Raw genomic sequence first — 54,215 nt, 5'->3', positions numbered from 1 at the left:
GCGCTGGTTGGTCAGGCGAACCTTGGCCACCTTGCGCAGAGCCGAGTTCGGCTTTTTCGGGGTCGTGGTGTAGACGCGGGTGCAGACACCGCGCTTCTGCGGGTTCTGGTCCATCGCAGGGACCTTTGACTTGGCCTTCTGCGGTTCGCGGCCCTTGCGGACCAGCTGGTTAATCGTCGGCATGAAGCCCTTCACCTTCCAATGGTTACTTTGTCGGAGCCATGATTTCCGGAAAATACGAAAGGACCCTAGGCGGCCTTGCCGGCCTCCGGGCCCTGGCGTCTCCAACAATGTTCAGCTCAAAAAAATCCCATGGGCCAGACGCAATGCCCCGCTTCATGGAACGGCGCGCCTATACGCACGCGGCCGCCGCCGGTCAATGGGCCGCGCGGCGCGAATCGTCCCGTCGCATCCACAATGCCGACTGACGACAGCCGCCGCGGCAAAAGCTATACCCGCATCGAGTCGCGACAGAAGCACGGGGGAGCCAGTCCATGTTCAACAGCAACCGCAACCGGGACGACCGCTCGCCCGCCCATCCCCCTGCCCCGTCCGCCGCGCCGGGCGCGCCCGCCAATCAGCAGGCGGGTCGCAAGGGCATGTTTTCTGTGATCGGCGCCGATATCGTCATCATCGGCAATGTCAGCGCATCCAACGACCTGCACATCGATGGCCGGGTGGAAGGCGACATCACGTGCACCAGCCTGATCCAGGGGCCGGAAAGCCGCATCGGCGGCCTGATCACCGCCGACACCGCGCGGCTGGCGGGCACGGTGGACGGCACCGTGCGGGTCAAGAACCTGACCATCGACCGGACGGCGCGGATCAACGGCGATGTCGAATATGACCAGATCACGATCGAGACGGGCGGCCATATCGACGGGCGGCTGAAGCATATGGCGGTGATCGCGGAACAGGTCGCCAAGGCCGGGCTGGATCCGGCAGACGCCCCGATCGCGCCGGTGACGATCGTCAGCGATACGGCGGAATAAGGCGGGCCGAGAGGTTCAGCGAACAGGACACCCTCACCCTTCCCACCGCTGCGCGGCGGGCCCCTTCCCTCTCCCGCATGCGGGAGAGGGAGCACCGGGAGGCTGAAGCCGTCTTTCGCCTGCCCTATTCCTTGACCAGCACCCCGCCCTTTACGACCGTGACCGGCCCGGCGAGCAGGCCGACATCCTTGGTCGGATCGCCGGGGACGGCGACGATATCGGCATAGCGGCCGACGGCGATCGCGCCGACATCCTTTTCCCGGCCCAGCGCCTCTGCGGCGTTGCGGGTTGCGGCCTGGATCGCCTCCATCGGCGTCATCCCGTACTGGACCATGACGCGGAACTGGCCGCCAGCGGTGCCGTGCGGCATGACGCCCGCGTCCGATCCGAACACCATCCGCACGCCGGCCTTATGCGCCTTGCGGAAATTGTCCCGCTGAATCTGCGCAATCTCGCGGTCCTTGCGCAGGTTATCCTCCAGCACGCCGTTCTTCGCACCCTCGGCCTGGGTATAGTCGGTGTTGAAGATATCCATCGAGAACCAGACCGGCTGCTTGCGCTCGGCAGCCAGCTTGATGCCCTCGTCATCGACCAGGCTGGCATGTTCGATGGTGTCGATGCCGGCGCGGATCGCGGCCTTGATCCCCGCCGCGCCGTGCGCATGGGCGGCAACGCGCAGGCCCCATTGGTGCGCCTCGTCCGCGATGGCGCGCAATTCGCCCTCGGACAATTGCTGCTGCCCCGGTTCGGTATTGCGGGAAAAGACGCCGCCGGTCGCGCACACCTTGATAACTTCCGCGCCATATTTGCGCTGTTCGCGGACGATGCGGCGCAGCTCGTCCGGGCTGTCGCCCACCGCCACGCCCTTTGCCTTGAACGACGGGGGCAGATAGGTGCTGTCGCAATGCCCGCCCGTCGCGCCAAGGGCATGGGCGGCCGGAACGATGCGCGGCCCGGCGATCAGCCCCTCCTCGATCGCCTGCTTATAGGCGACGTCGTCGTAATTTTCCGACCCCACGTTCCGCACGGTCGTAAAGCCCGCCATCAGCATGTCGCGGGCATTGGCCGTCCCCTGCACCGCCCAGAAATTGTCGGTGAACTGAAGATTGGTGTAGCCGCCATATTTCGGGTTGCTGTCCAGATGGACGTGCATGTCGATCAGGCCGGGCAGGATCGTCTTTCCGGACAGGTCGATGTGCCGGACGTCGCTGCCCCAGCGCACGGTGCGGGCATCGGCGATGTTGGTGATGCGCCCGTCGGTGATGAACACGGCGGGATTGTCCACCATCTTGCCGGTCAGCACATCGACCATCCGGTCGGCGGTGACGACGACCGTTTCGGCAGACGCCGTGCCCGATGCGAGCGCAGCCGCAGCTAGTGCGCCCAACACAAAGGATTTCATGCCCCATTCCCCAAAGCGAACCACAAGATACGAGCCTGTGGCCGGCGGCGGGGCAATGTCAATCGGCGATGCGGGCGACGATCAGAGTTCGGTGCGCAGCCCGTGCAGCCCGACCTCGCGTTCGACCACGCGGCGGGTCCAGCGTTCGACCAGGCGGCTGAACGCCCCGGTCGCGGTGCCGGCTGACGGACCGATGCCGGTTTCTGCGCCCCAGCCATCGGCCAGCATCCGCAGCGAATCGGCATGGGTCAGCGCGTCCCCCTCAACCAGCATCGAGGCGAAGGGCAGCGGGATGCGCGGCGAGGCAAGGCTGGCCACCGGGCCGCCCTCGACCGGATCGACCATCAATGCCCCGGCCACGCGCTCCACATAGTAACGCGGGGTGAGCCGGCCCCACCAGGCCGCGGCAAAGCAGCCGACGCCGCTGGCGACCAGCATCACCGGGCGGGCGGCGTGATTCACCGCCTCATCCAGCTGAGCGGCCCAGCGATTTCGCTCAGGCACGCTGCGCCCGCGGAACGGCAGCGTGCGGGCATCGGGAAAGCGCACCCCGATCAGTTCGGCCAGCGCAGGCGGCAGGCCGCGCCGGTCGGGCAACAAAATCATCGAAACAGCGTCGGAGCGATGCAGCGCAAGCGAGGTCATGGCAATTCTCCCGCACGATTGTTGCGGACAGAATGCCTTAATCCTACCAAAAGACTAGATGGAAAATCTCCGGCGCGGCGATGTGTTCGTTTGCCGCGCCGGAATGATCCCTTGCCGGGTCAGCGATCACATATGCAGCGTGCGGCCATAGGCGGAAAGCACGCTTTCGTGCATCATTTCGGACAGGGTCGGGTGCGGGAAGACGGTGTTCATCAGCTCGACCTCGGTCGTCTCCAGCGTCTTGCCGACGGTATAGCCCTGAATCAGCTCGGTCACTTCGGCGCCGACCATGTGCGCGCCCAGCAGTTCGCCGGTCTTTGCGTCGAACACCGTCTTGATGAACCCTTCCGCCTCGCCCAGCGCAATCGCCTTGCCATTGCCGATGAAGGGGAAGTTGCCGACCTTGACCTCGTATCCCGCTTCCTTTGCCTTGGCTTCGGTCAGGCCGACGGATGCGACCTGCGGGTGGCAATAGGTGCAGCCCGGAATGTTGCGCGGGTCCATGGCGTGCGGATGGCCGCCGGTGATCGCTTCGACCGCGATGACGCCCTCATGGCTCGCCTTGTGCGCCAGCCATGGCGGCGCGGTGATATCGCCGATCGCCCAGATGCCGGGGACGTTGGTGGCGCAATCCGGCCCGGTTTTCAGGAAGCCGCGATCGTCCATGTCGACGCCCAGTTCCTTCAAGCCGATATTCTCGGTGTTGGGGACGATGCCGACCGCGACGATGACGTGGCTGAACTCCTCGGTCGTCTCCTTGCCGGCCTTGTCCTTCAGCTTGGCCTTCACGCCGTTGGCGCCGACCTCCAGCCCGTTGACGCCAGCGCCGGTCATGATCGTCATGCCCTGCTTCACCAGTGATTTTTCGAGGAAGGCGGACACATCGGCGTCCTCGACCGGCACGATGCGGTCCATCATTTCGACCACGGTCACCTTGGCGCCCATGTCGTTGTAGAAGCTGGCGAATTCGATGCCGATCGCGCCCGATCCGATGACCAGCAGCTTCGTGGGCATTTCGGTCGGCACCATCGCGTGGCGATAGGTCCAGACGCGCTTGCCGTCCGACTTGGCAAAGGGCAGTTCCCGCGCACGCGCCCCGGTGGCGACGATGATGTTCTTTGCGGTCAGCTCGGTCGCCTTGCCGTCCTTGTCGGTGACGGCCAGCTTGTCCTTCGCGGTCAGGCATCCCTCGCCCATGTGGACGGTGATCTTGTTCTTCTTCATCAGGTGGGTGACGCCCTGATTGAGCTGCTTGGCCACCCCACGCGAGCGCTTGACCACCGCGTCCAGATCGGCGCTGATCTTTTCGGCGACCAGGCCGTAATTCTTGGCGTGCTGCATGTAGTGATAGATTTCGGCCGAGCGCAGCAGCGCCTTGGTCGGGATGCAGCCCCAGTTCAGGCAGATGCCGCCCAGATTTTCGCGCTCCACGATCGCGGTCTTCAGGCCAAGCTGGCTGGCGCGGATCGCCGCGACATAGCCGCCGGGGCCGGAGCCGAGGACGATCAGGTCATAGGTATCAGCCACGATTGTGCTCCATCGAAAGCCCCTCTCCCCTGGCGGGAGAGGGGTTGGGGAGAGGGGGCCGTGCCACGAGCACGTCGGTCGATGCAGCAGCATCAACCTGCGCCGCGAGGATGCGATCGGCGACCCCCTCAGAATTGGTCAGAATGTCGTTGCTCCAAAACCGGATAACGCGAAACCCCTGCCCGGTGAGCCAGGCATCGCGCATGTCATCGCCCGGATCGCCGGCATGCTGGCCACCATCGGCTTCAACGATCACGCGGGTTTCGAAGCAGACGAAATCAGCGATGTAACGCTCGATCGGCTGCTGTCGGCGCCATTTCCACCCGGCGAGTTTTTTGGCGCGGAGGATCGACCAGAGCTTGCGTTCGGCGTCCGTGGAATCGCGGCGGAGCTGGCGAGCGCGGACCAGAAGGCCCCCCCTCCCTCCCACGCCTTCGGCGCGGGCCCCTCCCTCCCCCGCCAGGGGGGAGGGGTTGATGGGCTGCGCGATCATTCGCCGATGACCCGGGGCTTTCGGTGTTCGTCGATGGCGACGAAGACGAAGCGCGCCTCTGTCACCTTGCACAATTGTTCGCCGTGGCGGTCGCGGCACCAGCTTTCGACCTGGATGGTCAGGCTGGTGCGGCCGACCTTGATCAGGTCGGCATAGACCGACACTTCGTCCCCCACCCCGACGGGGCGGTGAAACTGCATGGCGTCGACCGCGATGGTGACGGCGCGCCCCTTTGCCCGGCGAGCGGCGACAAGGCCGGCGGCCATGTCCATCACGCTCATCAGCCAGCCGCCGAAAATGTCGCCATAGGGATTGGCGTCGGCGGGCATGGTGGTGACGCGCAGCGCCGGTTCGCCCGGCGGCGGACGGGTGGGATCGCGCTCAGCCATGGTGGCCCCGCCCTGCCCGGTCCTGCGCCAGCGCGCGCATCACGGGGCGGACGCCCATTGCGGCAGAGATCAGCATGGCAGCACCCGTCACCAGCCAGATATCGCCCGCGCCCTGCGGATAGGACCAGGCCGACAGCCAGCCGATGCCCAGCGCGGCGATCAGGCCAAGGGCGACGAACGCCAGTTCAATCCAGACCCGCATGGCTGCCGGTTCAGGCGATGAAGCCCAGCGGATTTTCGACCAGTTCCTTGAACAGCTTCATCAGCTCTGCCCCGTCGGCGCCGTCGATGGCGCGGTGGTCGAAACTGCCCGTGGCGCTCATCACCGTGGCAATGCCCAGCGCATCGTCGACGATATAGGGCCGCTTTTCACCGGCACCGATCGCCATGATCATGCCCTGGGGCGGATTGATCACCGCCTCGAACTGTTTGATGCCGAACATCCCCATGTTGGACAGGGACGCGGTGCCGCCCTGATACTGTTCCGGCTTCAGCTTGCCGTCCTTGGCAAGGGCGGCCAGTTCCTTCATCTCGGTTGAGATCTTGGCCATCGACTTGTTGGCCGCGTCACGGACGATCGGGGTGATGAGGCCCGTCGGGGTCGACACGGCGACCGACACGTCGGCGCGGTGATAGCTGATCAGCTGATCCCCGGCGAAGGTGACGTTGCACTTCGGCGTCTGTTCCAGCGCCACGCCCAGCGCCTTGATCAACAGATCGTTGACCGACAGCTTTACGCCGCGCGATTCCAGCCCCTTGTTCAGCTCGCCCCGCAGCTTGAGCAGCTTGTCGAGGCGGATGTCGACGGTGAGGTAGATGTGCGGGATCGTCTGCTTCGCCTCGGTCAGGCGGCGGGCGATCGTCTTGCGGATGTTCGACAGCTTGTCGGCGGTATGCGGGATCGAGTCGTCGAACCACACGGCCTTTGCCTCTGCCGGTGCGGCCGCAGGAGCAGGCGCGGCGGCGGCGGTCGGCGCGGAGGCAGCCGGTGCAGGCGCGGCAGCGGCCTTTGCGCCGGGCTTGGCATCCTCGACATCCGCCTTGACGATGCGGCCGCCGGGGCCGCTGCCCTGAAGCGCGGCAAGGTCCAGCCCCTTGTCAGCGGCGATGCGGCGGGCCAGCGGGCTGGCCTTTACCCGGTCGCCGGATGCGGCCGGTGCGGGCGCAGCCGCAGGGGCCGGGGCGGCAGCGGGGGCCGCAGGAGCGGCAGGCGCGGGCGCAGCGGCGGGTGCGGGTGCGGGTGCAGCAGCTTCGGCCTTTGCGGCGGGCTTGGCATCGACGGCGCCGGCGTCCTCGCCCTCTTCAGCGATGATGGCGATGACGGTGCCGACCTTTACGCCGTCGGTTCCCTCGGCAACCAGGATTTTCGCGATCACGCCTTCATCGACCGCTTCGAACTCCATCGTCGCCTTGTCGGTCTCGATCTCGGCCATGACATCGCCGGCCTTGACCGTGTCCCCTTCCTTGACCAGCCATTTGGCCAGCGTCCCTTCTTCCATGGTGGGCGACAGGGCGGGCATCTTGAGTTCGATCGACATGGAGTGTCCCGTTACTGGTCCGATGAATGGCCCTCCTTTGCCGCCAGCACCGGCAGGGTCAAGCCCGCCCCTTGCGAACCAGCGGTCGAGGCGTCACCTTTCATTCGTATTCGGGCGCCGTCGTCCGGCTGGGGGAGGATGATCGGTGCGGACCTATCTGGTGGTGGTGGATGAAAGCGCAGAGGCGGAGATCGCCCTGCGTTTTGCCGCGCGCCGTGCCGTCAAGACGGGCGGCCATGTCGAGATCCTGACGCTGATTCCCAAGCCGGATTTCGTCCAGTGGGGCGGCGTGATGGCGCAGATCGAGGCAGAGGCGCGGGAACGGGCAGAGGCGCTGGTCACGGCCGCGGCGGGCACGTTGCTGGCCGAATCGGGGCTGAGCCCGACGATCATCGTGCGCGAGGGCGACGGGGCCAAGGCAGTGCGGGAGACGATTGCCGGCAATCCCGAAATCGCCGCACTGGTGCTGGGTGCGGCGGCGGAGGGGGCGCCCGGCCCGCTGGTCACGCTGTTCGCGGCCGAGGCGGGGACGCTGGGCGTGCCGGTGATGATCGTTCCCGGCAGCCTGAGCCACGAGGCGCTGGACCGCCTTAGCTGATCGGCCGCCTGAGCGGATGGTACCGGGGATACGGCCCTTTAGCCCCTTGAGCGATTCGTTTTTTCCCGCCACGTTCCGGAAATGCGCACCCTGTTGATCGCTTCGCTGCTGCTGACCGCAGCCCATCCCGCCCTGGCGCAGGACGCGCCCTCGCCCGCCCGGTTGAAGGGCGACGTGGAAAAACTGGTTTCGTTCGGCACGCGCCATACCCTGTCCGATCCGGATCATCCGACGCGGGGCATCGGCGCTGCCCGCCGCTGGTTCGCCAACGAGCTGAACGCGATCAGCGAAAAGTGCGGCGGGTGCATCACCGTCAGCAACATCGCTCGCACCTTTACCGGCCCGCGCGTGCCGAACGGCGCCAATGTCGTCGACGTCCTGGGGTTCCAGGCGGGCGAGGAGAACAAGCGCGTCGTCATCATCATGGGCCATATCGACAGCCGGGTATCCGACGTGATGGACGCGACCAGCGATGCGCCGGGTGCCAATGACGATGCGTCGGGCACCGCGCTGGTGCTGGAAACCGCGCGCATCCTGTCCAAGGAAAAGTTCAAGGCGACGATCATCTATGCCGCGCTGTCGGGCGAGGAGCAGGGCCTGCTGGGCGGGCAGTTGCTGGCCGAAACGGCGCAGGCGGCGGGATGGGAAGTGTCGGCCGTGCTGAACAACGACATCGTCGGCAATACCGTGGGCCAGAATGGCGTGCGCGTGGCCGACCGGGTCCGCGTGTTTTCCGAGGGGATTCGCCAGATCGAGACGATCGACGAGCAAAAGGCCCGGCGCGGCAATGGCGGCGAGGATGACGGGCCGAGCCGGTCGCTGGCCAAGGGCATCGACCGGATGGCAGCCAAGATCCCCGGCGCGCTGGACGTGTTCGTCGTGCGCCGTCCGGACCGGTTCGGGCGCGGCGGCGATCATGAGGCGTTCCTGCGCCTTGGCTATCCCGCCATCCGTTTTTCCGTCGCGGCTGAAAATTACGACCAGCAGCATCAGGACCTGCGGACCGAGGGCGGCCGCGAATATGGCGACACCATCGACAAGATGGATTTCCCCTATCTGGCCAAGGTGACGGCGCTGAACGTCGCGGCCGCGCGCCAGTTTGCATCCGCGCCCGCCATTCCGAAGAATGTGGCGATCGAAGGGGCGCTGGCGACCGATACCACGGTCAGCTGGCAAGCCGTGCCCGGCGCGGCGAAATACCGCGTCCATTGGCGGCGCAACGATGCGCAGGATTGGACCGATCACCGCGACGTGACGGGTACGTCGACGGTGCTGAAGGATATCGTGGTCGACGATTATTTCGTCGGCGTGTCCGCGCTGAGCGCCGATGGGGCAGAAAGCGTGGTCAGCTTTGCCGGGCGGGCGCAGCGCCGACCCTAACCCGGCCGCGCCGCACGCCCCGGCAACGCGCATCAACGCAAACGGCGCAGCCTCCCCCGAAGCCGCGCCGTCCGCTCCCCCGCTCCGGAACCGGGAGTTACTTGCCCTTGGTGCGATAGACCCGCTTGAACGTCTTGGGCGGCGCATCGGAGCGATAGGTGCGCTCTTCGACCATCACGGCCGGATGCGGGCGTTCGCCCTCTACCCCGACAACCATCTGGGTTTCGATCACCGGCGGATAATACCAGCCATCGGCGACATAGCCTTCCTGAACGATGCGGGTGCGCTTGGCACCGATCGGGCCGAACACTTCGCCGCCATAGCGCCATTCGCCATCGGCAGGGCCGGCATGGTACGAGTCGCCATGATGCGGGCCGCCATGGCCGGGCGTGTCATAGGGCGCGCCGGGGCCCCGATCGTCGCGGCGGCCATCCTCTGCCGCGTCGATGGCCGCACCGGCAAGCGCGCCAAGGCCCGCACCGATCAGCGTGCCGCCCAGGCGATTGCCGCGCCCGGCGATCAGATTGCCGGCAACGCCGCCGACCAACGCACCGGCCACCGCGCCCTCGACATTGCTGTCCCGGCGATCGCTGGCGGCATAGCGGTCGTAGTAATCGCCGTCATAGGGCGCGCCGCCGTCTGCCACCGGGCCGTCATAGCGGTTCCAGTCGACATCGCGCACGGCGTCGGAAACCCGGCCATGATCGTCGACCAGCACGGCATCGTCATAATAGCGGACCCAGGTGTGGCCGCGCGGCGGCGCGGAAAAGCGATAACGCGGCCAGTCGCGGATCACGAATTGCGGGGCCACCCAATAGCTGGGCAGGACATAGCCGCGCACGGGCGCGACATAGCCGCCCCAGCCGCCGGGCGCATACACGCCGCCATGCCAGCGGCCATTGACCATCCCGCCCCAGCGATGATGCCCCCCGCCCCGATGGCCCACAACGGATTGCGCCTCTGCCGGCGCTGCAGCGGCCAGCATCGCCAGCACGGCGGCGGAAATCGGGATCAGGCGCATCGGCATTTCCTTACGGCTGGACACGGGGCGCAACGGGCGCGCGGCATCATGGTTGACGGGGAATTTACCAGCTTGCCCCGCGCCGTGGAAACGATGCTTGTTGGTTAAGCACTGTCCCGTTCCGGGTCAGCCGATGCGGGCGGCCAGGATGCGGGCCAGCGCCTCGCACCCCGCCTGATCCTGTGCATCGAACCGGTCGGGCAAGGGGCTGTCCAGATCCAGCACGGCAAGGACGCGGTCGCCCGACAGGATCGGCACGACCAGTTCGGACCGGCTGTCCGCATCGCAGGCGATATGGCCGGGAAAGGCATGGACATCGGGGACAAGCTGCGTTTCCCGCGTCGCCGCCGCCGCGCCGCACACGCCGCGCCCGAACGGGATGCGGATGCACGCGGCCTTGCCCTGAAACGGGCCGAGCACCAGCTCGTCCTTCACATTGCGATAGAAACCGGCCCAGTTGAGATCGGGCAGCACCTGCCAGATCAGGGCGGCGGCATTGGCCATGTTGGCAATCCCGTCCGGCTCATCGGCGGTCAGCGCATCCAGCGCATCGGCCAGCGCGGCATACATGGCGGGCTTGTCGGCGGAATCGATGTCAAAGCTGTACATGACCCGCCATGTAGCGATCGCCGGACCGTTGCGGGAGGGGTTGCGTGACATCGCCCCCGTGGGTTAGCCGACCCGCGATGCGCCATCCGCAGGGCGGCACGCCAGAGGAACCCGGAACCGATGACGCCCCTTTCGATCACCCTGTTGTCGTTCAGCATGTCCGCCGACGCCTTTGCCGCATCGGTGGGGCGCGGGGCGGCGAGCCGGCCCAGCCTGACGGCGGCGCTGCGCGGCGGGCTGGTGTTCGGCGTGGTGGAGGCGATCACGCCGCTGATCGGATGGACGCTGGGCCTGATCGCCGCCGGTTGGGTGGAGGCGGTGGATCACTGGATCGCGTTCGGCCTGCTGACGCTGGTCGGCGGGCACATGATCCTTCAGTCGTTCGGAACGGATGAGGATCCTGCGACGGATGCCACACCGGCGATCGTGCGGCGGGGCGGCGCGCCAGCCCTGGTCGCGACGGCCATCGGCACCAGCATCGATGCTGCGGCAATCGGGGTCGGCCTGGCCTTTATCGGGGTCAATATCTGGCTGATCGCGGCGTCCATCGGGATGACCACGTTCGCGATGACGACCATCGGCCTGTATCTGGGCGGATCGGTGGGCACCCGGCTGGGCAAGCGGGTGGAATTGCTGGGCGGCGTGATGCTGATCGGCATCGGCCTGTTCATTCTGGCCGATCATACCGGCTGGATCGCCTGACCGGTCAGCCCTTTGCCGGTTCGATGGTCAGCGACCGGAACCGGACGTCAAAGCCCGCACCCTCTGGCGCGGCCGCCATCACGCCGACGTCCAGCACGGGCGCAGCAGTCAGATGCCCCTGTCGCACCTCGCGCCAGGATTTGCCATCCGCGCTCCAGCTATAGGTAAAGGCTGACCCCTTGCGCGCCAGCCGGAACCACAGGTCGTTCGGGCTGGCATCGATGGGAAAACCGGACCAGTCGGAAAAATCCCGCGTGAACACCGCGCTGACGGTGGCCGCGCCGTCCACCCGTTCCACCCCGCATTTCAGCCAGGTTTCCGCGTCCAGCCGCACCATCAGCCCCGCCTGATCATATTGCGCGGCATAATCGCCGACGACATTGACCGTGGCGACGAAATCGCCGGTCACCCTTCGGCTGCGGAAATGGCCGTTGTCGGTAATGTAGCCGAAATAGGTCTTTCGCCAGAAATCGGTCTTTGGTTCGGCCCGCATCATCAGCCCGCCCGCGTCTTCGCGCCAGACGCGCGGCGGATTGAGCCAGCCGGCCGTATCCGCCCCCTGCGCAGCGACCCGCATGGGCATCAACGACGCCCCGCCCATGGCCGCCAGCACCATCCGCCTGTCCATCGCATCCTCCCGGCCCGTGATGATCGCCGGACAGGAATATGCCGCGATCCGCGACGACGACAAGCGATGAGGAGGGAAAGGATGGTGGGTCCGCCGGGATTCGAACCCGGGACCTCTCGATTAAAAGTCGCTTGCTCTACCGACTGAGCTACGGACCCCAACCATCGGCGACGCACCTAAGCGCAGAGCGGCGGGGCGTCAACCGAGCCGGGCAAGAAGGTGACGCATGGTCAGCCCGGTCAGCGGATCGCGCGCATCGGGGATCAGCGCCGCCAGCGGGCGTAGCACGAAATCGCGGCTGCGAAACTGCGGATGCGGCACGATCAGGCCGGGCGAGGCCCAGGGACCGGCCGACCACCACACGATGTCGAGATCGATGGGGCGCGCCGCCCAGCGTTGGCCGCGCCGCCGCCCGAACGCGGCCTCCACGCGCTTTAGCCGGGCGAGCAGCTCTGGCGGGCTTTCCTCGGTACCGATCAGGACGGCGGTGTTCGCAAAACGCCGGATCGACGGGCCGATGGGCGGCGTTTCGATCACCGGCGCGGCGGCAGTGATGCTGCCCAGCGCACGGATGGCAGCGGCCACCATCGCCCGCGGGCCACCATGGCGGCCCGGACGGTTGGAACCAATGGCCACGGCATAGCTTGTCTTTACCACCCGCTCCCCCTAGCCGACGAGGCCATGTTTCCAACTTCTCCGCTGCCCGAAACCGAACCGCCGCACAACTGCCCGCGCTGTCCGCGGCTGGTCGATTATCGTGAGGCGTGCCGCGCCGAATATCCCGGATGGTGGAATGCGCCCGTACAGGCGTTCGGCGATCCCGATGCGTGGCTGGTCATTGTCGGCCTGGCACCGGGCAAGCATGGCGCGAACCGCACCGGGCGGCCGTTCACCGGCGATTATGCCGGAGACCTGCTGTTCGCCACGCTGGCCAAATTCGGCCTGAGCGAGGGCGTGTACGCCAGCCGCATCGACGACGGCCTGACCCTGAATGGCGCAATGATCGTCAATTCGGTCAAATGCCTGCCCCCGCAGAACAAGCCGACGCCAGAGGAAATCCGCGCCTGTCGCCCGTTCCTGGACGGTCAGGTCGCGGCATTGCCAAATGCGCGGGTGTTCATCGCGCTGGGCCAGATCGCGCATCAATCGGCGGTCAAGGTGCTGGGCGGCAAATTGCCGAAGGCCAAGTTCGGGCATCTGGCCGAACACCGAATGCCGGACGGCCGGATGCTGATCGACAGCTATCATTGCAGCCGGTACAACACGAATACCGGGCGATTGACGGCAGAAATGTTCGAGGATGTATTTGCCCGCGCGCTGGAATTGCGGTGAATGGGGGAATAGTTTACTCTGCGTCGCAAGAGTACCGGCTGAAGAAGGGTAGAAGCGATGCTTGTATTGTTGCTTGCCACTGCCATGCTTGGCGATGCTGCCACGGCCAAGCCGCCAACCGCCCCATGCGATCAGCCGGTCATTCGTCATGCACGGAACGACCATCCGCCCGCACAGGGACAGACGCTGAACCGCGAACCGCTGGCCGATCAGGAAAAGGCGGTGATGCGCAATGACGGCCGCGGCTGCATGGTCCCCGTCAGGGTGCGCGAGAATATCGGCAACGCACAGCAGCGTTGATCGTCACTCCGCCGCCTGATGCAGGGCGATGCGATTACCCTCGCTATCCTCGATCTCTGCTACCCGGCCCAGTTCGCCCAGATCCTTGGGCGGATAGAGGATGGCTGCACCCGCCGCCGTTGCGCGGGCCAGCGCCGCGTCGAGATCGTCAACGCTGAAATACAGGATCGGCCCGGCCTTGGCAGGGATATAGACATCGCCCTTGACCAGCGCGCCGCTGGCGCCCGGTGCGCCGTTGGCGGCGGGGAACAGGGCCATCGGATAGCCATCGATGGTCGCCCGTTCGAAATCCGTGCCGAGCACGCGGGTGTAAAAGGCGACGGCGCGGTCCATGTCGCTGACCGGCAGCTCGAAATAGCCCACGGGATTCATCGGCCCCGCCCCCGCATGATGACAGCCCGCCAGCGCCAGGAGCAGCGTGGGCAGGACCGCCGCCCGCATCAGATATCCTGAACCAGCCGCCCGTAGAGTTCCGGCCGGCGATCACGGAAAAAGCCAAAGGCGGCGCGGTGGCGGCGGGCGAGATCGAGGTCGAGCGTCGCGGTAATCACGCCTTCTTCCTCCCGGTCCAGTTCGGCCAGGATATCGCCGCGTTCATCGGTGATGAAGCTGGTGCCGTAAAAGGTCTGGCCATGCTCTGTCCCCACGCGGTTGGCGGCGACGACCGGGACGACGTTGGATACCGCATGGCCGACCATCGCGCGGCGCCACAGCCGGGCGGTATCCAGGCTGTCGTCATGCGGTTCCGATCCGATCGCAGTCGGATAGAACAGGATTTCCGCACCCATCAGCATCATCGCGCGGGCGGTTTCGGGATACCATTGGTCCCAGCACACCCCGACGCCCAGCGTCGTCTGTGGCCCCTTCCACACCTTGAACCCCGTATTGCCGGGGCGGAAATAGAATTTTTCCTCATACCCCGGACCGTCCGGAATATGGCTCTTGCGATAAATGCCCTGCACCCGGCCATCGGGATCGATCATCGCCAGCGAATTGTAATGGTGCGGCCCGTCGCGTTCGAAAAAGCTGGTCGGAATCCAGATTTTCAGGTCGGCGGCCAGCGCCTGCATGGCCAGCACCGCCTTGTGCTCGTCCACCGGCTTTGCATTGGCGAACAGCCCCTCATCCTCGACGCGGCAGAAATATTCGCCCTCGAACAGTTCGGGCGGCAGCACGACCTGCGCGCCCCGGCCGGCGGCTTCGCGCACCAGGCGGGTGACATTGGCAATGTTGCGGTCGATGTCCGGCCCGAGGCCAAGCTGAAGGGCGGCAACGCTAATCTGGGTCATGGGATGCTCCGGTGCCGGATCAACGGCTGGGGATTTGCTGGCTGATGCAGTGGAAACTGCCGCCGCCGGTCAGGATATGGTCCGCCCGCTGGCCGATCACGCGGCGGCCGGGGAACAGCGCGGCGATGGCCTCGATCGCGGCATCGTCATTGGGCTGGCCGTACAGCGGCACGACCACGGCGGCATTGCCGATATAGAAGTTCATGTAGCTGGCCGGGATGATCTGCTCATCCTCGTCCAGGACCCGGCCGGGCGACGGGATGCGGACCAGATCGACGCCGCCCGCGCGCGCCGCATCGGCCGCCATCTGGTACACCCGCCAGTTGGGATCGTTTTCCGCCGCTTCGGGAATGGCCAGCCGGTTTTCGCCGACAAAGCGGGCCAAATTGTCGACATGGCCATCGGTATGATCGTTCAGCAGCCCCTCGCCCAACCAGAGGAAGCGCGTGAAGCCGAGATCGGCGGTCAGCCGCGCCTCGATGTCCCGCTGCGACAGGCCGGGGTTGCGGTTAGGGTTGAGCAGGCATTGTTCAGTGGTGACAAGCAGGCCGGTGCCATCGCCGTCGATGGCGCCCCCTTCCAGCACCCAGTCATGCCGGATCGCGTGGAAATGCCGCCGCGCCGCCAGCCGCTGACCGATCGTGTCGTCCCCCGGCAGGTCGTATTTGCCGCCCCAGCCGTTGAAGCCGAACGCATGGGCGTGATGATCCCCGCCGATGATCGGGCCGGTATCGCGCAGCCAGATGTCGCCGAACGGTTCGACGACCACCTGGGCAAACCGCCCTGCCATCGCCTGGGCCGCGCGGCCCGCCTCTTCATCGGCGGCGACCAGGATTACCTTTTCCCCATCCCCGTCGGCATGGACGGCTTCGGCAAAGGCGGCGACCTCCGCCCGCGCGGGTTCAAGGTCCTCGACCCACAGTTCGGGGTGGCTCGGAAACCCGATCCAGACGGCGTCATGGTGCGCCCATTCTGCGGGCGGCGGAGGCGGAGGCGTTGTCATGCGCCGCCATATAGGGGCGAACGAGGACGCGGGGGAGAGGGAGTTTGAACCGGCGCGTTACTTCGCCCCGGCCCGGCTCTTGTCGCGCACTGCCCGGAACTCCGCGGTCGGATACCAGTTGGGCCAAGCATCGCCATCGGCCAGCTGGCGGCCAAGCCGGTAGTATAGCGTCAGGTCGGCGACCGCCCCGTCCCAGTTCCACGACGCATCATATTCGTCCTGCGGCTTGTGATAGCGTTTTTCGACATAATCATTGGCGGCGGCGGCACCCGCCTGCACCCCGCCGTCGAACAGGTCCTCGCCGCTTTCGCCGTACAGCATGGGCACGCCCAGCTTGGCGAAGCTGAAATGGTCGGACCGGTAGTAATAGCCCTTTTCCGGGCTGGGTTCGGGCCGGATCATGCGGCCTGCCCCCTCGACAATCGGTTTCACCAGATCCTCAAGCTGCGACTTGCCGACGCCGACCAGCACGAAATCGCGCGCCGGGCCGTTGATGTTCAGCCCGTCCATGTTCACCCCGCCCACCGTCTTTGCCAGCGGATAGACCGGGTTTTCGGCATAGTATTTCGATCCCAGCAAGCCCGATTCCTCGGCCGTGACGGCCAGGAACACCATGCTGCGCCGCGCCGGTCCCGCCTTGGCATGGGCGCTGGCCAGTTCGATCAGACCCGCCGTTCCGGTGGCGTTGTCGAGCGCGCCGTTGCAGATATCGTCGCCGTCCACCGCATCGCAGCGGCCCAGATGGTCCCAATGGGCGGTGTAAAGGACATAGTCGTCCGGCGCAGCCGTGCCCGGCAGGATGCCGATGACGTTGCGCGACGCCTGACGCTTGATCGTCTGATCGAACTGCGTGCTCGCCTTCAGCCCCAGCGGCACCGCCTTGAACCCCTTTTGCCGTGCAGCGGCGGCGAGCGTCCCGAAATCCTTGCCCGCGCTGGCGAACAGGCGCTTTGCCGCATCCAGCTGGACCCAGCCGATGACACTACTTTCGTCCAGATTTTCGTCGCCCGGATCCTGGATCAGCTGCGGCCCGGTCCAGCTCGACTGCACCACGCCCCAGCCATAGGCGGCCGGTTCGGTATCATGGACGATGATCGCCGCTGCCGCGCCCTGCCGCGCCGCTTCCTCATATTTGTAGGTCCAGCGGCCATAATAGGTCATCGCCCGGCCACCGAACGGCCCGTCCAGCGTCGTGCTTTCCCAATCCGGATCGTTGATCAGGATGACGACCGTCTTTCCCTTTACATCCACTCCGGCATAATCGTTCCAGCCGCGTTCGGGGGCATTGATGCCATAGCCGACGAACACGACCTCGCTGTCCTTCACCGACACGGTCGGCACGACGCGATAGGTTCCGATCACGGCATCGGTGCGATAGGCAAAGGACAGTGGCGTGCGGCCGCCCGAAATCGTCAGCGGCTGGACATTGGCGGCAGTCAGTTCGACCAGTGGCACGTCCTGCGTCCATTCGCCCTTGTTGCCCGGTTGCAGGCCCGCCGCCTTCATCCGCTCGATCAGATAGGCGACGGTCTTTTCCTCGCCCGCCGTGGTCGGCGCCCGCCCCTCGAACGCATCCGACGCCAGCGTCTGCGTCATCTCCTTCAGCGCATCGGCGGAAATGGCGGGCGCTTGCTGCGCGTGAAGCGGCGAGACGGTGATGGCAGCAAGACTGGCAGCGATCGCAAGACGCATGAAACTCTCCCGCAGAAATGGCGTGCCGCAATGCTGGCACCTGCCGCGCCCGGGGGCAATGGGGTCGGGTACCGTCATCCGAAATGCGCAGCAGTTCCGATCCGATCCCGTGCCGGTGAATGACGGATCGTAAATTGCGATTGCACTGCCGATCAAAATCCGGCCAATTATTCCGGGCGGGTTTCAATTGGCTGAGAAGACAGAACAAAAGCTGGTCGGTACTTCAAATTGGGGGATGATTGCATGTCGCGCGTATCATGGATGCTGACGTTCGCTTATCTTGCCTGTGGCACCGCTGCGGTCGCACAATCGGTGCCGGCATCGTCGCCGCAGACGCTGGCCGAGGCATTTGGTGCGCGCGAACGAATACTGGACGCCAGCCTGTCGCCAAGCGGAACCCGGATCGCGCTGGTGTCGCCGGGGCCCGGACAGTCGGCCGTCGTTCAGGTGATGGACCTGACGACCAAGGAGACAAAGCCGGTCAACTATGCCGACGGCAAGCCCCTGTCCCTGAACAGCTGTGGCTGGGCATCGGACACCCGGCTGGTCTGCACCCTGTATGGCGTTGCCGAATCGGACGGCCCCCTGCTCGGTTATCAGCGGCTGATCGCGTTCGACGCGGATGGCGGCAATGTCACTTCGCTGTCGGCCGTCGAACGCAAGCAGCGTTATATCCAGCAGTCGGACGGCTATGTGCTCGATTGGCGGGACGGCACCAGCAATGAAGTGCTGCTGGTCCGCAATTACGTGCCGACGCGGTCGACGCTCAATTCGATCGGCTCCATGTCCGAGGGGCTGGGCGTCGACCTGCTCGACACGGCCACGGGCAAGGTGAAGCATATCGAAAGCGCCGATCCGCTGGCCAATCGTTACATCAGCGACGGCAATGGCGTCGTGCGCATCATGGGCCGCGACACCGCATTCCGATACGGATACCAAACGCGCGGCCAGACCAGCTTTGTCTATCGCACGCCCGGTCAGCGGCAATGGCTGCCACTGTCCACCTATGATTCCACGTCCGGAACCGGCATGTGGCCGGTGGCAGTCGATGGCCGCACGAACATGGCCTATGTGCTGGAAAAGCTGGACGGGCGCGATGCCCTGTACCGGGTATCGCTGGACGGGAGCCTGAAGAAGGAACTGGTGCTGGCCAATCCAAAGGTCGACATCAGCGGCGTCATCCGGGTGGGGCGGCACGGGCGGGTCGTGGCGGCAAGCTATTCCGACGAACATTCGGCCGCAGAATATTTCGACGCCGCCTATGCCGACCTTGTGGAGAAGCTGCGCCGCGCGCTGCCCAAGCTGCCGATCATATCGGTGATCGATTCAAGCGCCGACGAACGCAAACATCTGGTCTATGCCGCCAGCGACACCGATCCCGGTCGCTATTATCTGTTCGATCAGGACAAGAAACAGCTGTCGCTGGTCGGCGCGGTGCGTCCGCAGGTTGCCGATGCAAAGATCGGGGTGCAGCAACCCATCACCTACAAGGCCAGCGACGGCACGGTCGTTCCCGGCTATCTGACCCGTCCGCCGGGGTCGGAGGGGAAAAAGCTGCCCGCGATCGTGATGCCGCATGGCGGCCCCGAATCGCGTGACGAATGGGGATTCGACTGGCTGGCGCAGTTCTTTGTCAGTCGCGGCTACGCCGTCATCCAGCCCAATTATCGCGGATCGTCCGGATATGGCGAAGAATGGATCATGGAAAACGGCTTTCGGTCGTGGAAAACCGCGATCAGTGACATCAACGATGCCGGCCGGTGGATGGTCGCCGAGGGGATTGCCGATCCGGACAAGCTGGCGATCGTCGGCTGGTCCTATGGCGGCTATGCGGCGCTCCAGTCGAACGTGCTGGACCCCGACCTGTTCAAGGCCGCCGTCGCCATCGCCCCGGTCACCGATCTGGAGATGCTGCGCAACGAGCAAAAGGGATTTACCAACACGCGCCTCGCTCAGGCCTATATCGGCGAAGGGCCCAATCTGGTTGCGGGATCGCCCACCCGCTTTGCCGACAAGTTCAAGGCACCGGTGCTGATGTTCCATGGGGATATCGACATCAATGTCGGCGTGGCGCAGTCGCGCGCCATGCAACAGGCGCTGACTAAATCAGGCAAGCCGGTGGACCTGATCGTTTATCCCGGCATTGCCCATTCCCTGTCGGATTCGGCCGTGCGCAGCGACATGCTTGCCCGCACCGATGCGTTCCTGACGCGGACGCTGGCGCGATAGCCGCGCCCTATACGCCGGGCCCTTGCGCAGGCCCGGCATGCGGAGGGCGGAAATGAGCCCGTCGCCAGGGGGCGTGATCGCGTTCCCATGGTTCGACGGGCGCATCGTCCAGATACCCGAAAAAGCTGGCGATCAGGCGATGCTCCGGATCGGCGATCGCAGTGCGTCCGTGCATGAAGCGGCTGTTGTCCAGCATCAGCAGGTCGCCCGCCTGCCAGGCGACAGCGACGGTCAGCCGCTCCGCCGCTGCGCGGATGATGTTCAGCCAGGCATCGGGAAACGGCGTGCCATCGTCCAGCAGGGGAAACCGGTCGAGCATCAGATAATCGCGCGCGAACAGCAGGAAATTGCCGAACGCCAGCGCATCGGTGAACATCGGGCGATGCAGCACGGGGCGAATGAAGATCTGCACAATGCCGTGCGGCGTCCGCCGAAAGCGATAGGGAACGTGAACCGGCGGCGATTCCAGCAGCGCGTCCGCAGGATCCTCGCTGCCCAGCCAGTAGCGCAGCACCGCCGGATTTGCCGGGCGGATATGGACAAGCCGCCGCCGGGCCAGCGTCTCTACCAGATCGGCCGGCAATGCACGGACAAGCGCCACGCCATCGCAAATCGTGGTCATGCCGCCCTGCCCCGCCGGCACCAGGCAGTGAAAGAAACAGCAATCGGGTTTCCAGGGCTCACGCGACAATTCGGGATGCAGCGGAAACGGATCGCCGCCGCCGTTCACCGTCTGAATATTCGGTTCGGCGCGCAGCAGCAGCCGGTCCGGGCTTTCGTTGAAGACGGAGGTCGAACAGAAGCGCGCGGCAAACCGATGAAACCCGTCCAGATCGGCTGGAAATCCGCGAAACAGCAAGGCGCCGTGATCGCGGTACAGGCCCGCCACCCATTCGCGGTCAAGCGCATCGAACGACGCATCGTCGCCGGCATGGATGACGGCCAGCGGATCATAGGATGATGGGCGTGTCAGAAATGCCATGCTATTGCTCGCTCACCCCGCCCCTATAGGCGCGATCCGCATGCGGAAGGAAGCATCCATGACCGCCGTCAGCCCGGTTCCCTTGGACCAGCTGCTTGCCAGCCCGGACCATCATGGCCATGCCATTGACGGTTCCGACATGCTGTTCGCCCGGATGTCCCGCACCCATTATGCGGAATCGATCTTTCTGGATCAGCGGATCGTCCGCGCCGCGCAGGACAATGTGCGTGTACCGCTGTCGGCACTGGGACAGATGGCTTCGGCATCCCCCCTGCCCGCCACGTGGATTTTTCACATGGCGCATTGCGGATCGACGTTGCTGGCTCGGGCGCTGGACCGGCCCGACGGTCCGCTGGTGCTGCGCGAGCCCGTGCCGCTGCGCCAGATTGCGGCGGCCCTTGCCCAGCGGCCGGCCGATCCACGACCGCTAGCCGCCCTGTATCGCATCGCCGCCGCACTCGCCAGCCGACGCTATCGGCCCGACTGGCCCACGATCATCAAGGCGAATGTGCCCGTCAACTTCGCGATCGATCCATTGCTAGACAGTGCGGGCAGCCAGGCGGTGTTTCTCTATTTCCCGCTTGAACCCTATCTGGCGGCGGTCCTGCGCAGCGACGGGCACCGGCAATGGGTGGGCAGGATCACCGAAGAGCTGAAACCGGCGATCGAAGCCAGCGCGGGGCCATTGGGCGGCCTGGATCCGGTCGGCCGTGCGGCGATCCTGTGGCTGGCACAGACGCGCCGTTTCATCGCCGCCATGGATCGCTATCCGGCAAGCTGGTCGCTGGATGCGGGGTCGCTGACGGCCCAGCCCGGCGCAACGCTGGATGCGCTGGCCGATCGGCTTGGTCTTGACTGGATGGCCGGTCAGGGGCGGGCGATTGCCGAGGGGCCGCTGTTTTCGACCTATTCGAAAAAGGATGGCGTCCGTTTCGACGATGCCATGCGGCGCGCGCGCGAGGCGGCGGTGCTGGACCAGCTGGGCGATGCCATCCCCCGTGCACGGGCGCTGATCGCCGAGCGGACGGCCGGCAATCCGCTGCCGGACGCGATGCCGCGGCCTGTACACGGCGGGGCGGCTCCGCTGATGGCGCGGGGGCGCTGACCCACGAAAAAGGGGGCGGTCCGCGTGGAACCGCCCCCCGTTTTTCCGTTCAGCCGGAAGAACCGGCCGATCCGATCAGCGCGAATAGAATTCGACGACCAGGTTCGGTTCCATCTTCACCGGATAGGGCACTTCATCCAGCGTCGGGACGCGGGTGAAGGTGACCTTGGCATTGCCATCCGGGGCGACGTAATCGGGAATGTCGCGCTCGGCCAGGCCCTGCGCTTCCAGCACCAGGGCCATTTCCTTGGCCTTGCTGCCCAGCGTGATTTCCTCACCCGGCTTCACGCGGCGCGAGGCGATGTTGCACTTCACGCCGTTGACGCGGACATGGCCGTGGCTGACCAGCTGACGCGCGGCGAAGATCGTCGGCGCGAACTTGGCGCGGTACACGATCATGTCCAGACGCTGTTCCAGCAGGCCGATCAGGTTCTGGCCGGTATCGCCCTTCAGCCGCGACGCTTCCTCATAGGTGCGCTTGAACTGCTTTTCGGTGATGTCGCCATAATAGCCCTTCAGCTTCTGCTTGGCGCGCAGCTGGATGCCGAAATCCGACATCTTGCCCTTGCGACGCTGGCCGTGCTGACCGGGGCCGTATTCCCGCTTGTTCACCGGGCTCTTCGGACGACCCCAGATGTTTTCGCCCATCCGGCGGTCGAGCTTGTACTTGGCGCTCTGGCGCTTCGACATATCAAATCCTTTGCAACTTCGAACGACGTTGGCAGGTGCCCATGGGCGCCCGCCGCAATCCCGGTCTTCGCCTGTTTCCGGACAAGCCAGAGCAGGGCCACCGCTTCACCGGGGATACGGGGCCGATTGCGAAGGCGCGCGGTTAGCCGCCGGGTCGTCCGGAGTCAAGCTGGACAGGCGCGCCCGGCCCGCCTAACCGCGATTCCATGAGCGAGCCGCTGTCCCCCACCCGATGCACCACTATGGCAGAGGTCCGCGCCGGCGTGGACGCGCTTGACCGTCAGCTGGTCGCCATGCTGGCCACCCGGTTCGGCTATATGGACGCGGCCGCACGGATCAAGCCGGAGCGGGCCATGGTGCGGGACGAGACGCGCAAGGCCGCGGTTATCGCCAATGCGCGGGCCGAGGCGGAGCGGCTGGGCGCGCCGGCCGACCGGATCGCCGCGCTGTGGGAAACGCTGGTCGAAAGCTCGATCGCGCACGAGCTGGAGCGGTTTGACGCCAGCCGTTCCTAACGCTGACGCGGGCGGGCCAGCGTGCTGAGCACGCCGCGCATCGTCCGCACCTCCATCGCATTCCACGCCGGTTTGGTCAGCAGGCCGCGCAAGGTCCGCCGGGTCACGTCCGTCCGCTCCGGCGGATGGAAATAGCCCGCCGGCATCAGCATCCCCTCAAGCTGTTCGATCAGCCCTTCCAGCTCGCCCTGCGGCGCGGGGGGATCAAGGTCGGTCGCCGTCGGCTGAGCCAGCGCCACGCCCTTTGACCATTCATAGGCGCACAGGATCACCGCCTGAGCGAGGTTGAGCGAACCGAACTGCGGATTGATCGGCACGGTCAGGATGGTGCGGGCCAGCGCCACATCGTCGGTTTCCAGCCCGGATCGTTCCGGCCCGAACAGATAGGCCGAGCGCCCCGGCCCGGCATGGATCGCGCGCGCCGCCTGTTCCGGCGTCACCACCGGCTTGGTCACGCCGCGCTTGCGCACCGTGGTGGCATAGACATGGGCGCAATCGGCCACCGCATCGGCCACGCTGTCGAACACCCGCGCCTGTTCCAGCACGATGTCCGCGCCCGATGCCGCAGGGCCGGCCGCCGGATTGGGCCAGCCGTCGCGGGGCGTGACCAGCCGCATTTCGGTCAGCCCGAAATTGAGCATCGCACGGGCCGCCTTGCCGATATTCTCGCCCAGTTGCGGGCGGACCAGCACGATGACGGGGGGCGGTACGGTATCGCTCACGCCTTGCCCACCTCGGTCACGGAACCGGCAAATTCCTCGAAATCGCGGGCCTCGCGGAAATCCTTATAGACGCTGGCAAAGCGGATATAGGCGACGGAATCGAGCGTCTTCAGCCCCTCCATCACCAGTTCGCCGATGCGGGTCGAGGTCACTTCGCCCTCGCCCTGGGTTTCCAGCTGACGCTGGATCGAGCTGACCAGCCGTTCGACCTGGGTGCCGTCGATCGGCCGCTTGCGGCACGCGATCGAGATGGAGCGGACCAGCTTTTCGCGCTCGAACGGCTCGCGGCGCTCCTCGGACTTCAGCACGACCAGGTCGCGCAGCTGAATCCGTTCGAACGTCGTGAAGCGGGCGCCGCATCCCTCGCACTGGCGGCGGCGGCGAATGGCCGTGCCGTCCTCGGTCGGGCGGCTGTCCTTCACCTGGCTCGCCTCATGGGCGCAGAATGGGCAACGCATTATTCAATCCTGACGGGTGCGGTGCCGGCCCACTCCCCTTCCCGGCCACCCATATGATACTGCCGTTGGGTGGCCGGGAGGGGGAGTGGGCCGGCACCGAGCACGGGCGCTAGAGCGTCAAATCAACCGTAAATCGGGAAACGGGCGCAAAGCGCGCGGACGCGGGCGCGGACATCCGCCTCTACCGCCGGATCGCCGCCTTCGCCCTTGTTCTTCAGGCCGTCGAGCACATCGGCGACCATGTGGCCGATTTCGCGGAATTCGGCGACCCCGAAGCCGCGCGTCGTGCCCGCAGGCGTGCCCACGCGGATGCCGCTGGTCTTGGCCGGCGGCAGCGGGTCGTTGGGGATCCCGTTCTTGTTGCAGGTGATGCCCGCCCGCTCCAGCGCCTCGTCAGCATCCTTGCCGGTGACGCCCAGCGGACGCAGGTCAATGAGCGCCAGATGCGTGTCGGTGCCGCCCGCGATCACATCGGCCCCCCGCTCCTTCAGCGTCGCGGCCAGCACCTTGGCGTTTTCGACGACGGCACGGATATAGGTCTTGTAATCGGGCTGCAGCGCCTCGCCGAACGCCACGGCCTTGGCCGCGATGACGTGCATCAGCGGGCCGCCCTGCATCCCCGGAAACACCGCCGAATTGAACTTCTTGGCCAGCGCCTCGTCATTGGTCAGGATCATGCCGCCGCGCGGGCCGCGCAGCGTCTTGTGCGTGGTCGTGGTGGCGACATGGGCATGGGGAAAGGGCGAGGGATGCTGACCCGCCGCCACGATGCCGCTGAAATGCGCCATGTCGACCATGAAGAACGCGCCAACCTTGTCCGCGATGGCGCGGAACCGGGCAAAGTCGATGACCCGCGGATAGGCGGAACCGCCCGCGATGATCAGCTTGGGCTGATGCTCGACGGCCAGCGCCTCGACCGCGTCGTAATCGATGAGGTGGGTGACCGGATCGACGCCATATTGAACGGCATTGAACCACTTGCCGCTCATCGCCGCCTTGGCACCGTGGGTCAGGTGGCCGCCGGCATCCAGGCTCATGCCCAAGATCGTGTCGCCTGGCTTGACCAGCGCCAGCATCACCGCGCCGTTCGCCTGCGCCCCCGAATGGGGCTGAACATTGGCGAAACCGCAACCGAACAGCGCCTTTGCCCGCTCGATCGCCAGCGTTTCGACGGTGTCGGACGGGTGGCAGCCCTGATAGTAACGCTTGCCCGGATAGCCTTCGGCATATTTGTTGGTGAAGACCGACCCCTGCGCCTCCATCACCGCGCGGCTGACGATGTTTTCCGACGCGATCAGTTCGATCTGCGTCTGCTCACGCTCCAGCTCATCGGCGACACCGGCGAACACCTCGGCATCGGCATCGGACAGCGACCGCGTGAAGAAACCGTCCGGCTGGACATCGGCCAGCGAACGGGGGGACAGGGTCTGGGGCTGGGTGCTCATCGGCCGGGCCTCGAATCGGATGGGCGGCACGGGCATGAGCCGCCTTCATGCTTCGGCGCGCCATCTATCCGCTTGGCGCGCCGATTGCCACTGCCCATTATAGGGATCGCGCGATCACCCGCACGAAAGGATTCCCATGGGGCGCATGACGCCGAACTTGCCCGCTCTGGTCGGGATGCCCAGCGGGGCGAAATGGCTTGGCCTGGCCGGGCTGCTGCCGCAACTGGCCTGTGTGGCCGTGCTGGTTTCCGGCAATGTCGAATGGCGGTTTGCCGCGCTGGCCATCGCATGGCTCTATGCCGCGCTGATCCTCAGCTTTCTGGGCGGCACCTGGTGGGGGCTGGCCGCCCGCCAACAGGAACCGTCTGCGGGGCTGTTCGCGATCGCGGTGGTCCCGTCCCTTATTGCGCTGGCGACCATCTGGCCATGGCTGGTCGGCGATCCGTGGCCGCAGCCGTCGCTGTTCCTGCTGGGCCTGGTGATCCTCGCCTCGCCCTTTGTCGATGCCTGGTTCTATCGCCAGCGGCTGACCCCGGCATGGTGGATGGGGCTGCGCGTGCCGCTGTCCATCGGGCTTGGCCTGTTGACGATGATTGCCAGCGGGTTCGGCACGCCCGTCGTCTAGGGTCCGTTTATCCCAGCACCCGGCCCAGCTTTTCGACGCGGCGGGCGTGGCGGTCGCCGCCGAAATCCTGCGCCAGAAACGCCTCGATGCACGCCTTGGCCATGTCGAGGCCGGTCAGGCGGGCGCCCATGGCGATGACGTTCGCATCATTATGGTCGCGGGCCAGGCGCGCGGACAACGGCTCCGACACCAGCGCGCAGCGGCAGGCCGGGTGGCGATTGACGGCGATGGAGATGCCGATGCCCGATCCGCACAGCGCAATGCCGTAATCCGCCCCGCCGCCGGCCAGATGTTCCGCCAGGGCAAAGCCGTAATCCGGATAATCCACGCTGTCCGTGCCGTGTGGCCCCAGATCCTCGACCGAATAGCCCTGCGTGCCGAGCCAGGCGACGAGCGCAGCCTTCAGTTCCAGTGCGGCATGGTCGGATGCGATGGCAATGCGAAGGGTCATATGGGTCCTGCAGCGAAAGAATTGGGCCCGTCTAGGCCGTTCAAGCGTTCCGCGCTAGGCTGAACCCCATTGCTAATGCCCGGAGATGACGATGCGCTATCTTGTTCCCGCCCTGCTGGTGCCGATCACCCTGACCCTGAGCGCGTGCGGCGGCGGCACGCAAACCCCCGGATCGACCAATGCCGCCGATGCCATGCCGAACGAGGTCATCGACCTGCCGGTCGAGGGCAATGACGCGATCGGCAACGAAAGCGCGGTCGCCAATGAATGGACCGGCCGCTGGATCGGTGTCGAGGGCACATACGCCACCATCGTCCCGGACGAGGAGGTCGGCCCCGGCCATTACCGGATCAACATGAAATACGGCCTGGATGACACCATGGCCGGCAATTATTCCGCCGTGGCCGAGGGCGACACGCTGACCTTTACCCGCCCCGACGGGGATCAGGTGCTGAAGCGCGGCGACGGTGCGGCGACCGGCATGAAGTATCTGGCCGAAAAGAAGGACTGCATCGTCGTGAAGACGGGCGAAGGCTATTGCCGGGATTGATCCCGGCGGCTAGCCAACTGGGGATGAGGTGGCATGGACGGCCCGCCAGCGTCATATCGTTGACGCGGAACCGTCATATGCCGTGTCTAGGCGCGCGGAACTCCGCTATGGTGCGGCCGCCACCAGCCCCAGGGACCTATTGATGCGTTCGATTGCCAAGACGCCCAAGAACGAAGCGGTGCGCGGCGCCGTTCATCGCCACGATCACCTGTCCAAGGACGGGATGCTCGAACGCGCGTTCACCTTTGCCTTTCGCGGCCTGGTCTATGCGCAGATCTGGGAAGATCCGGTTGTCGACATGGAGGCGCTGGCCATCACGCGCGACAGCCATGTGATGACGATCGCGTCCGGCGGCTGCAACATGATGTCGTACCTGACCGCCGATCCGGCCCGGATCACGGTCGTCGACCTGAACCCCGCGCACATCGCGCTGAACAAGATGAAGCTGGTCGCGGCAAAGCACCTGCCCGATCAGGCGGCGTTCCACCGGTTCTTTGCCGATGCCGACCGGGCGGACAATCTGGAGCTGTACCGCACCCATATCGCCCCCAATCTGGATGCGGACAGCCGCGCCTATTGGGAGGGGCGCGACATTCTGGGCCGCAAGCGGATCGGCGGATTTGCCAAGGGCTTTTACCGGCGCGGCCTGCTGGGCAATTTCATCGCCCTCGCCCATTTCCTGGCCAAGCTGTACGGCGTCGACCCGCGCGAGATCCTGGCGGCCAAGGATATGGCGGAACAGCAGCGCATTTTCGACACCCGGTTGAAGACGGTGTTCGACAAGCGGTTCATCCGCTGGCTGGTGGATCAGCCGGCCAGCCTGTTCGGGCTGGGTATCCCGCCCGCGCAATATGAATCGCTGGCCAGCGACGATCCGCAGGGGATGCGCGCGGTGCTGATCGAACGGCTGCGCAAGCTGGCGTGCGATTTCCCGCTGAAGGACAATTATTTCGCGTGGCAGGCGTTCAACCGCGGCTATGACAAGACGCCCGATGCGTCGGTGCCCCCCTATCTTGAGGCCGCGAACTTCGACACGGTGCGCGCGCGTGCCGACCGGGTCGATGTGCGCCACATCAACATGGTGCATTTCCTGGAATCGCAGGGCGCAGGTTCGCTGGACCGGTACATCCTGCTCGATGCGCAGGACTGGATGACCGACGAACAGCTGACCAAGCTGTGGAGCGAGATCACCCGCACGGCAAAGCCGGGGGCGCGCGTGCTGTTCCGCACCGCCGCCGCGCCCAGCCTGTTGCCCGGCCGTATTCCCGATGTGCTGCTCGACCAGTGGGAGTATCGCGCCGAAGACTCGCTGGATTACACCCGCCGTGACCGGTCGGCGATCTATGGCGGCGTTCACCTGTACGTCCTGAAGGCATGAACGACCACAGCCCGGCCGATCATGGCCGCCGCATGGATGCGATCTATGCGGCGCAGCGCCATATCTATGACCTGACGCGCAAATATTATCTGCTGGGCCGCGACCGGATGCTGGACGCGCTGCGCCCCCCGCCCGGCGGCACGGTGCTGGAGGTCGGGTGCGGCACGGCGCGCAACCTGATCCTGGCCGCGCGGCGGTACCCCGACGCGCGCTGCCACGGGTTCGACATTTCGGCCGCGATGCTGGAAACCGCACAGGCCAAGGTCGCCCGGGCAGGATTGTCGGCCCGCATCGCGCTGGCCGAGGGGGATGCCACCCGGTTCGATCCGGCCGCGCTGTTCGCCCTGCCCGGCTTTGACCGCATCTTCATGAGCTATACCCTGTCGATGATCCCCGACTGGCAGGGCGCGATTGCGGAAGGCGCGCGGCGGCTGAACCCCGGCGGGGAATTGCACATCGTGGATTTCGGCCAGCAGGAACGCCTGCCCGCGCCGTTTCGTGCGGCGCTGTTCGCGTGGCTGGACAAGTTTCACGTGACGCCGCGCGCCGACATGAAGGCAGTCGTCGAACGGATCGCTTCGGAACAGGGCATGACCGCCCGGTTCCAGCCGCTGTTCCGCGGCTATGCCTGGTCGGCGGTGCTGACCTCGCCGTGATCGTCCGCCGCCTCGGCGCGGCTGACCTTGCCGCCATGCGGGCGATCAACGCGCTGTTTGCCGAAGCGTTCGGGGACGATGGCGGCGATGCCTATACCGATGCCCCGCCCAGCGACAGCTGGCTGGCCGAGCGGTTGGCGAGCCCCGATTTTATCGCGCTTGCGGCGATTGAGGATGGCCGGACCATCGGTGCCATCGCCGCCTATGTCCTGACGAAGTTCGAGGCGGAACGGCGCGAAATCTATCTCTACGATCTGGCGGTGGCAGAGGACCGGCGGCGGCAGGGCGTCGCCACTGCCTTGATCGAGGTGCTGCGGGAAATCGCCCGGTCAATTGGTGCCTGGGTGGTCTATGTCCAGGCCGATCACCGCGATCCGCCCGCTGTCGCGCTCTACAGCAAGCTCGGCGAGCGCGAGGACGTGTTGCATTTCGACATCGCGCCTTAAAGCAGCAGCCGCTCGACGCTTTCCGGGTCGGCGCCGATCGCGCCGCCATTGTTGCGCCGCTCCAGCTCCAGCTTGGCGGTGTAGCGCACATCCTCGTCCCGGTCGGTCAGGTACCGGGCCAGCACTTCGTTTTCCAGCTCGCGCCAGTCGCGGCCACGATCCGGGCCATAGCGGACGCGCGGCAACAGGCCGGGCAGGTTCGACCATTCGACCAGCTGCGCCACGCTTGCCTCGTTCAGCATGTCGCGCAGGTGAAATGCAGTGACATAGGCGTCGGGAAAGGCGCGGTGCGCGGGCAGGCCGCGTTCATGCACCATGCCGTCCGGCTTTCGCCAGTATCGCAGCATCTGATTGGAAAAGCCGGGGCTTTCCGGCCACAGCCGCATCGCGCATTTCCAGGTGCAGATCCAGTCGGCCGACCGAGTCAGCGCGGGCGTGCAGAACTGTTCCTCGAAACTCGCCCGGTGCGCGGCCAGCGCCAGCCGGCGGGGCCAGGGGTCGAGCACCTGGCGCGCAACATCGTGCCACCAGGGCGCGTCCGCGACCTGTTCGTCCAGGATATGGTGCACCGCCTGAGTCACGGGCGGGATCGAGCGGCCGGGATTGACCAGCATCGACCCGCCGTCTCCCGACAGGTCCCAGCGGCCATCGGCGCCCAGCGCCACATCCTGCCAGCCGATTTCGATCACGGCATGGGTGGGCGGGGCGTTGCCGGTGGTTTCCAGGTCGATGACCCGGACAATCTGTGGCGTGGTACGCATGATCGACAGATGGGCCTTACCGCCCGCGATTGCCAGCAGAAAGCGTGCGCCGGATTCCGACAACCGCGACCGCGACCCCGGCACCCGCCGGGGTCGCGGCACCGGATCAGTGCGCCGCCTGCGGCCCGCGCACAATGCCGCTGGCCGCCAGCTGTTCGTCGATCATCGCCATCAGCCGGTCCAGCCCGGCCTGATCCATCGATTCGGCACGGGCGACCAGCACGTCCTGGGTGTTGGACGCGCGCAGCAGCCACCAGCCATCGGGCGTGTTGACGCGCGCGCCATCGGTATCGTTGACGTTCGCGCCATCCGCCTTCAGCCGGGCGAGCACTTCGTCCACGACCGCGAACTTGCGCGATTCATCCACCTGGAACCGCATTTCCGGCGTGTTGACCATGGCCGGCATTTCGCTGCGCATCTGCGTCACCGACTTGCCGATCTTGCTCACCGCCTCGATCAGCCGGACCGCAGCATATTGCGCATCGTCAAAGCCGTAGAAGCGGTGGGCAAAGAAGATGTGGCCCGACATTTCGCCGGCCAGCGGCGAACCGGTTTCCTTCATCTTGGTCTTCACCAGGCTGTGCCCGGTTTTCCACATCAGCGGCTGGCCGCCCAGTTCGGCGATCCGGTCATACAGGGCCTGGCTGGCCTTCACGTCCGCGATGATCGTCGCGCCGGGCACGTCGGCCAGCACCGCTTCGGCCAGAATGGACAGAAGCTGATCACCCCAGATCACGCGGCCCTGCCCGTCGATCGCGCCGATCCGGTCGCCATCGCCGTCAAAGGCCAGTCCGAAATCGAGCTGCTTTTCCGCGACCAGCGCCTTCAGATCGGCGAGGTTCTTTTCCTCGGTGGGATCGGGATGATGATTGGGGAACGTGCCGTCGATATCGGTGAACAGCGTGAAATGCTCGCCGGGCAGCTTGGCGACCAGCTTTTCGATCACGGTGCCCGCCGCCCCGTTGCCGGCGTCCCAGCCGATGCGGAACCCCTTGCCGTCGAAATCCTCGACCAGCCGGTCGACATAGGCATCCAGGATATCGGCGTCGGTCACTTCGCCCGTGCCATCTTCCCAATCGCCCTCGGCCGCCATCCGGCCCAGCGTCTGGATGTCGGCACCAAAAAACGGCTTGTGCTGAAACACCATCTTGAAGCCATTGTAATCGGCGGGATTATGGCTGCCGGTTATCTGGATGCCGCCATCCACCTCTAGCGTCGCTTCGGCATAATAGAGCATCGGCGTGGGACCGAGGCCAACGCGCACGACATCGACGCCGCTGGCGGTCAGGCCGTCGACCAGCGCGGCCTCCAGCATCGGCGAGGACAGGCGGCCATCGCGGCCCACCGCGACGCGGGTGCCGCCGGCGCGGCGGATCAGCGTGGCGAAACCGCGCCCGATCGCACGGGCATCCGCCTCGCCCAGCGTTTTTCCGACAATGCCGCGAATGTCATATTCGCGAAGGCTGGTCGGGTTGAATTGATAAGTCATTCGGATCTCCCCTGCCGATAGGCGGTGCGGCCGGACCTATTGCCGCGGTGCAACAAACGTTCAAGACCTGATTTGTTTCAGCAACATGTCGCGCGCCGCATTAACCCTTCGGGTCAACTCGGCCGATCCGCCCCGGTCGGGATGGACAGCAGCGATCAGGCGGCGGTGCGCGGCGCGGATCTCCGCCTCGTCCGCCGTCGCTGCCACGCCCAGCACCGCGCGCGCCTCTGCCACGTCATCGTTGATCGCGGCGGGCGGCCGGGGCGGGCGCGGTGGTGGCTTGCGAAACCGGTCCTGCCGCACGACCGGCAAGCGCCACAGCCACCATCCGGCATAGGCGACCGCCAGCGCGATCAGGAATTTCCAGATCATGCCCGTGTGCGCGATCAGGCGACGCGCGGCACGGCGGCGCTGTCCGGCCCCGGATCGGGCAGGGCCAGGCCCGCCATCAATTCGCGCAGTTCCTGACGCGCGGCGACATGGGCGATCCCCATTTCGCCAAAGGCGCGCGAATCGAGCATGGTCAGCCCCTTTGGAAACAGTTCGCGATAGATCACGCGTTCGGACAGGCCGGCGATGACGCGAAAGCCGACGCGTTTGGACAATTGCTCGATCGCCTCGCCCACCCGCTTCATGTTGCGCGCCTCGATATGCTGAACGCGGTTGCGCAGCACGACCCAGTCGATCGTCGCGCCGTCCGCCCGGGCGCGGGTCTTGCGCGTTTCCCAGATCAGTTCGGAATAAAAGCTGGGCCGCGTCACCTTGAACGTGTCCGGGTCCACCTGACCGATCAGGTCGAAATCGACGAAGCTGTCGTTCATCGGCGTGACCAGCGTGTCGGCATTGGTCACCGCGATCCGCGCAAAGCGATCGTCGCGGCCGGGCGTGTCGATCACCAGAAAATCGGCATTGCTGCCCATCGATTCGAGCAGGCCGGTAAAGCGGGCCATCGTTTCGCCGTCATGCGTGTCATAGGCCGGCATCGGCAGGTCCAGCCCGGTGCGGCGGATGGTTTCGCGCCGGTTGTCCAGATACCGGCCCAAGGTGCGCTGGCGATGGTCCAGATCGATACAGCCCACCCGCGCCCCGCGCGCAGCCAGCGCAATCGCCACGTGTACCGCGGTGGTCGATTTGCCCGTCCCGCCCTTTTCATTGGCGAACACGATGACGTGCAAGCCCTTGGTCCCGATAGCCAAGCCCGAATATCCCTTGTTGCGGGGTCGTTAGCACCGGCCTAGATGACCGCCGCGCCCCTCCGGGCAACTCTATCGGAGCCCTGTTCGCCGTGCAAACCATCCGTGACCTTGACAGCCTGAAGGCCGCGATTGCGGATTTTGCCCGCGCGGGCGACCGCGTGGCGCTGGTGCCGACCATGGGCGCGCTTCACGCCGGGCATATGGCGCTGGTCCGGGCGGCGCGGGAACAGGCACAGGCCAACCGCGTCATCGTGTCGATTTTCGTCAATCCGATGCAGTTCGGCCCGAACGAGGATCTGGACGCCTATCCCCGGCGGGAGGCGACGGACCTGCGGATGCTGGCCGATGGCGGCGTGGACATCGCCTGGCTGCCCGATGTGCCGACCATGTATCCCGACGGCTTTGCCACGACGATCCGCGTCGGCGGAATTACCGAACGGCTGGACGGGGCGCACCGGCCCGGCCATTTCGACGGCGTGGCGACCGTGGTGACCAAGCTGTTCAATCAGGTGCAGCCGCACATCGCCCTGTTCGGGGAAAAGGATTTTCAGCAGCTGGCGGTGATCCGGCGGCTGGTCGCGGACCTCAATCTGCCGGTTCAGATCATGGGCATCCCGACGCAGCGCGACGATGACGGCCTGGCCCTGTCATCGCGCAACCTGTACCTGACCCCGGAGGAACGGTCGGCGGCCCTTGCCCTGCCCCGCGCGCTTGGCGTGGCGCAGCGGCAGATCGAGGCGGGGGCGGACGTTGCGGCCACATTGGCGGCGGCGCGCGATCAGATGGAACGTGCCGGTTTCGTCATCGATTATGTCACGCTGGTCGATGCGGCCAGCCTGGACGCGCCGGGCGATGGCGACCGCCGCCTGCTGGCCGCCGCACGGATCGGATCGACGCGGCTGATCGACAATGTCGCGGTCGCCCCGCGTACCTGATCGACCGGTTATCGAACAGGGTTAACGCCGTTAACCATTTGTTGAAATTCTGCGGTCAGAACTGCCCCCGCTACCAAAGCAACAGCCTTTAAAGGGGGGCGACATGGGCAACAGCGTTAAGAGTGCGCGGTTCCTGATGGAAAGCCGGATGCATGATGCCATGCGCGGCGATACGGATGCGTGCTTCGAACTGGGCATGGTCTATTCCAGCGGATCGGGCGGCCTTTCGATCGACCTGATCGAGGCACATAAATGGTTCAACCTCGCCGCACGCCATGGCGACATCCGTGCGCAGCAGTGCCGGGCCGAAATCGCCGAGGACATGACCGCCCGTGAAATCGCGGAGGCCCAGCGCCAGGCCCGCGCCATCCTTCACCTGAACAGCGCCCGCGCCGCATAAGGCAACGGGCACCCGTTGGTGCCCGCGCCCTTTTGCCTGAATTGCGGATGCCCCGACCCCTGCCCTTGCCGCCGAAGACTGGCGCGCGGGCGCGCGGGGCGACGGTGCATCAGTGCACGGCCACCGCATCCTCCTCGATCGCATGGGTCGGTGCATGGCGCGCCGCCAGCGCGTACCACAGCACGAACAGATAGCAGCCAAGCGGCACGATAAAGGCCAGCGAGCGCGCGCCCTCCGGAAATGCCGGGATCAGCAGGTCGATCACTGCGCCGTACAGGATCGAGATAAACCCGCCGCCACAGATCGCCATGCACATCAGGCCCGACGTTGCCGACGCACGCGCCGTCGACCGTTCCAGCGTCAGCGTGAAGATCGTCGGGAACATGATCGAGTTGAACAGGCCCAGGAAAATGGCGGCAGCTGCGGGAATGACCCCCAGCGTCAGCGGCAGCTGCGTACCGCCCGGCAGCGCAATCGTTCCGCCGAGCGGCGTTGCCGGCACGGCATAGGTCCCGATCACGATCAGGCACAACAGGCTGGCCCCCGTCGCAACGATTGCCAGCATCCGGGTCGGCGAGATGAAGCGCAGCAGCACGCTGCCGCCGAACCGCCCGACCATCGCCAGCAGCATGAAGATCGGCGCGATATATCCGGCCACCAGCGCGGATACGTTCAGCACATGGGGCTGTTCCAGAAAGAAGATCATGCCCGAAATGACGCACACTTCCGCGCCGACATAGAGGAAGATCGCCAGCGCACCGAGATTGGCCCAGCGCGATCCGAGCGCGGAAAACGGCGATTCGACCTTTTGCGACAGGGCCGGCGCATTGGCCGCGATCGTCCGGCGGGACAGATAGACCAGCAGCGTGAACAGGACGAGCGCACCGGCGATCATCAGATAGACGTGCGTGACGAAGCTGAGCCCGTCGGCTTTCAGCGCCGGGGTCAGCACGACGTCCTTTTCGAACAATTCGCCCTTCAGCAGATAGGCCGCGCCAAAGGTGCCGCCGACATAGGCGCCCAGCGAGTTGAACGCCTGGCTCAGGTTCAGGCGAAAGGCCGCGCCCTTGGGATCGCCCATCGACGCGATCAGCGGGTTTGCCGCGACCTGCAGCAGCGTGATGCCCGACGCCGCAACGAACAGGCCGAGCAGGACGGTGGCAAAGCTTTGCGACACGCTGGTCGACCATGCGATCAGACAGCCGGCGATCACGCCGATCAGGCCGAGGATGATGGAATTAGCATAGCCGCGACGCGACAGGAACCAGGCGGCGGGAATGGACACCACGCCATAGGCGATGAAAAAGGCGAACTGGTTCAGCTGGCTCTCGAAATCCGTGAGCGTGTAAATCACCTTCATGCTCTTCACGAGCGGGTCGATCAGATTGGTGACGAACGCCCAGATAAAGAACAGCGCCGTGACGCAAACCAGCGCGAGCGCGACATTGCCGCGCCGCGAACCCTTTGCCTCATTCCCACCAACTGCCATGCAACCTCCCCTTCCCATCGCCGATCGACCCATCGACCGCGTGGTGCGTTGAACGGCGGTTTAGTAGGAGTATTGTGCGCGACAGGTCAATCACGATGCAGCCGGATCGGCAGACCCGCCACAAAAGCCAGCCGCAAAAAGGCATTTGGTGCCCTCGAGAGGACTTGAACCTCCGACCTGCGGTTTAGGAAACCGTCGCTCTATCCGGCTGAGCTACGAGGGCACTTGCGCGGCTGGTAAGCCAGCGCGGCGTGCCGGTCAATTCAGCTGTTCGGGCGGCACGACCGGGACGAGAAGCGGCATCACAGGCACGCCGTCCTCCATCAGTTCGCGCGCCGTTTCGGGATCGGTGCGGCCGTGGATCGCGGCCTCCGTCTCGTCACCGGCGTGCATCGCCCGCGCGCGCCGGGCAAAATCGTCGCCCACCCATTCGCTGCTGGCCAGTGCCTTGGCCTGTGCCTGGGCAAGGGCGGCCATCGCCTCGCGCACCGCGGGCGGCAGCGTGGGTGCCGCCGACGCCATCGGCACGGGCCGCTGACGCGGCGTGGGAACGGTATCCTGCCGCTGATTGCCCTTGGCCGCGACATTGGGGGCCATCACCGCCTTTTCCACCTGCGTCGCGCCGCAGAGCGGACATTCGACCAATCCGGCCGCCCGCTGTTCTTCCCATGCGGCAGAGGATGCGAACCAGCCTTCAAAGACATGGCCGCTGCCGCAGCGCAGGTCGAACACGATCATCCGGCCCGCTCCACGGCCGGAATCGCGCGGCGATGGCGGATGGCGGGCACGCGCGAGCGGATGTCGGCGACGCGCGCCGGATCAATCTCGGCAAAGCCGATCCCCGGCGCCTCGCCCATGTCGAGCAGTACCTCGCCCCACGGGTCGATGACCAGCGAATGGCCATAGGTCGCCCGGCCGTCCTGATGCAGGCCGGTCTGCGCCGCCGCGACGACATGAACCCCCGCCTCGATCGCACGGGCGCGCAACAGGACGTGCCAGTGCGCCTGCCCCGTCGGCCGGGTGAACGCGGCCGGCACCGACAGGATGTCCGCCCCCGCATCGGTCAGCGACCGGAACAGGTCGGGAAAGCGCATGTCGTAACAGATCGCCGGGCCAAGCGTGCCGACCGGCGTATCCACCACCACCGCCGCCTCGCCCGGGCGATAGGTCGCCGATTCCCGCCACCGTTCGCCGGTCGCCAGATCGACGTCGAACAGATGCAGCTTGTCATACCGCGCGCGGATGGCGCCGGTGTCGTCGATGACGAAGGCCCGGTTGGCATAGCGGCCATCGGCCGCCAGCACCGCCAGGCTGCCGATATGGACCCAGATGCCCTGTGCCGCCGCGGCCGAACGGACGGCGGACAGCACGGGGTCCAGATCCTCTTCGGTCACGTGCTGCGCCGCCCGCTCCCGGTTCGAATCCAGCAGTCCCGACATTTCCGGCGTGAACAGCATCGCCGCCCCGCCCGCCTTCGCCTGTGCCACGGCATCGACCATAACGGCGGCGTTGGCGGCGGGATCGATCCCGCTCGTCATCTGGAGCAGCGCGATTTTCATGCCGAAAGCAGCGCGTCCAGCCGCCCTTCCCGTTCCAGCGCGGCCAGATCGTCCGATCCGCCGATATGCGCATCGTCGATGAAGATCTGCGGCACCGTGGTTCGCCCGTTCGCGCGGTCCAGCATCTCCGTCCGGCGGGGGCCGCCCATGGTGATGTCATATTCCTCGAACGCAGCGCCCTTTTCCTCGAGCAGCCGCTTGGCCCGGATGCAATAGGGGCACCACGCCTTGGTATAGATTTCGACTTTTGCCATGGGGTTTAGCTGTGATCTGCGCCGCGCCTTGTCAATGCGTGTCGTCCGCAGGGTCGCCGGTCACGCGGGCAAAGGTCAGCACGGTGACGCGCGCCGCCCCCGCCCGGCGCAGCACGGCGGCACAGGCGCCGACGGTCGCGCCGCTGGTATGCACATCGTCGATCAGTACGACATGGCGCCCCGCCATCCGCGCCTGTCCCCCGGGGCAAAGGGCAAAGGCGCCGCGCACCGCCCGCCGCCGGTCCCGCCCGCTGATCCCGCGCAGCACGGGCGTTCGCCGCACCCGGCGAAGCAGCATCGGATCGTGCGGCACGCCCCGCATGGCCGACAGGTCGGCTGCGATCAGCGCCGCCTGATTGAACCCCCGCGACCATAGCCGCCAGCGGTGCAGGGGCACCGGCACCAGCAGGTCGGCGTCATCGGCCAGATGCCGGGCCATCATCCGCGCCATGGTTTCGGCCAACGACATCCGCCCGCCATATTTCAGCTTCAGCGCCAGCCGCCGGGCAACCGGGCCATAGGCAACGGCCGCGCGCAGCCCGTCATGCGGCGGCGGATGGGCCAGGCACGGGGCACACTGCGCCTGATCGCCGCGCTCCACATCGAATGGCTGCGCACACAGCGCACAGGCGGGCGGCCCCAGAAAGCGCAGCCCGCCCCAGCAATCGGGGCACAGGCGATGGTCGGCGTCCACCACGTCCCCGCAACCGGGGCAGCGCGGCGGCAGGGCCAGCGCGACCGCGCCCGCGGCCAGCCGCCCGATCCATCCCGCCTGCCCGATCCCCAGCCCCATGCCCCCTTGTCGCGCGGGGCCGCACCCGGCACAAGCCGCCGGCATGAGCGTCCCCGAAATCTTTGACCGCAACGCCCGCCGCCTGCGCCGCAACCGGATCGCCGGGGCGCAGGAGGACGATTTCCTGCGCGCGATGATGATCGACGGCCTGGCCGACCGGCTGGATGCCGTGACCCGCAGCTTTTCCGATGCGCTGGAAATCGGGTGCGGTCGCCCGCTCTTTCCCTTTCCCCCCGGCATGGCCGTGACGCGGATCGATCCCGGCGACCGGCTGGCGGCAGAGGCCGGCGGCATTGCGATGGAGGAGGACCGGCTGTCGCTTGGCGAGGGGCGGTTCGACCTGATCGTTTCGGCGGGACTGATCGATCAGGTCAGCGACCTGCCCGGCGCGCTGACGCTGATCCGCCGCGCGCTGCGCCCCGACGGCCTGTTCCTGGCCGCATTTGCCGGTGCAGGGTCCCTGTCGACGCTGAAGGCCGCATTGCTGCAGGCAGAGGCGGATCGCCCGGCCGCGCGCGTCCATCCGCAGATCGACGTACGGTCGGCGGGCGACCTGTTGATGCGCGCGGGCTTTGCCCTGCCGGTTGCGGATGTCGAGCCGCTGACTGTCCGCTATGGCTCGATCGCGGGTCTGTTCCGCGATTTGCGGGCGATGGCGGCGACCAATCTGATGGTCGGGCGCACGCCACTGTCACGCGCAGTGCTGGGCCGGGCGGCGTCCGCCTTTTCCGACATGGCCGATCCCGATGGCAGGACCGCCGAACGGTTCGATATCGTGTACCTGACCGGATGGGCGCCCGATGAAAGCCAACCCAAGCCCGCGCGGCGCGGATCGGCCACGGCATCGCTGCTGGATGCGCTGAAGCCGCCGCGCGGCTGATTTTCAGCCGGTAACGGCCAGCGCGGCCAAGAGGAACGCGATTAGGATCGCCAGGAACTGGACGGTCGGCCACGGGACCACGCTGACCCGGTCGGGATCGTCCCGGTTCACCCGGCGATGTTCAGCCACGCCGCCGATCACCGCCACCATCGTCATTGCCGCAACGCCGCCCCAAATCGCTTGCATCGTTCCTGCCCAGCACCCATTCAAACGCCAATGAAACGCTATCTGGTGAAGGAGAGTCGAATGCGCCAGTCCCTGACCCTTGCCCTTGTCGCGGGCCTTGTCGGCATCGGCGGCACCGCCGCTGCACTGATGCCCGCCGATCATCACAAGGAAACGCCGTCGGACGCGCTGAAATCGGCGGTGGCCGCGCCCAGCCGCACCCCGGCCAACACGGCGCGCGACACCTATCGCCATCCTGCCCAGACGCTGGCCTTTTTCGGCGTGAAGCCGACCGATACTGTGGTCGAACTCTATCCGGGCGGCGGCTGGTACACCGAAATCCTGGCGCCCTATCTGGCGGCGAAGGGATCATTGCACGTCGCCGCCCCCAGCCCGCGCGGCCTGAATGGCGTCAATGCGCTGATCGCGGCGAAGCCCGATGTCTATGGCAAGGTGAAGACCGCGAATTTCCCCGTGAAGCCGGGTGAGACGGGCATCCCCGACGGGGTGGCCGATGTCGTGCTGACGTTCCGCAACATCCACAACTGGCGATTTGGCGGCGCGGATGCGGCGCAGGCCAATTTCGATGCGGCCTTCAAAATGCTGAAGCCGGGCGGCGTTCTGGGCGTGGTCGAGCATCGCCTGCCGGAATCGCGCGACGCGGTGGCCGAGGAAAAGTCCGGCTATATGAAGGAAAGTTCGGTCATCGCCTTTGCCGAAAAGGCGGGGTTCAAGCTGGCCGGCAAGTCGGAAGTGAATGCCAACCCCAAGGACACGGCCGACTGGCCCGACGGCGTCTGGACGCTGCCGCCCACCTATGCGCTGAAGGACAAGGACCGCGAAAAATATGCGGCGATCGGCGAAAGCGACCGCATGACGCTGAAGTTCGTGAAGCCGAAATAAGGCTGCGCGAAATGTCCGCCGCCCGATCGGTTCGGGCGGCGGGCCATCCAATTACGGCAATTACTTGCCCAGTTTTTCGACCTTGTCGTGCAGCTTGGCCAGCTCGGCGCGAAGGGCGGCGATCTCGTCATCCTTGGCATCGGTTTCGGCCGCAGCGGGTGCCGCCGGGGCGACGCCAATGCCGGGGGCACCCGGCCCGCCCGGCGTCTTGAACGCGCTGGCGGCGGCTTCGAACATCGCCATGTTGCGCTTGGCGATTTCGGCAAAGGGGGTGTTGGCAAACGCGCCCTCCACCGCCGACTTGAACTGTTCCTGGTTGCGGCGGAAACTTTCCATCGACGCTTCCAGATAGCCGGGCACCATCGCCTGCATGGAATCGCCATACAGCGCGATAAGCTGGCGCAGAAAGCTGACCGGCAGCATCGTCTGGCCGCGCTGTTCCTCTTCCATGATGATCTGCGTCAGCACGTTGTGCGTGATGTCGTCTTCGCTCTTGGCGTCGATCACCTTGAAGTCACGGCCCTCGCGCGTCATCGCTGCCAGGTGTTCCAGCGTGATGTAGCTCGACGTCTCGGTATTATAGAGACGACGATTCGCATATTTCTTGATGATGACGGGACCAGTGCCTGCAGAAGCTTTCTTCATGGGATCCTCGCGCGATGAATGACAGGGCTGTAGCATCATTCATTACCGCACCGCAACACGGCCCCAGGCCGCTGCCGCTGTTTCTGTCCATGCTGCACCAGAATGGTGCAGCATCGCCCGAACGCATCGCTAGTGCATTGGCAGGGCTAAGGGCGTATCAGGATGCGCCGCGCCATGACGCGGGCAACACGGTGCCCGCTTATGCAGCGGCGGGCCGCGCGCGGATGCTGGATTTTGGCGGCGCAGCAGACGGGCCCCCGGTTGTCCTCGTCCCGTCCCTGATCAACCCGCACAGCATCCTGGACATGGGGCAGCGCAGTTCGCTTGCACGTTATCTGGCGGCGGCGGGGCATCGCACGTTCCTGATCGACTGGGGCCATCCGACCGGGGCGGATCGGGACCAGTCGCTGGGCGATCATGTGACCGCCCTGTTGCTGCCGATGCTGGCGCAGCTGGACCGGCCGCCGGTTCTGGTCGGTTATTGCCTGGGCGGGACGCTGGCCCTTGCCGCAGCGATGCTGCACCCCGTGGCCGGGGTTGCGCTGATTGCGGCACCATGGCGGTTCGACGGCTATGGCGAGCGGGCGCGCGCCGATATCGCCAGCGGATGGCGCGATTCCCGCGTGGCCTGCGACGCACTGGGCCTGGTGCCGATGGAGGTACTGCAGGCCGGTTTCTGGCGGATCGATCCCGAACGGACGATCGACAAATATGTGCGGTTCGGCACCCTGTCCCCCGACAGCGACGCCGCGCGCCAGTTCGTGTTGCTGGAAGACTGGGCCAATGCCGGTGCGCCGCTGACCCTGGCGGCGGGGCGCGAGCTGTTCGACGACCTGATTTCGGCGGACGCATCCGGGCGCGGGGCATGGTCGGTCGGCGGCCGGACGGTGATGCCCGGCGCCCTTTCCTGTCCGATGGTCGAGTTCGTTTCGACGAGCGACCGGATCGTCCCGGCCGCGAGCGCCATCGGGCTGGGGGATCAGCGGCGGCTGACCGCAGGCCATGTCGGCATGGTGGTGGGCAGCCGTGCCGCAGAACAGCTCTGGGCGCCGCTGAGTGACTGGTTAAGCGGGCTTACGGACGCTAGATAGGCCCGCGTTCACATCCGCCGGACCCAACCGGCCATGCCCAGCAGGAGCGATCATTCATGACCGATATCGTCATCACCGCCGCCAAGCGCACCCCCGTCGGCAGCTTTCTGGGCGCATTTGCCGCCGTGCCCGCCCATGAACTGGGCCGCACCGCGATCGAGGCCGCGCTGGCGCAGGCGGGCATCACCGGTGCCGATGTGTCCGAAGTAATCCTGGGCCAGGTGCTGACCGCGGCGCAGGGTCAGAACCCGGCGCGTCAGGCGTCGATGGCCGCCGGCGTGCCAAAGGAAATTCCGGCATGGGGCGTCAACCAGGTCTGCGGATCGGGTCTGCGCGCTGTCGCGCTGGCCGCGCAGGCAGTGGCGACGGGCGATGCCCGCATCGTCGTGGCCGGGGGTCAGGAAAGCATGTCGCTGTCCGCCCATGCGGCCAATCTGCGCCCCGGCACCAAGATGGGCGATCTCGGCCTGGTCGATACCATGATCAAGGACGGCCTGACCGACGTGTTCAACGGCTATCACATGGGCATCACCGCAGAAAATCTGGCTGAGCAGTATCAGATCGGCCGGGGCGAACAGGACGCCTTTGCCGTCGCGTCGCAGAACAAGGCAGAGGCGGCGCGCGCCTCTGGCCGATTTGCCGACGAGATCGCGCCCGTCACGGTCAAGGGACGCAAGGGCGACACTATTGTCGATCAGGACGAATATATCCGCGCCGGTGCAACGATTGACGGCGTTTCGGGCCTGCGCCCGGCGTTCAAGAAGGACGGCACAGTAACTGCCGCCAACGCATCCGGCCTGAATGACGGGGCCGCCGCGCTGGTCGTGATGAGCCGGGAGGAAGCGGAACGTCGCGGATCCCCGATCCTTGCCCGCATCGCCAGCTGGGCATCGGCGGGCGTCGACCCCTCGATCATGGGCATCGGCCCTGTGCCCGCAAGCCGCCGCGCGCTGGAAAAGGCCGGCTGGTCCATCGGCGATCTTGACCTGATCGAAGCAAACGAAGCCTTCGCCGCCCAGGCGCTGGCGGTGGGCCGCGAGCTTGGCTGGGATGCCGAAAAGGTGAACGTTAATGGCGGCGCGATCGCCATCGGCCACCCCATCGGCGCGTCGGGCGCTCGGGTTCTGACGACCCTGATTTACGAGATGCAGAAGCGCGACGCGAAAAAGGGCCTGGCCACGCTGTGCATCGGCGGCGGCATGGGAATCGCCCTGTGTGTGGAGCGGTGATCACACGTTTGTAGCGCATCCGTCACGATAAGGTCATTAATACTGACCTATCCTGTGTGCGTGAGCGCGCGCAACATTCTTAAAGTGGTTATAGGCAAGGGCCGTGCGAATATTTCGCGCGGCCCTTGCTGCGTTGCAGTAGTGTGACATGGCCGCCACAGGGTGTCGGCGAAACGATCACTAGGTTTTTGCCGAGCCTTGCCAGAACATGAACAATGCAATTTTCTGCCTCTAGCCCGCGCACCCCCGCGCGGCACTCATTCTGGGGCACATCGATGAGACTCTCTCGCTTTCTGACGGCGACCGCGCTTGCCAGCGCCGCCTTCACCATCCCACAGGTTGCCTGGGCACAGGAGACGACCGAGCCCGAAACCCAGCAGGGCGATCAAGCCGATGAAACGGATGAAGATGGCGCTGATGACCGCATCATCGTCACCGGATCGCGCATTTCCCGTCCGGAATTCACCGGCATCCTTCCGGGCGTTCAGGTAACGGGCGAACAGATCCAGGCTCGCGGTTTCACCAACGTGCTGGAAGCGATCAACGACATTCCGCTGGTCGGCCCCGGAGCCAGCCCGTTGAACGGCAACAATGGCGGCCAGGCGGCCAGCCTTGGCGCCGGCTTCATCGACCTTCTTGACCTCGGCACGCAGCGTACGCTGACCCTGGTGAATGGACGCCGCTACGTCTCCGGCAACGCCGCTTCGCTGTTCGTCGACGCGAACGCGACGGGCAGCCAGGTCGATGTCAACAGCATTCCCAGTTCGCTGGTGGAACGCGTCGACGTCGTCACGGTTGGCGGCGCCGCTGCCTACGGTTCGGATGCTATTGCCGGCGTCGTCAACTTCATCCTGAAGGACGATTATGAGGGTGCGGAATTCCGGGCGCTGGCCGGCATTTCGGAACGCGGCGATGCCGGTCAGTATCAGCTGAACGGCCTGGTCGGCAAAAACTTCCTCGACGGCGATCTGAACGTCACGGTTTCGGCGGAATACACCCGCAGCGACGGCCTGCAGGCCGATGCGCGGGATTTCCGGCTCCGTCGTGCCGGCACGATCGCGAACTACCTCAATGGTGCTACGCGCAACAGTGCATTCGCTCCCGCCATCATCGATGTCGTTGGTTCCAATAACGGCGCCTTTCTGCGGAACTCCGACGACGGGCAGCCGGGTAACGCATTCGGCGAAGGCTTCATCAACCAGTCCCTGAGCTTTGCCGGGACAATTCTGAATACGCTTGGCACGCCGGCTACACCCTATGTGCCGAACGCCAGCCGTTTCATCACGCTTCAGAACGGCATTGGCGCAACCGGGCTCAGCTTCTTCAATACCGGCGCGCAGCTCGTCAACGGCCTGCCCGGCGTGCCGCTAACGTTGGGGACGCTGAACGGCAACGGCCTGAATGGCCGCACGACGCCCATTGCCAATCTGCCGATCACCACTTTCGCGCCGACCGCACTCCCCGCCGGTGTGACCGCAGCGCAGGTGTTTGCCCAGTTCAACGTCACGCCACCCGCAGGCGCAACGGCCGGTCAGCTGAACACGCTGGCCATCAACGTGCTGCAGGCCAATCGCCCGACGGCGCGCGAGTTTTTCGCGGCCAACCCGACGGTTCCCGTCAACGCCTTTATCGGAACATTCATTCCCGGCGTTCCGCGGGTTGCAAACACCGACACCCGGCTGGTCACCGTCGCCGGGGTTCAGGTTCCGCTCAATCAGGTTCTGCCGTTTGTCGCGGTACCGCTTGAGTTCAACGATGACGGCAGCATCAGGAACTACACCGCCGCCACGCTGAACCCGACCACGCAGGGCACGTTCGGACAGGCTCCGGGGTCCAATGGCGGTTTCGTGCGCGCAATCGAGAACACGGTCCTTCGCACGCAGCAGGACCGGTTCATCGGCAACTTCATCGCATCGTGGAAGATCGCGCCGGACATCACGCTGTTCACCGAAAACCTGTATTCGAAGGTGATCAACGTTTCGCTGAGGAACGCGCCGAGCCAGAACTTTCTGGCGACGGGTGCTGAAAACGCAGCGCTGGTTCTCAACGTCAACAACCCCTATCTGGACGCAGCCGACCGGGCGGCGCTTAACGCGGTTGGCATCAACGCCACCACGCGCGGCGGCAGCTTTGTCCTGACCCGTCAGAACCAGGACATTTTCGGCGACAACCCGTTCCGAAACGAAGCAGAGACCTATCGCTTGCTGGTCGGTGCGCGCAGCAACTTCCGTCTGTTCGGACAGGACTGGAACGCCGAAGTGTCGGCGACCTATGGCCGTGCTGACCAGGTCACCAAGACGACCAACATCAACGACATCGAGTATCAGCTGGCGCTGGATGCGGTCGACGAAGGCGTCGCTCGGACGGGTGTCGCGAACGGCAATATCGTCTGCCGAGCGCAGGTGTTTCCTGGCCAGTATCTCGGGTTCACCCCGACTGGCACTGTTGCCAACCTGACCAAGCAGCCGGGCAGCGATGGGCTTCCCACCGAAGTCGTGATCACGCCGACCATCACTCAGGCGATGATCGATGGCTGCCGGCCGCTCAACCCGTTCGGCTACAATCAGATGTCGGAAGCGTCAAAGGCTTATGTTCGTCAGGACGTTGAGTTCTTCAACACATCGAAGCAGACCTTTGTCCAAGGGACTGTCAGCGGCGGTCTGTTCGATCTGCCCGCCGGGACGCTGGAAGTCGCCATCTCGGGTGAATACCGCAAGGACGAGCTGGCGTTCACCTCAAGCGCGCTGAATCAGCTTGGTCGCAGCCGTACTGCGCCATCGGCGACAACGAATGGCTATATCGAGGCGTCGGAAGTCGGTGCGGAAGCCCGCATTCCGGTGATCGGGGAGGACTTCCTGTCGTTCCTCGGCACGCTGACGCTGGAGCCTGCCGTTCGGTTCTCCAAGCAGAACGGCGCAGCTGAATCGTACCGCAATCTGGCCGGCAACGTCGTCAACCCGCGGTCCTCGGGCGACTGGCAGACCATCTATACCCTGGGTGGCACCTGGGCACCGATCCGCGACATCACCATCCGCGGAAACTACACCCAGTCGATCCGTCAGCCGGGCGTCGTCGAACTGTTCCTGGGTGGCCAGCCGGCCTTTGCTGCGCCAACCGACCCGTGCGGTCCGACGCAGATCAACGCCGGTACAACGGCCGCACAGAAGCGGGCAAACTGCCGCACGGCCGTCATCAACGCGGGCCTGGCAAATGACGCGACCACGGCCGATGCATTCCTGGCCACGTTCGTTCCCAACGCAGCCGCGCTTCCCGGCAGCTTCTCGGGCGCAACAACCCTGCAGCCGGAGCGAGGCTCCAGCTGGACGGTCGGTGCCGTTGCTCAGCCCCGCTTCATCCCGGGTCTGACCCTCGGCGCAGACTATATCAGCCTCGATCTGGACAACGTGATCCAGCCGACGACGTTGGCTCAGGCGCTGCAGTTCTGTTACGACAGCCCGACGTTCCCGGATACGGGGCCGCAGACCGGATCGAACACCTGTACGTTCTTCAACCGTAACAATGCGGACTTCCAGGTCGCACCGGGCTTCTCGTCCGGCTACATCAACCTGGCCGCGACTGAAGTGCGTGCGGTCAACATTAACGGCCGGTACGTCTTTGATCTGCCGTCTAACATCGGTCGCATCGATCTGCAGAGCAATGTGTTCCACTATATCCGGTACACCAGCTCGGCCGCAGGCAACTTCGCGGATGCAGTCGAGTCGGCGGGCACGTTCAACCGTCCGAAGTGGCGGGCGCGTTCGAGCATCCGTTACTCGACGGAGGGCGGTTTCTTCGGTCAGGTCACTTGGAACTGGCAGGCAGCGACCAACCTGTTCGTTTCGGGTCAGCCCGGCACGATTGAAGACTTCCCGAACGTCCGGTTGTCACCGACCAACCTGATTGACCTGACGCTGGGGGCAGACGTGAACGAGAACTTCCGCCTGCAGTTCAACATCAACAATGTCACCGACCAGAATTACGCTGGTGAGACGGGTCTGTTTGCTGGAGCATTCATCGACCAAATCGGCCGTCGTTTCCAGGCGAGCGCGCGCGTTCGCTTCTGATCCGACGGGCCATTGGCCAAACAGATGGGGCCGCTTCCTTCGGGAAGCGGCCCTTTTTTTGTGTCGCGGGGGTGGCCCGAAGGGGCTGGGGTCAGAACCCTTCGGGCAGGTCGATCGGGCCGACCGCCTCGCGGTAGCAGCGGATCGCGTAGCGGTCGGTCATGCCGCTGATGAAGTCGGCGATGTGGCGGCTGCGCCCGGGATCCTCGGCGGGCATCCCGCTGCGCCAACCCTCCGGCAGCAGCATCGGGTCTCTCGCATAGGCATCGAACAGGCCGCGCACCACGACCAGCGCCGCATCCGCCGCCGCAAGCTGGCGCGGATGGTGATAGAGATTGGCGTACATGAACCGTTTCAGGTCGCGTTCCGCGACCTGCATTTCGGGGGAAAAGCCCGCAAGGCACTGACCGGCGGCGCGCACGTCGTCGACGCTTTCCACGCCCGATGCCGCAATCCGCCGCTGCGTTTCGGCGATGAAATCATTGACCATCAGGCCGATCTGACTGCGGGTCAGCTCGCTGACCAGCCGGTCGGCCGGGCTATCGGGGAACCGGGCGCGCACCGCATCCCATAGCTGTGCCACCATCGGTACGGCGAGCAGTTGATCCAGCGTCAACAGCCCCGCCCGGATGCCATCATCAATGTCGTGATTGTCATAGGCGATGTCGTCCGCCACCGCCGCGACCTGTGCCTCCAGCGAGGGCCATTCATTCAGCATCAGCGGAAAATCAGCATCCGCCTGACGCAACGCCCATCCGGGATGGCGGACCGGCCCGTTATGCTTGGCCAGCCCCTCCAGCGTATCCCAGGACAGATTGAGCCCGCGCCAGCCCGGATAGGGGCTGTCCAATAGCATCAGCGCGCGCAGCGTGTGCCCGTTATGGTCGAACCCGCCAGCATGGGCGAGCGCGTCCTTCAGCGCGCGTTCCCCGGCATGGCCAAAGGGCGGATGACCGATATCGTGCGCCAGGCACAATGCCTCGGTCAGATCCTCGTTCAGCGACAGGGCGCGTGCGATGGTCCGGCCGATTTGCGCAACCTCAAGACTGTGGGTCAGCCGGACGCGGAAATGATCGCCATCGGGGGCCATGAAAACCTGCGTCTTGTGGCGCAGGCGGCGAAAGCTGATCGAATGGATGATCCGGTCGCGGTCCCGCTGAAACGCATCGCGCGGGCCGCGTTCGGCATCGCCCGGTTCCCGGTGGAGCCGCCCGCGCGTCCGCAGCGGATCGGCGGCCCATCGCGCGCGACGAATGACGCTGTCCGTGCCGGTCACTCCACCGCCAGTGTTTCGATCTCCTGTCCCGCCGGGCTGGTCCATTGAAAGCCGTCCAAGTCCTTTTTCCTGATCGCGGTCAGAAACGCGTTCGCCTGCGCATTGCTGGCAAACGGCCCGACCAGCAAGCGGTTCGTGCGACCGGCATCGGTATAGCCGCCCTTCTTGCCCCGGAATGCCTCGGGCGCGGTGCGGCTGAGCTGACGCCAGGTATAGGGCAGCTTTGTCGGATTGGCCCCCACCCCGACCTGAACCCAGATGCGCGACGGGTGCAGCTTCTTGGGATCCGGCTTGGCCGGAACAGGCTTTGGCTTGGGCTTGGCCTTTTCGGCGGTGGCTGTTTCGGTCGCCCTGGCCGCGGGCTTTGCAGCCGATGCCGTTGGTTTGGCCGCCGGTGTGTCCAAGACCATCGGCTTGGCAACGCGTTCGGGCAGTACCACAGGCTCCGGCGTCGGATCGGCATCGCCGGCCAGACGCGCGACAATCTCGGCCAGTTCGGCGCGCGCTGCTGCCCGCTCCGCTGCCAGGTCAACCAGCGGCTTGGCGGGCGCAGGCGCTGCTGCGGCAACCGGGCTGGCGGTGGCCATGACGGACGCGGGTTGGCGGACGGCCGGAACGGATGGCTGACCAGCATCGGCAGCCGGGCCGGGGGTCAGCGGCTTTGCCGTTGCCAGCGTTACCGGCGCGGACCGGGCCGCTGGCGTGACTGAACCGGGCGTAGCGGCAGGCGGAGGTACCGGCCGGGTAACGGCTGCGGCCTGCCGCGGTCCGGGCAGCGGCTGAACAATCGCCTGTGCCGTATCGGCGGCGCGCGGGCGATCGGGCAGGTTGAGTGCGGCCAGGCGGACTGCACCCCCTTGCGGGCTTGCTGTGCTCAGATCGGGGGCAAGCGCCAGATCGACCCGGCGATCGGCATTGGCGGACAGGGTGCCGAAATGCACCGCATAGGCCCGATCCGCCACGGGCAGTCGCGCCAGCCGGTCGAAAAACGGGGCAAGCGATGGACCAAATCCCGGCAGGCTGCCCGCCGCAATCGTCTTGGCCTGCGCCGGATCGCCGTTCATCGCCAGAACACAGGCCCATGCCCGCCACGCCGACCGGTCGTTGCGCCGCAGCAGCGGGTCGATCAGCCGCGTCGCTTCGGCCAGATTGCCGCTGATGCCCAGCGACAGGGCCAGTCGGCGCACCGCCTCATCCGCATCGCCGCGGTTCAGGATCAGGCGATAGTCGCGCTGCGCAAGGTCCGGCCGGCCCAGCAGGTCGAATGCCAGGCCCCGGTCCAGCGCCATCGGTTCGATCGCCATCCCCCGCTGCTCAGCCTCACGGAACAGCCAGATCGCCTCACCCGGTCGTTCCATCGAAACCAGTGCAGCGGCACGGCCGGCGAGCGCACGGGGGTTGCGCGGCGATATCTGTTCCGCGCGCGCGAAAAAACCCATGGCGGCGACAGGGTCGCTCAACCGGACGCTGGTTTCGCCAGCGATCAGCAGCGCCTCAAGATTGCGGGGATTGCCCGCCAGAATGCGGACCTGTTCCATCAACCGATCGGCCAGCGGAGTGGCGGCAGGCGCGACTGTGGGCTGCACAGCGGTGCCGGTGCTGGTCGATTGCACCGCCTCCCCGGCCGACTGGGCCGATGCCGGGCCAGCCGCCGCCAGCGCAAGCGAACAGGCGGTCAGTGGCAGGAAGGTCGAACGGAAATGGCGGATCATGATCGTCAGACTGTGGCAGGCCGTGGATGATCGGGCAATGAACTGACGATCGATCGAAATGCTGGGGGGCCGGATGGGTAACCCGGCCCCCGATGCGTTGATTACTGGTTGTTCTGACGATGCAGGAAACGCGGGATGTCGAGGCCGCTGTCCTTCGGCTCCTCATCCTCGTTGCGGGTCAGCGAGCGGCCGGCATTGGCCATCCGTTCGAACAGCGTGCCGCCCGAACGCGGCGCTTCCGGTTCCGGGGTCTCTTCCGCGCCGGGGGTCAGCCAGCGGCGGCGGCCGGACATCGGCAGCGGTTCGGGATTGGCGACCTGCGCTGCTTCGTCCAGCACCAGTTCGTCGCCGCCGGACGAGGTCGGGGCATTGCCCAGACCATCATCGGCAAACACGCGCGGCGCGGGCGGTTCCAGCGTGATCGGCGCTTCCTCGCGCCCATCGTCGGCCAGCGTGGCGAGCGATTCCGCATCCGCAGCCGGTTCGGCCGGGGCTTCCTCGCTCAGGCTTTCGCCCAGCGTCGGGGTGCGGCGCGGCGCGGAAAAGCTGAAGCTGCGCGACACGTCCGCGGCGGCGGGCGCGGGGGCGGCCACGGCATTGCCGTCCTCGATCCCGGTGGCGACCACGGACACGCGGATCTTGCCTTCCAGCTCGGGGTTGAACGACGAACCCCAGATGATGTTCGCGTCTTCGTCGACCAGTTCGCGGATGTGGTGCGCGGCCTCGTCCACTTCGAGCAGGCGCATGTCGTCGCCGCCGCTGATCGACACGATCACGCCCTTGGCACCGTTCAGCGACACGCCGTCCAGCAGCGGGTTGGCAATCGCCATCCGCGCCGCCTCGATCGCGCGGCCATCGCCCGCGGCCTCGCCCGTGCCCATCATCGCCTTGCCCGCTTCCTGCATGACAGAGCGGACGTCGGCGAAGTCGAGGTTGATCAGGCCGGGCATGACCATCAGGTCGGTAATGCCCCGGACGCCCTGCTGCAGCACCTCGTCAGCCAGTTCGAACGCCTGTTTGAAGGTCGTGTTGGCATCCGCGATTAGGAACAGGTTCTGGTTCGGGATCACGATCAGCGTGTCGACGACCTTTTGCAGCTCCTCGATCCCCGCCTCGGCGGAGCGGGCGCGCTTCTTGCCTTCAAAGGCGAAGGGCTTGGTCACGACGCCGACGGTCAGGATGCCCATGTCCCGCGCAGCCTTTGCCACGACGGGGGCAGCGCCCGTGCCGGTGCCGCCGCCCATGCCGGCGGCGATGAAGCACATATGGCTGCCCTCAAGCGCCTTGCGCACCGTGTCGATCGTCTCTTCGGCGGCGGCGCGGCCGATTTCGGGGCGCGAACCGGCACCCAGACCCTGAGTGATCTTTGCGCCCAGCTGGATGCGCTGCGCCGCGCTCGACTGCTTCAGCGCCTGAGCATCGGTGTTCGCGACCAGGAACTCCACGCCCTGCACATCGGCCAGGATCATGTTGGCGATGGCATTGCCACCAGCGCCACCCACCCCGATCACCGAAATGCGGGGGGTCAGTTCGTCGCCATCCGGCGGCAGGAATTCGATGCTCATTGTCCTCGTCTCCACGGACCCGGCCTGTGCCGGCCCCCTTTGCTTGCCCCTAGGTTTGCACCAACTGGACCGCCGATCCTAGCCCCCGACAGTCTGTTCAGTAGCATTTCTTTAATAATTCGTCCGAAAAGCCCAGATCATTTTGCGGAACAGGTCGCTCAAACCCGGCCGGACGACGATCTGGCCGCTCGCCTCGATCGCGCGCAGATCGACGGGATCGCTGGCCGCGAACATGGCAAGCCCGGCCAGCGTCGCAAAGGCCGGCGTTGCATGGGCATCGGGCAATGCGGTCAATCCGCGCGGGCGGCCGACCCGGACCGGGCAGCCCAGCGCCTGTTGCGCGTAATCGGCAATCCCCTTCAGCTCGGCCCCGCCGCCGGTCAGCACGACCTGACGCCCCATGCCGTCGCTGAATTCCAGCCGCGCCAGCTCGCGCTTGATCTCTGCGATCAGGCGGTCAAGCCGGGTGCGGATCACCGCGATCAGCTGTGCCCGGCTGATCCGGGTCACATCGGCGGGATCGTCATCGGCCAGCGGCGGCACCTCCAGCATCTCGTGATTGTCGCGGGGGGTGACATTGGCCGACCCCTTCACGCATTTCAGCCGCTCGGCATGGACGCGGGCCGTGCCAAAGGTGGAGGCGACATCGTCGGTGATGTCCCCGCCGCCCATCGGAATGGTGGCGATGCCGGTGACGACGCCGCCCGAATAGACCGACACATTGGTCAGCCCCGCCCCGATTTCGACCAGCGCCACGCCCAGCTCGCGCTCCTCCGGTGTCAGGCAGGCAAGGCCGGTGGCGACCGGCGCGGCAACGATCGAGCGGACATTGAGGTGCGCCGATCCGACGCACAGGTGCAGGTTGCGCACCGGCGATCCTTCGGTCGACACCAGATGGATTTCAACGCCCAGCCGGTCGGCATGCAGCCCGCGCGGATCATTGACGCCGCTGAGCCCGTCGACCGTGTAGCGCATCGGATGCGCGTGCAGGATCATCCGCTGCCCCGGATCGATGCCGTTGCGCGCGGTGCGCAGCAGAGATTCGATATCCCCCTGCTCGACCCGCCGCCCGTCGAGCAGCGCCTCGCGCCGGAAGATGTTGCTGTCCATGTCGCCGGCGGAAAAGCTGACCCACACATCCTCGATGCTGACGCCCGCAATCTGTTCGGCCTGTTCCACCGCCTGTCGCACGGCGGTTTCGGCGGCGCGCATGTCGGCGACATAGCCGCGCTTCACGCCCTTGCTTTCCCGCTGTCCGGTGCCCAGCACCAGCAGTTCGCCGCCATCCAGTGGCTGCGCGATCATCGCCGTCACCTTGGACGAACCGATGTCGAGCGCGGTGATCAACCCTTCCGGTGCCGTCTTTGCCATGATCGTCCCCAAAGCCCCCTGTTACGCCCTAATCCGCCGCTTCGTCGACCAGCCGGGTCGACACGTCCCCTGATCCGCGCTGGATGACCAGCCGGGTCACGTCGCGCATATCGAAATGCCGGTGCCCCCGGCCCAGCAGGCCGGTCGTGCCGTCCCATTCGGCAAACTTGACCAGCGCCGCCGCGCTTTCCCGCGTGCCTTCAGGCAGCATCAGCCGTTCGCCCGACACGAAGGTCAGCGTCCAGCGCCGGTCGCCGACCCAGTTGGCCGCGCGCACCATCGGCTTTAGCGCGGGTGCCGCCGCGATCAGCCGCTGATAATCGTCGTAATGATCGTTCGCGCTTTCTCCGACCACCATCGGCAGGTCGGGCAATTCGTTGGGATCCAGCGGCTGCAACGGCGTGCCGGCGGCATCGATCAACATCAACTGGCCGTTGCTCTGCCAGATCGCGGCCGGCTTTCGCTCCGTTATCCGCACGACCAGCGCATCGGGATAGCGGCGCGACACCTGGGCATCGGCGATCCACCCTTCCTGAAGCAGCAATTCGCGCAGATGCGCCAGATCGACCATTGGCAACGGCTTGGATTCCTGCGTCGCCAGCACGGCATAGACGGCGGCCTGATCGATCCGCCGCGCGCCGATCAG

Annotated in this window: 60 protein-coding genes and 2 tRNA genes (2 of these 62 only partly in view); 22 read left to right on the top strand and 40 right to left on the bottom strand. The window is 66.0% G+C overall.

Annotation, left to right across the window (positions count from 1 at the left end):
• A protein-coding gene (gene rpsL / locus NYR55_RS13475; RefSeq protein WP_133496204.1) for a 30S ribosomal protein S12 crosses the window boundary here: on the bottom strand, positions 1-183 show its 5' portion. It extends 189 nt beyond the left edge of the window; 183 of the gene's 372 nt are visible here — the first part of the coding sequence; it begins with the start codon at positions 181-183; its stop codon lies beyond the left edge, outside the window.
• A gap of 311 nt (positions 184-494) precedes the next feature.
• Here rpsL and NYR55_RS13470 point away from each other — a divergent pair, with 311 nt between their 5' ends.
• Complete coding sequence (locus NYR55_RS13470) at positions 495-992, top strand: polymer-forming cytoskeletal protein (protein WP_260022039.1); 498 nt, start codon at positions 495-497, stop codon at positions 990-992.
• A 124-nt stretch (positions 993-1,116) separates the two neighbouring features.
• Here NYR55_RS13470 and NYR55_RS13465 read toward each other — a convergent pair whose 3' ends face one another.
• From NYR55_RS13465 to NYR55_RS13435, 7 genes are all read right to left on the bottom strand, one after another.
• A complete protein-coding gene (locus NYR55_RS13465) occupies positions 1,117-2,394 on the bottom strand; it encodes an amidohydrolase family protein (protein ID WP_260022037.1) in 1,278 nt (425 codons plus the stop codon).
• 81 nt (positions 2,395-2,475) lie between these two features.
• Positions 2,476-3,039: an alpha/beta hydrolase gene (locus NYR55_RS13460; RefSeq protein WP_260022035.1), complete on the bottom strand. Its 564-nt coding sequence runs from the start codon at positions 3,037-3,039 to the stop codon at positions 2,476-2,478.
• 126 nt (positions 3,040-3,165) lie between these two features.
• Positions 3,166-4,566, bottom strand: a complete 1,401-nt coding sequence (gene lpdA / locus NYR55_RS13455; RefSeq protein ID WP_260022034.1) for a dihydrolipoyl dehydrogenase — start codon at positions 4,564-4,566, stop codon at positions 3,166-3,168.
• Positions 4,559-5,059, bottom strand: a complete 501-nt coding sequence (locus NYR55_RS13450; protein WP_260022033.1) for a DUF559 domain-containing protein — start codon at positions 5,057-5,059, stop codon at positions 4,559-4,561. Before NYR55_RS13450 ends, lpdA begins: the two co-directional genes overlap by 8 nt.
• Positions 5,056-5,448, bottom strand: coding sequence for an acyl-CoA thioesterase (locus NYR55_RS13445; RefSeq protein ID WP_260022032.1), 393 nt, complete (start codon positions 5,446-5,448; stop codon positions 5,056-5,058). Before NYR55_RS13445 ends, NYR55_RS13450 begins: the two co-directional genes overlap by 4 nt.
• The gene (locus tag NYR55_RS13440) at positions 5,441-5,650 is read right to left on the bottom strand and encodes a hypothetical protein (RefSeq protein ID WP_260022031.1); all 210 of its coding nucleotides are present in this window, start codon (positions 5,648-5,650) and stop codon (positions 5,441-5,443) included. Before NYR55_RS13440 ends, NYR55_RS13445 begins: the two co-directional genes overlap by 8 nt.
• 10 nt (positions 5,651-5,660) lie before the next feature.
• The gene (locus NYR55_RS13435) at positions 5,661-6,986 is read right to left on the bottom strand and encodes a pyruvate dehydrogenase complex dihydrolipoamide acetyltransferase (RefSeq protein WP_260022030.1); all 1,326 of its coding nucleotides are present in this window, start codon (positions 6,984-6,986) and stop codon (positions 5,661-5,663) included.
• 145 nt (positions 6,987-7,131) lie between these two features.
• On the opposite strand from NYR55_RS13435, the gene NYR55_RS13430 reads away from it, so the two are divergent.
• Complete coding sequence (locus NYR55_RS13430; protein ID WP_260022029.1) at positions 7,132-7,584, top strand: universal stress protein; 453 nt, start codon at positions 7,132-7,134, stop codon at positions 7,582-7,584.
• An 81-nt stretch (positions 7,585-7,665) separates the two neighbouring features.
• Entirely contained in the window at positions 7,666-8,964 is a 1,299-nt protein-coding gene (locus NYR55_RS13425; RefSeq protein WP_260022028.1) for a M28 family metallopeptidase, read from the top strand.
• A gap of 97 nt (positions 8,965-9,061) precedes the next feature.
• Here the strand turns inward: NYR55_RS13425 and NYR55_RS13420 are convergent, their stop codons facing one another.
• Together NYR55_RS13420 and NYR55_RS13415 are read right to left on the bottom strand one after the other, a co-directional pair.
• A complete protein-coding gene (locus tag NYR55_RS13420; RefSeq protein WP_260022027.1) occupies positions 9,062-9,985 on the bottom strand; it encodes an RcnB family protein in 924 nt (307 codons plus the stop codon).
• Positions 9,986-10,111: 126 nt separating this feature from the next.
• Positions 10,112-10,594, bottom strand: a complete 483-nt coding sequence (locus NYR55_RS13415; protein WP_260022026.1) for a GAF domain-containing protein — start codon at positions 10,592-10,594, stop codon at positions 10,112-10,114.
• A 120-nt stretch (positions 10,595-10,714) separates the two neighbouring features.
• On the opposite strand from NYR55_RS13415, the gene NYR55_RS13410 reads away from it, so the two are divergent.
• Positions 10,715-11,296, top strand: a complete 582-nt coding sequence (locus tag NYR55_RS13410) for a manganese efflux pump MntP family protein (RefSeq protein WP_260022024.1) — start codon at positions 10,715-10,717, stop codon at positions 11,294-11,296.
• Between the two features lie 4 nt (positions 11,297-11,300).
• Here NYR55_RS13410 and NYR55_RS13405 read toward each other — a convergent pair whose 3' ends face one another.
• Positions 11,301-11,879 carry a DUF1349 domain-containing protein gene (locus NYR55_RS13405; RefSeq protein ID WP_260022023.1) on the bottom strand — a complete coding sequence of 193 codons (579 nt, stop codon included), beginning with the start codon at positions 11,877-11,879 and terminating at the stop codon, positions 11,301-11,303.
• On the opposite strand from NYR55_RS13405, the gene NYR55_RS13400 reads away from it, so the two are divergent.
• Entirely contained in the window at positions 11,872-11,994 is a 123-nt protein-coding gene (locus NYR55_RS13400; RefSeq protein ID WP_260022022.1) for a hypothetical protein, read from the top strand. The two genes, NYR55_RS13405 and NYR55_RS13400, sit on opposite strands and share 8 nt — an antisense overlap.
• 12 nt (positions 11,995-12,006) lie before the next feature.
• Here the strand turns inward: NYR55_RS13400 and NYR55_RS13395 are convergent.
• A tRNA-Lys gene (locus NYR55_RS13395) sits at positions 12,007-12,082 on the bottom strand.
• Positions 12,083-12,122: 40 nt separating this feature from the next.
• A complete protein-coding gene (gene folK, locus NYR55_RS13390; RefSeq protein ID WP_260022021.1) occupies positions 12,123-12,581 on the bottom strand; it encodes a 2-amino-4-hydroxy-6-hydroxymethyldihydropteridine diphosphokinase in 459 nt (152 codons plus the stop codon).
• Positions 12,582-12,605: 24 nt separating this feature from the next.
• On the opposite strand from folK, the gene NYR55_RS13385 reads away from it, so the two are divergent.
• Positions 12,606-13,256: a uracil-DNA glycosylase gene (locus tag NYR55_RS13385; RefSeq protein ID WP_260022020.1), complete on the top strand. Its 651-nt coding sequence runs from the start codon at positions 12,606-12,608 to the stop codon at positions 13,254-13,256.
• 57 nt (positions 13,257-13,313) lie between these two features.
• Entirely contained in the window at positions 13,314-13,556 is a 243-nt protein-coding gene (locus NYR55_RS13380; RefSeq protein ID WP_260022019.1) for a hypothetical protein, read from the top strand.
• 3 nt (positions 13,557-13,559) lie between these two features.
• Here the strand turns inward: NYR55_RS13380 and NYR55_RS13375 are convergent, their stop codons facing one another.
• The 4 genes from NYR55_RS13375 to NYR55_RS13360 are packed head-to-tail and all read right to left on the bottom strand — an operon-like array spanning position 13,560 to position 17,540.
• Positions 13,560-13,997, bottom strand: coding sequence for a VOC family protein (locus tag NYR55_RS13375; RefSeq protein ID WP_260022018.1), 438 nt, complete (start codon positions 13,995-13,997; stop codon positions 13,560-13,562).
• Entirely contained in the window at positions 13,997-14,845 is an 849-nt protein-coding gene (gene aguB, locus NYR55_RS13370; RefSeq protein ID WP_260022017.1) for an N-carbamoylputrescine amidase, read from the bottom strand. Before aguB ends, NYR55_RS13375 begins: the two co-directional genes overlap by 1 nt.
• 19 nt (positions 14,846-14,864) lie before the next feature.
• Complete coding sequence (locus tag NYR55_RS13365; protein WP_260022016.1) at positions 14,865-15,848, bottom strand: agmatine deiminase family protein; 984 nt, start codon at positions 15,846-15,848, stop codon at positions 14,865-14,867.
• Positions 15,849-15,905: 57 nt separating this feature from the next.
• On the bottom strand, positions 15,906-17,540 hold the full coding sequence (locus NYR55_RS13360; RefSeq protein ID WP_260022015.1) for a M28 family peptidase: 1,635 nt from the start codon (positions 17,538-17,540) through the stop codon (positions 15,906-15,908).
• Between the two features lie 243 nt (positions 17,541-17,783).
• On the opposite strand from NYR55_RS13360, the gene NYR55_RS13355 reads away from it, so the two are divergent.
• Positions 17,784-19,769 carry a S9 family peptidase gene (locus NYR55_RS13355; protein ID WP_260022014.1) on the top strand — a complete coding sequence of 662 codons (1,986 nt, stop codon included), beginning with the start codon at positions 17,784-17,786 and terminating at the stop codon, positions 19,767-19,769.
• A 7-nt stretch (positions 19,770-19,776) separates the two neighbouring features.
• Here the strand turns inward: NYR55_RS13355 and NYR55_RS13350 are convergent, their stop codons facing one another.
• Positions 19,777-20,751, bottom strand: a complete 975-nt coding sequence (locus NYR55_RS13350) for a TauD/TfdA family dioxygenase (protein WP_260022013.1) — start codon at positions 20,749-20,751, stop codon at positions 19,777-19,779.
• 58 nt (positions 20,752-20,809) lie between these two features.
• Here NYR55_RS13350 and NYR55_RS13345 point away from each other — a divergent pair, with 58 nt between their 5' ends.
• Positions 20,810-21,856, top strand: a complete 1,047-nt coding sequence (locus NYR55_RS13345) for a hypothetical protein (protein ID WP_260022012.1) — start codon at positions 20,810-20,812, stop codon at positions 21,854-21,856.
• Positions 21,857-21,931: 75 nt separating this feature from the next.
• Here NYR55_RS13345 and rpsD read toward each other — a convergent pair whose 3' ends face one another.
• The gene (gene rpsD, locus NYR55_RS13340; RefSeq protein ID WP_260022011.1) at positions 21,932-22,546 is read right to left on the bottom strand and encodes a 30S ribosomal protein S4; all 615 of its coding nucleotides are present in this window, start codon (positions 22,544-22,546) and stop codon (positions 21,932-21,934) included.
• A 206-nt stretch (positions 22,547-22,752) separates the two neighbouring features.
• On the opposite strand from rpsD, the gene NYR55_RS13335 reads away from it, so the two are divergent.
• Positions 22,753-23,061 carry a chorismate mutase gene (locus tag NYR55_RS13335; RefSeq protein ID WP_260022010.1) on the top strand — a complete coding sequence of 103 codons (309 nt, stop codon included), beginning with the start codon at positions 22,753-22,755 and terminating at the stop codon, positions 23,059-23,061.
• Here NYR55_RS13335 and NYR55_RS13330 read toward each other — a convergent pair.
• The 3 genes from NYR55_RS13330 to glyA form a co-directional block, all read right to left on the bottom strand.
• Positions 23,058-23,783, bottom strand: a complete 726-nt coding sequence (locus tag NYR55_RS13330; RefSeq protein ID WP_260022009.1) for an RNA methyltransferase — start codon at positions 23,781-23,783, stop codon at positions 23,058-23,060. The two genes, NYR55_RS13335 and NYR55_RS13330, sit on opposite strands and share 4 nt — an antisense overlap.
• Entirely contained in the window at positions 23,780-24,241 is a 462-nt protein-coding gene (gene nrdR, locus NYR55_RS13325; protein WP_260022008.1) for a transcriptional regulator NrdR, read from the bottom strand. Before nrdR ends, NYR55_RS13330 begins: the two co-directional genes overlap by 4 nt.
• Before the next feature lie 122 nt (positions 24,242-24,363).
• The gene (gene glyA / locus NYR55_RS13320) at positions 24,364-25,686 is read right to left on the bottom strand and encodes a serine hydroxymethyltransferase (RefSeq protein WP_260022007.1); all 1,323 of its coding nucleotides are present in this window, start codon (positions 25,684-25,686) and stop codon (positions 24,364-24,366) included.
• Positions 25,687-25,831: 145 nt separating this feature from the next.
• Here glyA and NYR55_RS13315 point away from each other — a divergent pair, with 145 nt between their 5' ends.
• Positions 25,832-26,311: a DUF3429 domain-containing protein gene (locus tag NYR55_RS13315; RefSeq protein WP_260022006.1), complete on the top strand. Its 480-nt coding sequence runs from the start codon at positions 25,832-25,834 to the stop codon at positions 26,309-26,311.
• A gap of 7 nt (positions 26,312-26,318) precedes the next feature.
• On the opposite strand, the gene rpiB is transcribed toward NYR55_RS13315, so the two are convergent.
• On the bottom strand, positions 26,319-26,762 hold the full coding sequence (gene rpiB / locus NYR55_RS13310; RefSeq protein ID WP_260022005.1) for a ribose 5-phosphate isomerase B: 444 nt from the start codon (positions 26,760-26,762) through the stop codon (positions 26,319-26,321).
• A gap of 91 nt (positions 26,763-26,853) precedes the next feature.
• On the opposite strand from rpiB, the gene NYR55_RS13305 reads away from it, so the two are divergent.
• The 4 genes from NYR55_RS13305 (at position 26,854) to NYR55_RS13290 (ending at position 29,792) form a co-directional block, all read left to right on the top strand.
• Positions 26,854-27,312, top strand: a complete 459-nt coding sequence (locus NYR55_RS13305) for a hypothetical protein (RefSeq protein ID WP_260022003.1) — start codon at positions 26,854-26,856, stop codon at positions 27,310-27,312.
• Positions 27,313-27,454: 142 nt separating this feature from the next.
• Positions 27,455-28,690: a DUF3419 family protein gene (locus NYR55_RS13300; RefSeq protein ID WP_260022001.1), complete on the top strand. Its 1,236-nt coding sequence runs from the start codon at positions 27,455-27,457 to the stop codon at positions 28,688-28,690.
• On the top strand, positions 28,687-29,346 hold the full coding sequence (locus tag NYR55_RS13295) for a class I SAM-dependent methyltransferase (protein WP_260022000.1): 660 nt from the start codon (positions 28,687-28,689) through the stop codon (positions 29,344-29,346). Before NYR55_RS13300 ends, NYR55_RS13295 begins: the two co-directional genes overlap by 4 nt.
• Positions 29,343-29,792, top strand: coding sequence for an AAC(3)-I family aminoglycoside N-acetyltransferase (locus tag NYR55_RS13290; RefSeq protein ID WP_260021999.1), 450 nt, complete (start codon positions 29,343-29,345; stop codon positions 29,790-29,792). The genes NYR55_RS13295 and NYR55_RS13290 overlap by 4 nt, the downstream gene beginning before the upstream one ends.
• Here the strand turns inward: NYR55_RS13290 and NYR55_RS13285 are convergent.
• From NYR55_RS13285 to NYR55_RS13270, 4 genes are all read right to left on the bottom strand, one after another.
• On the bottom strand, positions 29,789-30,553 hold the full coding sequence (locus NYR55_RS13285) for an exonuclease domain-containing protein (RefSeq protein WP_260021998.1): 765 nt from the start codon (positions 30,551-30,553) through the stop codon (positions 29,789-29,791). The genes NYR55_RS13290 and NYR55_RS13285 overlap by 4 nt on opposite strands.
• Positions 30,554-30,659: 106 nt before the next feature.
• Positions 30,660-32,042: a phosphomannomutase/phosphoglucomutase gene (locus NYR55_RS13280; protein WP_260021997.1), complete on the bottom strand. Its 1,383-nt coding sequence runs from the start codon at positions 32,040-32,042 to the stop codon at positions 30,660-30,662.
• A gap of 60 nt (positions 32,043-32,102) precedes the next feature.
• The gene (locus tag NYR55_RS13275) at positions 32,103-32,414 is read right to left on the bottom strand and encodes a DnaJ domain-containing protein (RefSeq protein ID WP_260021996.1); all 312 of its coding nucleotides are present in this window, start codon (positions 32,412-32,414) and stop codon (positions 32,103-32,105) included.
• A 14-nt stretch (positions 32,415-32,428) separates the two neighbouring features.
• Positions 32,429-33,238, bottom strand: a complete 810-nt coding sequence (locus NYR55_RS13270; protein ID WP_260021995.1) for a division plane positioning ATPase MipZ — start codon at positions 33,236-33,238, stop codon at positions 32,429-32,431.
• 89 nt (positions 33,239-33,327) lie between these two features.
• Between NYR55_RS13270 and panC the strand changes: the two genes are divergently transcribed.
• Both panC and NYR55_RS13260 read left to right on the top strand, forming a co-directional pair.
• Positions 33,328-34,173 (top strand): pantoate--beta-alanine ligase, encoded by an 846-nt coding sequence (panC, locus tag NYR55_RS13265; protein WP_260021994.1) that lies wholly within the window; start codon positions 33,328-33,330, stop codon positions 34,171-34,173.
• Between the two features lie 103 nt (positions 34,174-34,276).
• Positions 34,277-34,573: an SEL1-like repeat protein gene (locus tag NYR55_RS13260; protein WP_260021993.1), complete on the top strand. Its 297-nt coding sequence runs from the start codon at positions 34,277-34,279 to the stop codon at positions 34,571-34,573.
• Positions 34,574-34,682: 109 nt separating this feature from the next.
• Here the strand turns inward: NYR55_RS13260 and NYR55_RS13255 are convergent, their stop codons facing one another.
• The 6 genes from NYR55_RS13255 to NYR55_RS13230 form a co-directional block, all read right to left on the bottom strand.
• Positions 34,683-36,062 carry a sugar MFS transporter gene (locus NYR55_RS13255; RefSeq protein ID WP_260021992.1) on the bottom strand — a complete coding sequence of 460 codons (1,380 nt, stop codon included), beginning with the start codon at positions 36,060-36,062 and terminating at the stop codon, positions 34,683-34,685.
• Between the two features lie 146 nt (positions 36,063-36,208).
• A tRNA-Arg gene (locus tag NYR55_RS13250) sits at positions 36,209-36,285 on the bottom strand.
• Positions 36,286-36,320: 35 nt separating this feature from the next.
• On the bottom strand, positions 36,321-36,800 hold the full coding sequence (locus tag NYR55_RS13245; RefSeq protein ID WP_260021990.1) for a DUF1178 family protein: 480 nt from the start codon (positions 36,798-36,800) through the stop codon (positions 36,321-36,323).
• Positions 36,797-37,621, bottom strand: coding sequence for a carbon-nitrogen hydrolase family protein (locus NYR55_RS13240; protein WP_260021989.1), 825 nt, complete (start codon positions 37,619-37,621; stop codon positions 36,797-36,799). The genes NYR55_RS13245 and NYR55_RS13240 overlap by 4 nt, the downstream gene beginning before the upstream one ends.
• Positions 37,618-37,875 (bottom strand): glutaredoxin 3, encoded by a 258-nt coding sequence (gene grxC / locus NYR55_RS13235; protein WP_260021988.1) that lies wholly within the window; start codon positions 37,873-37,875, stop codon positions 37,618-37,620. The genes NYR55_RS13240 and grxC overlap by 4 nt, the downstream gene beginning before the upstream one ends.
• A gap of 31 nt (positions 37,876-37,906) precedes the next feature.
• Entirely contained in the window at positions 37,907-38,668 is a 762-nt protein-coding gene (locus tag NYR55_RS13230; protein WP_260021987.1) for a ComF family protein, read from the bottom strand.
• Positions 38,669-38,711: 43 nt separating this feature from the next.
• Between NYR55_RS13230 and NYR55_RS13225 the strand changes: the two genes are divergently transcribed.
• The gene (locus NYR55_RS13225) at positions 38,712-39,548 is read left to right on the top strand and encodes a methyltransferase domain-containing protein (protein WP_260021986.1); all 837 of its coding nucleotides are present in this window, start codon (positions 38,712-38,714) and stop codon (positions 39,546-39,548) included.
• Between the two features lie 3 nt (positions 39,549-39,551).
• On the opposite strand, the gene NYR55_RS13220 is transcribed toward NYR55_RS13225, so the two are convergent.
• A complete protein-coding gene (locus NYR55_RS13220) occupies positions 39,552-39,734 on the bottom strand; it encodes a hypothetical protein (RefSeq protein ID WP_260021984.1) in 183 nt (60 codons plus the stop codon).
• A gap of 129 nt (positions 39,735-39,863) precedes the next feature.
• On the opposite strand from NYR55_RS13220, the gene NYR55_RS13215 reads away from it, so the two are divergent.
• The gene (locus NYR55_RS13215; protein WP_260022389.1) at positions 39,864-40,616 is read left to right on the top strand and encodes a methyltransferase type 11; all 753 of its coding nucleotides are present in this window, start codon (positions 39,864-39,866) and stop codon (positions 40,614-40,616) included.
• 60 nt (positions 40,617-40,676) lie between these two features.
• On the opposite strand, the gene phaR is transcribed toward NYR55_RS13215, so the two are convergent.
• The gene (gene phaR / locus NYR55_RS13210; protein WP_260021983.1) at positions 40,677-41,261 is read right to left on the bottom strand and encodes a polyhydroxyalkanoate synthesis repressor PhaR; all 585 of its coding nucleotides are present in this window, start codon (positions 41,259-41,261) and stop codon (positions 40,677-40,679) included.
• 137 nt (positions 41,262-41,398) lie between these two features.
• Between phaR and NYR55_RS13205 the strand changes: the two genes are divergently transcribed.
• The 3 genes from NYR55_RS13205 (at position 41,399) to NYR55_RS13195 (ending at position 47,645) form a co-directional block, all read left to right on the top strand.
• Positions 41,399-42,352: an alpha/beta fold hydrolase gene (locus NYR55_RS13205; protein ID WP_347709674.1), complete on the top strand. Its 954-nt coding sequence runs from the start codon at positions 41,399-41,401 to the stop codon at positions 42,350-42,352.
• 56 nt (positions 42,353-42,408) lie between these two features.
• Positions 42,409-43,581, top strand: coding sequence for an acetyl-CoA C-acetyltransferase (locus NYR55_RS13200; protein WP_260021981.1), 1,173 nt, complete (start codon positions 42,409-42,411; stop codon positions 43,579-43,581).
• Between the two features lie 275 nt (positions 43,582-43,856).
• Positions 43,857-47,645: a TonB-dependent receptor gene (locus NYR55_RS13195; protein WP_260021980.1), complete on the top strand. Its 3,789-nt coding sequence runs from the start codon at positions 43,857-43,859 to the stop codon at positions 47,643-47,645.
• A 91-nt stretch (positions 47,646-47,736) separates the two neighbouring features.
• Here the strand turns inward: NYR55_RS13195 and NYR55_RS13190 are convergent, their stop codons facing one another.
• From NYR55_RS13190 to NYR55_RS13170, 5 genes are all read right to left on the bottom strand, one after another.
• Entirely contained in the window at positions 47,737-48,921 is a 1,185-nt protein-coding gene (locus NYR55_RS13190; RefSeq protein ID WP_260021979.1) for a deoxyguanosinetriphosphate triphosphohydrolase, read from the bottom strand.
• Positions 48,918-50,633 (bottom strand): SPOR domain-containing protein, encoded by a 1,716-nt coding sequence (locus tag NYR55_RS13185; protein WP_260021978.1) that lies wholly within the window; start codon positions 50,631-50,633, stop codon positions 48,918-48,920. Before NYR55_RS13185 ends, NYR55_RS13190 begins: the two co-directional genes overlap by 4 nt.
• 101 nt (positions 50,634-50,734) lie before the next feature.
• Positions 50,735-52,198 (bottom strand): cell division protein FtsZ, encoded by a 1,464-nt coding sequence (gene ftsZ / locus NYR55_RS13180; protein WP_260021977.1) that lies wholly within the window; start codon positions 52,196-52,198, stop codon positions 50,735-50,737.
• A gap of 111 nt (positions 52,199-52,309) precedes the next feature.
• A complete protein-coding gene (gene ftsA, locus NYR55_RS13175; protein WP_260021975.1) occupies positions 52,310-53,569 on the bottom strand; it encodes a cell division protein FtsA in 1,260 nt (419 codons plus the stop codon).
• A gap of 28 nt (positions 53,570-53,597) precedes the next feature.
• Positions 53,598-54,215: the 3' portion of a cell division protein FtsQ/DivIB gene (locus tag NYR55_RS13170; RefSeq protein WP_260021973.1), read on the bottom strand. It continues 282 nt past the right edge of the window; 618 of the gene's 900 nt are visible here — the last part of the coding sequence; its start codon lies off the right edge, out of view; it ends in the stop codon at positions 53,598-53,600.

The organism is Sphingomonas sp. BGYR3 (genome assembly GCF_025153455.1).
Taxonomy (GTDB): domain Bacteria; phylum Pseudomonadota; class Alphaproteobacteria; order Sphingomonadales; family Sphingomonadaceae; genus Sphingomonas.
This window is presented reverse-complemented; position numbering and strand designations above follow the sequence as displayed.

What these genes read in the sequence shown, in the direction of transcription:
- NYR55_RS13285 (WP_260021998.1), bottom strand. Translation starts at nt 30,553, where the DNA reads ATGCGTACCACGCCACAGATTGTCCGGGTCATCGACCTGGAAACCACC.
- nrdR (WP_260022008.1), bottom strand. Translation starts at nt 24,241, where the DNA reads ATGCGTTGCCCATTCTGCGCCCATGAGGCGAGCCAGGTGAAGGACAGC.
- NYR55_RS13405 (WP_260022023.1), bottom strand. Translation starts at nt 11,879, where the DNA reads ATGCCCATGCGGGTCGCTGCGCAGGGGGCGGATACGGCCGGCTGGCTC.
- NYR55_RS13420 (WP_260022027.1), bottom strand. Translation starts at nt 9,985, where the DNA reads ATGCGCCTGATCCCGATTTCCGCCGCCGTGCTGGCGATGCTGGCCGCT.
- NYR55_RS13450 (WP_260022033.1), bottom strand. Translation starts at nt 5,059, where the DNA reads ATGATCGCGCAGCCCATCAACCCCTCCCCCCTGGCGGGGGAGGGAGGG.
- NYR55_RS13435 (WP_260022030.1), bottom strand. Translation starts at nt 6,986, where the DNA reads ATGTCGATCGAACTCAAGATGCCCGCCCTGTCGCCCACCATGGAAGAA.
- NYR55_RS13355 (WP_260022014.1), top strand. Translation starts at nt 17,784, where the DNA reads ATGTCGCGCGTATCATGGATGCTGACGTTCGCTTATCTTGCCTGTGGC.
- NYR55_RS13375 (WP_260022018.1), bottom strand. Translation starts at nt 13,997, where the DNA reads ATGCGGGCGGCGGTCCTGCCCACGCTGCTCCTGGCGCTGGCGGGCTGT.
- ftsZ (WP_260021977.1), bottom strand. Translation starts at nt 52,198, where the DNA reads ATGAGCATCGAATTCCTGCCGCCGGATGGCGACGAACTGACCCCCCGC.
- NYR55_RS13365 (WP_260022016.1), bottom strand. Translation starts at nt 15,848, where the DNA reads ATGACAACGCCTCCGCCTCCGCCGCCCGCAGAATGGGCGCACCATGAC.
- NYR55_RS13350 (WP_260022013.1), bottom strand. Translation starts at nt 20,751, where the DNA reads ATGGCATTTCTGACACGCCCATCATCCTATGATCCGCTGGCCGTCATC.
- rpiB (WP_260022005.1), bottom strand. Translation starts at nt 26,762, where the DNA reads ATGACCCTTCGCATTGCCATCGCATCCGACCATGCCGCACTGGAACTG.
- NYR55_RS13380 (WP_260022019.1), top strand. Translation starts at nt 13,314, where the DNA reads ATGCTTGTATTGTTGCTTGCCACTGCCATGCTTGGCGATGCTGCCACG.
- NYR55_RS13280 (WP_260021997.1), bottom strand. Translation starts at nt 32,042, where the DNA reads ATGACTTATCAATTCAACCCGACCAGCCTTCGCGAATATGACATTCGC.
- NYR55_RS13215 (WP_260022389.1), top strand. Translation starts at nt 39,864, where the DNA reads ATGCCCGCCGATCATCACAAGGAAACGCCGTCGGACGCGCTGAAATCG.
- NYR55_RS13425 (WP_260022028.1), top strand. Translation starts at nt 7,666, where the DNA reads ATGCGCACCCTGTTGATCGCTTCGCTGCTGCTGACCGCAGCCCATCCC.
- NYR55_RS13225 (WP_260021986.1), top strand. Translation starts at nt 38,712, where the DNA reads ATGAGCGTCCCCGAAATCTTTGACCGCAACGCCCGCCGCCTGCGCCGC.
- aguB (WP_260022017.1), bottom strand. Translation starts at nt 14,845, where the DNA reads ATGACCCAGATTAGCGTTGCCGCCCTTCAGCTTGGCCTCGGGCCGGAC.
- NYR55_RS13255 (WP_260021992.1), bottom strand. Translation starts at nt 36,062, where the DNA reads ATGGCAGTTGGTGGGAATGAGGCAAAGGGTTCGCGGCGCGGCAATGTC.
- NYR55_RS13460 (WP_260022035.1), bottom strand. Translation starts at nt 3,039, where the DNA reads ATGACCTCGCTTGCGCTGCATCGCTCCGACGCTGTTTCGATGATTTTG.
- NYR55_RS13260 (WP_260021993.1), top strand. Translation starts at nt 34,277, where the DNA reads ATGGGCAACAGCGTTAAGAGTGCGCGGTTCCTGATGGAAAGCCGGATG.
- NYR55_RS13360 (WP_260022015.1), bottom strand. Translation starts at nt 17,540, where the DNA reads ATGCGTCTTGCGATCGCTGCCAGTCTTGCTGCCATCACCGTCTCGCCG.
- NYR55_RS13315 (WP_260022006.1), top strand. Translation starts at nt 25,832, where the DNA reads ATGACGCCGAACTTGCCCGCTCTGGTCGGGATGCCCAGCGGGGCGAAA.
- NYR55_RS13300 (WP_260022001.1), top strand. Translation starts at nt 27,455, where the DNA reads ATGCGTTCGATTGCCAAGACGCCCAAGAACGAAGCGGTGCGCGGCGCC.
- NYR55_RS13385 (WP_260022020.1), top strand. Translation starts at nt 12,606, where the DNA reads ATGTTTCCAACTTCTCCGCTGCCCGAAACCGAACCGCCGCACAACTGC.
- NYR55_RS13465 (WP_260022037.1), bottom strand. Translation starts at nt 2,394, where the DNA reads ATGAAATCCTTTGTGTTGGGCGCACTAGCTGCGGCTGCGCTCGCATCG.
- NYR55_RS13410 (WP_260022024.1), top strand. Translation starts at nt 10,715, where the DNA reads ATGACGCCCCTTTCGATCACCCTGTTGTCGTTCAGCATGTCCGCCGAC.
- NYR55_RS13185 (WP_260021978.1), bottom strand. Translation starts at nt 50,633, where the DNA reads ATGATCCGCCATTTCCGTTCGACCTTCCTGCCACTGACCGCCTGTTCG.
- NYR55_RS13195 (WP_260021980.1), top strand. Translation starts at nt 43,857, where the DNA reads ATGAGACTCTCTCGCTTTCTGACGGCGACCGCGCTTGCCAGCGCCGCC.
- phaR (WP_260021983.1), bottom strand. Translation starts at nt 41,261, where the DNA reads ATGAAGAAAGCTTCTGCAGGCACTGGTCCCGTCATCATCAAGAAATAT.
- NYR55_RS13305 (WP_260022003.1), top strand. Translation starts at nt 26,854, where the DNA reads ATGCGCTATCTTGTTCCCGCCCTGCTGGTGCCGATCACCCTGACCCTG.
- NYR55_RS13440 (WP_260022031.1), bottom strand. Translation starts at nt 5,650, where the DNA reads ATGCGGGTCTGGATTGAACTGGCGTTCGTCGCCCTTGGCCTGATCGCC.
- NYR55_RS13275 (WP_260021996.1), bottom strand. Translation starts at nt 32,414, where the DNA reads ATGATCTGGAAATTCCTGATCGCGCTGGCGGTCGCCTATGCCGGATGG.
- ftsA (WP_260021975.1), bottom strand. Translation starts at nt 53,569, where the DNA reads ATGGCAAAGACGGCACCGGAAGGGTTGATCACCGCGCTCGACATCGGT.
- glyA (WP_260022007.1), bottom strand. Translation starts at nt 25,686, where the DNA reads ATGAGCACCCAGCCCCAGACCCTGTCCCCCCGTTCGCTGGCCGATGTC.
- NYR55_RS13240 (WP_260021989.1), bottom strand. Translation starts at nt 37,621, where the DNA reads ATGAAAATCGCGCTGCTCCAGATGACGAGCGGGATCGATCCCGCCGCC.
- NYR55_RS13200 (WP_260021981.1), top strand. Translation starts at nt 42,409, where the DNA reads ATGACCGATATCGTCATCACCGCCGCCAAGCGCACCCCCGTCGGCAGC.
- NYR55_RS13345 (WP_260022012.1), top strand. Translation starts at nt 20,810, where the DNA reads ATGACCGCCGTCAGCCCGGTTCCCTTGGACCAGCTGCTTGCCAGCCCG.
- grxC (WP_260021988.1), bottom strand. Translation starts at nt 37,875, where the DNA reads ATGGCAAAAGTCGAAATCTATACCAAGGCGTGGTGCCCCTATTGCATC.
- NYR55_RS13230 (WP_260021987.1), bottom strand. Translation starts at nt 38,668, where the DNA reads ATGGGGCTGGGGATCGGGCAGGCGGGATGGATCGGGCGGCTGGCCGCG.
- NYR55_RS13245 (WP_260021990.1), bottom strand. Translation starts at nt 36,800, where the DNA reads ATGATCGTGTTCGACCTGCGCTGCGGCAGCGGCCATGTCTTTGAAGGC.
- NYR55_RS13470 (WP_260022039.1), top strand. Translation starts at nt 495, where the DNA reads ATGTTCAACAGCAACCGCAACCGGGACGACCGCTCGCCCGCCCATCCC.
- NYR55_RS13295 (WP_260022000.1), top strand. Translation starts at nt 28,687, where the DNA reads ATGAACGACCACAGCCCGGCCGATCATGGCCGCCGCATGGATGCGATC.
- NYR55_RS13400 (WP_260022022.1), top strand. Translation starts at nt 11,872, where the DNA reads ATGGGCATCAACGACGCCCCGCCCATGGCCGCCAGCACCATCCGCCTG.
- NYR55_RS13445 (WP_260022032.1), bottom strand. Translation starts at nt 5,448, where the DNA reads ATGGCTGAGCGCGATCCCACCCGTCCGCCGCCGGGCGAACCGGCGCTG.
- rpsD (WP_260022011.1), bottom strand. Translation starts at nt 22,546, where the DNA reads ATGTCGAAGCGCCAGAGCGCCAAGTACAAGCTCGACCGCCGGATGGGC.
- NYR55_RS13220 (WP_260021984.1), bottom strand. Translation starts at nt 39,734, where the DNA reads ATGCAAGCGATTTGGGGCGGCGTTGCGGCAATGACGATGGTGGCGGTG.
- NYR55_RS13335 (WP_260022010.1), top strand. Translation starts at nt 22,753, where the DNA reads ATGAGCGAGCCGCTGTCCCCCACCCGATGCACCACTATGGCAGAGGTC.
- NYR55_RS13415 (WP_260022026.1), bottom strand. Translation starts at nt 10,594, where the DNA reads ATGTACAGCTTTGACATCGATTCCGCCGACAAGCCCGCCATGTATGCC.